Consider the following 53,992-nt stretch of genomic DNA (forward strand, 5'->3'; position numbering starts at 1 on the left):
CAAGATTGTAAGCGGCGTTCATTACCCGGTGCTTGCGCAAGCCAACACCCCCACCAACGGCCCCAGTTGCGCCTCATACTGCCGCCAGGCGTCAATGGCTCGGGTATAGATCGGCTGGTTGACCTCCCCCGCGCATGCGCCACCAAAGGCGTCAGCTCGGAGACTACCGCGGATCTGGGGCTCGGGGTCGCGGACCAGGGCCTCGTAGGGGATGGGGTGGATGGTCAGCGGCAGCACTTGCTGCCAGTGGGCCATCAGGGTTTGGTAGTCGCGGTAGTGCTCGCCTAATGTGATCAGGTCATCGGCGTAGGCATGACCGGTGGCGAAGTTGTGGCTGTAGATGGACCAAACAGGTGGCGAGCGGGTCGCGCTGGCAGTGCAGCACGGTGGCCTGGGGGAAGAGCAGCGCGATTAGCCACAGGTGCTCAAAGTTGTGCGGCATTTTGTCGGTGACGTGCGGGGCGTCGGGATCGATGCGGGTGAGCCTTTCCAGATAGCGCTCGGCCAGGTGTTGCACCTCGGTGGCGGTCAGGGCTTCAGGGCGGCGGGTCCAGCGCTGGGCCAGGCGGGCGATGTCGGGCAATTCCCCGCCGGCGGCGACGGCGGGGTGGCTGGCGAGGATCTGCTCGGTCAGGGTGTTGCCGGAGCGGGGCATGCCGAGGATGAAGATCGGCCGGGTGCTGGGGTGGCCCCAGTCGCGGCGGGCGGTGAAGAAGTCTTTCGTGCAGGTCTGGCACAGGCGGGTGAGGCGGGCGCGGGCTTGTTGGGTGTCGTAGCGGTGGCGCAGGTGCTCGGCGCGGGCGGCATGGCCGGCCTGGTAGTGATGGAAGGCGGCGTCGGTTTCGTGGCGTTGGTCGTGCAGGGTGGCCAGCGCGAAGTGCAGGTCTTTGCGGCGCACTACATCAAGCCTGGGTTGTTGGAGGGCAGCTTGCAGCGGGGCGAGTGCCGGGTAGTCGGGAGGCAGGCGGCGTTCTTGGATCAGGTTGATCAGGGCTTCGACGTTGTGCGGTTGCAGGGTCAGCGCCCGCTGGTAGTCGGCGCAGGCGGCGTCGATGCGGCCTTGGGCTTTGTGCACACCACCACGGGTGATGGAGAGGGCGGCCTCCTGGGGGAAGCGGGCTAGGGCTTCGTCGCTGGCGGTGAGTGCTGAGTCCAGGCGGTCGAGGCGTTTGAGCAGGACGATGCGCTGGATGTGGCTGGCGATGTCCTCGGGGAGCAGGGCAAGGACCTGGTCGATGGCGGCTAGGGCGTCCTGTAACCGACTGAGCTGGCTCAGGCTATGCGCGCGGCCGCGGTGGGCTTCCGGATAGTTGGGTTGAAGCTGCGCGGCGTGGTCGTAGGCGGCGAGCGCCTCGCGCGGGCGGCCGAGGTCGCCTTGTTGCAGGTGGATCAGCCCGAGCTGGTGCCAGGACTCGGCATGCTGCGGGGCGGCGGTGAGGATAGCTTGGTAGAGCTGGGCAGCGACGGGCAGGTTGCCGGCGCGGTGGTGGGTGGTGGCTTGGGCGAGGGACTCGCGGAGGGTGAGCGTGCGGGAGGCTGACGCGTCAGATGAGGTCAAGCAATCCACGGGATGGTTCAGTCCAATGCCGTCAACGCGACAACTGAAACAGCTTCAGTCAGTCGCTGCAAGCGGGATATGGCGCGCCAAGTCCATGCTGTCGTGCAGGATGCGGATTACTTCAATACATTGATTGTCCTCGTGAGCACGATAGACGATGAAGTGTCGGCCTTTGGGCCGATTGCGCGCGACGTGCAACGTCAGAATATTCGCCCCAAGCTCGGAACGGGCGATACTTCCCTGTGCGCCCGGCCCATCGACCAACACCTTTAAGGCTAAACGCAGCGTCGTGGCATACACCCGCGCTTGCCTTTTGCCAAAATGCTCGGTGGTCCAGCGCAAAATATCGAAGAAGTCGCGCTCGGCTAGCGGAGAAAGGCGCACCTGCCAAGAAAGCCTCATGCGGACGCGATGGCTTCGTCCGCTAATGCGCGCAAATGCGCATCCAGCGCTTCGGCATTATCAAATTCGGTGTAACGCCCCGCCTCGATGTCGGCAATGCCCACCGCCACGGCCTCACGCAAGGCGGCGAGCTTCGCCGCTTGCTCCGCCTCACGCGTTTGCACCAGACGCAGCCCCTCGCGCAGCACTTCACTGGCATTTTGGTACTGGCCGCTGGCGACCATCTGTTCGACAAACTTCGCTTGCACATCCGTCAGCACAACATTGCGCGTGGGCATCGCACGGCTCCCTGAAGCAACAATGATGGCAAATTCTGCCAACTTTCCTTGAATAGCGCAAGTTACCTCGCGTATCCTCCGCCGCTTTTTGCCGACTGGAGGAATCACGATGCCGTGGTGGATACTCCTGCTGGCCTTTGCCAGCGGAGTGATTGTGGGGTTGTTCAGCGTTCGGCGCTACCGGCGCGACCGCGTCGCTTGGGCCAAGCGGCGCTTGCAGCTGAAGGTGCTCTCGCTGGAACTCAAAAGCCTTCGCCAGAAGGTGATCTCAGCCGATGGGCGCGGGACGCCTCCAGCCAAGCGACGGCTGGTGAGGAAGTTGCCTAGGCTCGCGGCCTGGCAGAAATGGCTGATCGCCTGGCTGCGTCGGCCCTTTCCTTGGCTGACGCGTTTTTTGCGGTTCAGCCCGATGACCTTCATCCGCTGGCTGAAAGCCAGGGGACGGCGGCGAGCTTCAGTTCCACATCACCAAAAACACCGTGGCCGGGATTCTGAAAGCCCACGGCTTTGAGCCGCGTCCCAAAGGCAAGCAACCGCCGCGCGAGTCAGAGCCGGGTTGGTTGACCATTCTCTACAACCAATATGTGATGGCCATCGATTTCAAAGTCACCTTGGACTTGGCCGGGAACACGCTTTATATCTTGAATCTGACTGACCACGGACGTCGGGTCTTGCACTGGTCACGCGCGACTTACCATCCCACGGCGGCCTGGGTCGCGCAACAACTGCGCAATGCCTTCATGGATTTGAATGTGCTGCCGGAGGCGATCCTGATGGATCGCGACACCTCCTTTCTACCCATCGTCAAGCAAACCCTGCCGGCCATGGGCATCACGCCGATTCGCATCGGCTACAAGTGTCCCTGGCAGAACGGGATTGTCGAGCGTTTTCACCGTACCCTTGATGAGGATCTGCTGCGCTATGTTCAGCCGCTCAATGATCGCCATTTGAACCGGCTGTTGGTCGAGTTCCGAGCGTACTACAACACCGCCCGCCCGCACATGGCCAATGGTGTCGAGCCGCCAATCTTGCCGGACCTCACCGATAATCCGGCAGCGAACGATCCTGAGTTTTTCAAAACCCCGCGAAAACTGCTCCGCAAGCAGTGGCTTGGCGGGCTGCATAGCAGTTATCGCTGGGCGGCTTAGCACTCTGATCTGAAGCTTGCGGGTCTCGGGTCGCGGATTTCGGCGCCGACAGCCGAGTATGGCTTGCGCCTGGAATTCGGAAATGTGGCCTGGTGCCGAGCCGGAAGCGCGCTTCGAGAACCGATTTCGGGTGACGAACCGCTGTTCGGCCCGCCGCGATGACCTAAAATACGCTTGACAGTAACGCTAAAATACACAGTTCAATGGTCATCGGATTTTTTGACCATTACAGCTGCCGGAGATGACTGTGCGCGAGATTCTCGGGGCCGATTGAGTCAGTGAAAAATCGTCTCGGGGGTCTCGGCGGTAAGGATGCGATCGAGCCAGGTTTCCAGTTGCTCAAGCTCAGCCGTTTCAATGAGCGCGCGATGTGCCTGCGCGGCCTCGGGGCCAAATTTTTGATCAAGCAAGCGAAGGATTGTCCGGGCTTCGCCCTGCTGCAAACCCTGCTGCAAACCCTGCTGCACTCCCTGTTGCAAACCCTGTTCAATAAAACGATCAGCAAACGCGCTCATGGTCTCGATCTCCTCGGCATAGTGTTGCTGGTAGCGCTGGCGTTCATTCTCATCAAGAGCGGCATAGATGTCGACGAAGTCGAGGTATTTGATCTGCCGCTCGCGGTCGGGTTCCAGCGTGCGCAGGCCGCGCACGGCTTGGGCGTAGACTTCAACCTTCTCCTCGGGCGCATACTGCATGTTGGGCAGGTTCAACCGCGCGACCAGGTTGGGGCTGTCGAAGTAATCGCGCGCCTGGAGCCCGAACAGCGCACAGGCCAGATAGCTGAACTGTAAATAGGCGCGCGTGTCGCTGCCGAGGCTGAGCGTTTCGCGGAAGCCACCGGGGTGCAGGAAGATGACCACCGGCACCACGCGCTCGGTCTGGTAGAGCTCGGAGAGGTCCAGGCAGTAATGGGCCAGGCGATGGATGGAGAAGCGCCCGGGCTCGGTTTCTTCCTCGAAAACAAACAGCAGTGCCTGGCGGCGGCCATCGGGCCATTCGAGCAACAGCGGCACGTCCAACTCCCGAAAGCGCTCGCCGAGGCGCTCTTTGAGCTGCTCCTCGCGCAGCGGCAGGATGCGCACCTGATTATCAAGCCGTGCCGCTTCGCTGGCGGCGGCAAACTCGATGGCCTGGCGTGGATAGTCGAGGATGAGGTTTTTGAAGTTCTGGTCGTGGCTCATCAGGGGCTCCCTGACTGCGCGCCGGTGTCGGGTGTTTGGGTGTCGGCTGTCATGCCGGAAGTTTAGCCGATTCGATGCCATGGGTGGGCGCGGCTTTGGCCGCGAGCAGTGCGCACCGCCAACCCAAACACGAAAAACCCCGCCCCCCATGAACGGGAGCGGGGTTTGGGAATGGGGTTTGGGCGTCCTTGCCCATGGTATTAAGGTGTCAAAGGGGGGGCTAAAAAAACAATTCGAGCCTGGCCCCAAATGTTCGCCAAATGTTCGAAAACGGATATCGACCTGGCCGCCAAACGTTACAAGCTGATTGGAGACGCTCCATGAAAGACGCCGATACCCGCATGATCGAAAGCAGTGGCAACGTCTTCGCTGATCTCGGCTTCGACCCGGCCGAGGCGGAGGTGATGAAAATGCGCACCGAGGTCATGATTCGCACGGCCCAGCAACTCAAGGCCAAGGGCTGGACGCAAGCAGAGGCCGCGCGTCAGTTGGGAATCACCCAACCCCGGGTGTCCCGTTTGGTCAAAGGCAAGGTGGAAGATTTCAGCCTGGACATGCTGCTGACCTTGGCCACGCGCGCCGGCCTTCATCCGCAACTACAATTGAACCTGTGAGTGCCTGGTAGCGCATCCCCTACCCTACACCACCCCCAACGCCTTCAACATCGGCAGCTGCTTGGCCGCGAACGCCTCGGCCTGGCGCGTCAACTCGGCGAGGTTGTCCTCGGCCGATTCCATCGGCTGGCCGTGTTTGAGCTGGCGCTGGCCCCGGCTTTGGGTGAGCTGCGCCGCGTCAGGTGGAGTCGCCGCCATGGCATGGCGCCGCTTACCGCGCACCCAGGCGTCGGCCTGAACTTGTCCCTGTGCGCTCGGTGCTAAGCCGAGCCAATCAATGAGCCGTTTGCGTGAGGCAGGGTCCTGGCGAAAGCGCTCGAAATTCAGCATCAGTGCGTCATCAGGCTGGGCGAGGAGGTGTTCGAAGATGGCCTGATAGAGTCTGCTCGCGCCTGCGGCGCCGTAGGGCGCCCCCCAACCACGGCGCTGTCGCGATGTTTCGATGGCGCTGAACGGGCGCATCATGATCAGCCAGCGGGGGTTACAGACGGCGGCCATCTCAGGCATCACGAAGGCCAGCAGGGGATGTTTCAGAACCAGCTGTGTGCTGGCGTTGGATCTGGCTTGCGCGCATTGGTCCTGCCACCATGACTGAAACCAGTCGGCAAACCCCTCGCCGCGCTGCGCACGGCGGCACAACTGCTGCTCATCCACCGCCTCAAGCAAAGCCGCGCGCAAGGCGGTGGGCTCGTAGCTGCTCGGCGTCATGGGGTCATTGAGTTGCAGATGCGGTGGGCAGCTGTACGTAGCCAAACAGCTCACGCGCATAGTCGGCGAAAAAGCACTGGGCGGGTGAGCGTTCCGCCACCGCTGCGCCAGCACCTGCGCAACCGGCCGCAGTGCCTGCGCCGTGGTCAGCGCTCCGGGCAGCAGCAACAACGGCGGTGCTTGTGTCGCCCCGAGTTGGAGCAGCGCAACAGGCCCGGTCATTTACCCAGCCCCGCAACGGCGCAGAAACCCGTCGGGGAAATTCCCTGGCCCATAGGGAAAGGGCGCTTCGACGCGCTGGAACTCTGGGTTCGCGGCCAAAAACCGCTCCAGTCCACGCGCGGGTTGGAGTGGTGCACATCGGGGTCTTTCTCCGTCGGCTGGCCAACCGGGGTGCCATGCAGGTCGGCAAAGACGGTATCGGCAACAATCAGCCAGTCGCCCGCGCCCACCAGGGGCGCGTAGCCTTCCAGCTCGCGCTGGACGTGATCGGCGTTATGGTCGTCATCGAGAAACACCAGCACTGGGCCGGGGTCGGTGGCAATGTGCTCGGCAAAGCTGGCGATGATGGCTGGGTCGGCGGCATCGCCTTCCAGCGCGGCGCGCACGCGCGAGCCTAGCGGGTGGGTGGCGAAAACTTCGGGCGCCTCGGCGCGCAGATTCAGATCGACTGTCAGCACGCCGCCGTGCCAGGATTGGCGGAACCAGACTTCGTTGACCGAGGCGCGGGCATAGCCGCGGCAGAGATCATCGAGCAGATAGACCGGCTCCGATGGTGTCCAAGCACTCAGGTCGGCCATTGCGGCACCTCAAGATCTGTGACTGGGTCCTGATCGCGTTCATAGGTTTCGATCACATCGCCCACCACGGCAACCATAGAGTAGAGTGGATGGCGCGCATCGTCGCGCACCACGTCGAGCAATTGGTGCAACAACTGCGTCATGCGCGCGTACTCCGCTTCGTTGCTGATGTGGGTCAGCGGGGCCACCGCCTGCAGAGATTGCCAGGCCGGCACCAGTTGCTGCATCGACAAGGGTGCGTTCATGGTCGTCTCCAGTGATTGCGATCATACTCAGCATGGGTCATCACCTGCCGGACATACAGGCGTTGGCCATCGTAGTGCACCACGGCGGCGATGCGGTAGCGGTTACCGCCCACGTCAAAGATGGTGAAGCCATCGACGTAATCCGCCGAACCAAAGGTCTCGCGCAACTGCGCGAAGGAGTGGGCTTGCACGGCGCTGGCCTTGCGAAACCAGTCTTCCAGCGCGGGCCGCGCCTCGGGATGCCGCTGCCAAAAATCCCGCAACGGTTTCTTGGAGATCACCCGCACGGGTCCAGGCTCCAAGCGAAACGGGCGTACTCGCTCACCGCGTCCCCTCCAGATTCAAGCTCATCAGCGTTCATGATACAGCTTGGCACAGGCGGCGAAGTCCGGCACCGCCAGGCGCAGGATGCCGCCGGGTTTCAGCACCCGGCGCCATTCGGCGAGCACCGCGCGGAAATCCCTGCGCTCGAAGGACTCCGGCAAATGGGAGGCCGGCCAGGCTTAAGCGCCAGTGTCGAACAGATCCCGCGTTTCCGTCTCCCGTTGGCGTGGCTTCGGTCCTGGCTTTCGGCGCTTGAGCGCACGACCGAGGCGCCGCTCGAGCGCTTCGACAAAGTCATCCCCACCGAGCGGCCGCCCGGTGCGGGCATGGGCGTGCAATGCCTCGACGGTTTCCCCGTCCTCAGGCTCACCAAGGAAATGTTGCCAGTCTGAAATCAACTCCAACAGCGGCCCGACTTGGACAAGCTCATCGTCCACTCCCGTCAAATGGGCGCGCGCACTCGACCACTCCCAATCTTCTGGCCGTTCGCACAGACGCGCGCGCACGGGATTGAGCTCCACATACCGAGTCGCGGCGATCAAATGCCGCTCATTCATGACAAACGAGTGAAACCGTTCCTGCCAAAGGTGCCCGCGCCAGCCGTGGCGAAAATTGATCATCCGGGTGTAGCGCCGATGCGCTTCCCCCAAAGCATCGCGCAAACCCGTCTCCGTGGCGGGCACCAGAATCAGATGCACATGATTGGGCATGAAGCAGTAAGCCAGTACCTGCGTTTCGCAGACCTGACAGGAAAGCGAGAGTAAACGCCGATATTCAGCGTAATCATCTTCGCCAAAGAAGGTTTGTTGGCGCCTGTTGCCGCGCTGCGTCACATGATGCGGTAGCCCCGGAACCACCACTCGCGGAAGTCTTGCCATTGTGTCGCCGATGTCTGACCTTAATCTCAGAGACTTGGCAAAACTATAGCCTCATTTGGCGGTCTTCGTCTAGGAATTAAGTATACTGTCCCCGGAATTCGAATTCCCGAATTCCCAATTCCCAATTCCCGAATTCCCCGGAATTCCAATTCGCAACAACAATTCGCCAGATAGACAAAAGGCCCTGCACCTTGCGATGCAGAGCCTTGGATCAGAGTCCCCAGCCAGCTTGTCATCACCGGCTGGGGTCTGCTACCCGAAGGTAGTCTTACAAGCCCGACTAATCGGGAACAACACGAGTGTAATACCCAGGTGCCCTTGAATCAAGCTGGATTGATCACCCCAAGGGCAATCATCACACCCCGGCGGATGGCCTCGAAGTCTTCGTCAAGCACCTGTTGTGCAATGTAAATGCGTTTACCGGTAGGCTCCTTCCCAACCATCACCCGATCCAGCCTCTCCAACGACACGGTGGCGAGCATATCGCACTTTGCCCAAGTCTCCTTCCTGGAAAGTTTCCCTGGTAACGAACGCGGGTCCATGCGATGGTGAAACGGCTCCACTGGATTCGGTGCCGTGGTACTCAAGGGGACAATGGTGCAAAGCTGGTTCGTCCGCCGGGGGCGTGGTGAGATCACCACCACCGGTCGCCGCTTAATCATCTCTGGAGCCTTGAAGCCCGTGTTGAAGTCACAGATCAACACCATGCCGGGGTGCGGATGAAACGTTAATGGCATCTTGGCTAATGAACAACATTCTCCGCCATCAACTCAGCCTGTCGTCGTCGCTCTTCATGGTGGTGTCGATGGCTTGGTTGTCGGCTGTCATGGTGAGAGTGTAGCCGATTCAGCGGCTGGACTGCTCGCGTTCCGCTCCAACACCCCCACCAACGGCCCCAGCTGCCCCTCATACCGCCGCCAGGCGTCAATGGCTCGGGTGTGGATCGGCGGGTTGCCCAGCGCCGCGCTCGCTCTCGGCGGCTACCAGCGCAAGTGCTTCATCAGCCACAACCCGGAGGCCTGGGCGCTGGCGGATGTGGTGTTGGATACGGCGGGGTTGAGGGCCGCTGGTTGATGAGTCGCGGGCGAACTGGCAGAGGGTCTCAGGGTGCAGGACGAGAGGCTTGCCACGGTCCCGCCATGGGACTATCATCCGGTGATGAGAGTCATCGCGATCAGTCATCTGAAGGCCTTCTGGACACAGTATCCGGACACTGAGCAATCGCTCTTGGCATGGATCGACGAGGCCAAGAAGGCCCAGTGGCAATCACCGAGCGATATCAAGGAGCAGTATCGCAGCGCGAGCATTCTCAAAAATCGCCGCGTCGTCTTCAACATCAAAGGGAACGACTATCGGCTCGTCGTCGCCGTCGCCTATCGCTACGGCGCCCTCTATGTAAAATTCATCGGCACGCACCGTCAATACGACGCAATCGACGCTGAAACCGTTGAAATGGGGTAAAGGCCATGCAGATCCGTCCGCTTCGCAACGATCAAGACTACCGTGCGGCGCTTGCCGCACTCTCGCCGCTGTTCGACCATGAGCCTGAACCAGGAACGCCAGAAGGGGACCACTTTGAAGTGATGCTGACCTTGGTGGAAGCCTACGAAGCCAAGCACTTCCCGACCGATCTGCCTAACCCGGTCGATGCTATCAAATTCCGCATGGAGCAATCCGGGCTCACCGCGAGCGATCTCGCCCCGGCGATTGGACGCACCAATCGCGTCTACGAGGTGCTGAACGGCACCCGCTCCCTAACCCTACCGATGATCTGGAAGCTGCATAGCCAGTTTGGCATCCCGGCCGAAAGCCTGATCAAGCCCATGCAGCGGACAGGCGCTTGAGTAATGTCCGCAAACCCCACTCTCGGGAGTTTCGCCAGGCCAGTCAGGCAGCCGCTGATATCTCACTTCAGCTTCTGACCGATCTGGCGCGCTTCAATGAAGGGCGATCAATCGTCCACCTGCAAGATCGACCGCCCGACGCCCTAACTTGGCTCCTCTGCCAATGCCACCCGCTCAAACAACTCGATGAATGTTCCCTCAAGCTCACGGGTGAATCCAGCGACATCCATCAGCGGCACACAACGCATGCGCTCACGCAGGCCAGTGCGCAGGGCGCGTAACCGGTCGGGGTCATTGGCCAGCGCAACCGCCAGTCGCACGTAGTCTTGCGCATCTGCCGCGGCCAGCTCCGCCAGACCAATCGCCGAGAGCAAGGCGAAGCCCTGGCGACTGACCACCCGCCCCTGTGGTCAGGTGATCACGGGCACGCCCATCCACAGCGCCTCGCATGTGGTCAGGCCGCCGGTGAAGGGGAAGGGATCGAGCGCGATATCCAGCTCGGTGTATTCTTTGAGCAGGTCGGCATGAAAGCTCGGGCCAAGCAGATCGAGGCGCTCGGCGGCGATGCCTCGGGGTCGTATTCCAGGCTGGTGAGCGCATTGCGGCGGATCACGGGATGGTTGGGGAACTGCTCGAGCAGGGCCTGCATGATGTGGCGGGCGCGGGCGTGCTCACCGGCCTCGCGTGCGCGGTTGGCACGGTTGACCCAGGGGCGGGCATCCCCGGGTGCCAGGGTGCTGGCGTGCGCGAAGCAGGTCTCGGCGGCGCTGAGCAGGCCGGCGGACAGCAGCAAGGCGCCGATGCTCAACAGGGCCTCGGGGTCGTTGGCGTGCGCCGTGGCTAGGGTCTGGCAGCGCGCCAGGCAACCGCTGAAGTCGGCGCGGGCGGCGCAGGGTTGGGCGGCGGCAAGGTCGGCGGTCCAGAGCATGGCGGTGATTGTAACCGCCTACCCTACACCACCCCCAGCGCCTTCAAGATCGGCAGCTGCTTGGCCGCGAAGTCCTCGGCCTGGCGCCTTAGCTCGGCGCAGTTGTCGTCCTCGGACTCCATCGGCTTGACCTCTTTGAGCAGGCGCTGGCCTTGGCTTTGCAGCAGTTGCCAGGTGGCCCCGGGTCAGTCGCTGGGCTTAATACAGTTTTGGTGTTGGCCTGGAAAAACAATTCGAGCCTGGCCCCAAAAATGCTCAGTCAGCTATCACGGGACTCCCGCTAAACATCAGGATTTAGACATTTGCCAAAGCGAGGTTGTGCGTATTTCCTCAACACGGAACATCGGCTTCGTTGGCTTTTCACCCGAAATAAATTCATTCGCCTGAGCATCAATGGCAATAGATAGATGAATCGCGTCCATTGCAGCTAATCCGTAAGTTGAAGCCAAGGCTTTCGCCCGCTCAACAATCGCAAACGACCAAGGCCAGTTTTCTGCCTTCTGAAAAACAGCTGCATAAAAACGGCACTCTGCTTCTTGGCGGTGAAAAGCCGCTTTTGGCATGACCTCAAGCCAGAGCGCATCGCTGACGATCAGGTGGCGATTTGGTGCCTCCAGCACCCGAAGCGCCTGTGCATAGCGATCCCCGGTGGCAGACCATGCCGCAATCAACAAATTGGCGTCAATTGCCGTGCGAATCTCAGACATCCGAACGACCGCCTCGACGCTGGCGCACCTCCTCGGTAATTTCGTCTGCGTTCATGAGCTTGCCTCCAGCGTCGAGGTGGGCTCTGCGCGCTTGGAGTGCGAGCTGCCCGATTTGGCTGATTGGCTGGTAGCTATCTTCTGACTCACTATCTTGGTCCAGTTGATCAACGGTGACTCTCACGCGATGCCCAAGCAAGGGTCGAAGCGCAGGAAATGTGTGAATCGCCTCGGCGCTGATAACAGTGTCTATTTGAACCGCGTGTTGCATGACCTATCCTGCCTGTGAGAGCTGCGCAGCATTTTTAACAAGTTTAGCTGAGACGCGCCGCAGATGTTGGCAAGAACCGCTCCAGCGCTTCTTTCCAGGGGCTGTCGTAGTCGGGTTTGTCGCTGGTGTCAGCGGCTTGGGTGTCGGCTGTCATGGGCTGAGTTTAGCCGATTCGGTGCCGTGGTTGGGAGGGTTGGGGCGCAGCCCGAAAGGAATTAAGTATACTGTCCCCGGAATTGGTAATTGGTGGGAATTGGCGTCCCCGGAATTGGCGTAGGTGAGCTTGGCGTCTTGCAACCAGTCGGCCAGGGTGGCGAAGTGCATGGGGTGCCAGTCGCGGTTGAAGTATTCGTGCGCGAGGTAGTGGCGGTTGTGGGCTTTCATTTTCTCCAGCCGCTCGCTGATCTGGGGATTGGCGCGGCTGTAGAGGGGGTTGGTGGCGAGCAGTTGTTCGGCGAAGGCGAGGGCGCCGTCGATGCGGTTGACGATGCCCTGGCCTTCCGCTCCCAGGGCGTCGGCATGCTCGGTCATCAGGTGGCGCATGGGGGCGAAGGCGGCCCAGCCAGGTAGGGTGTTGTAGCTGAGATAGAGCACGCCGCCGACGCTGAGCTCACGGCGGATGAAGTCGACGATGACCCGGCGATTGTCATCGCTGATCCAGCTCCAGATGCCATGCACGCCGATGTAGTCGAAGTCGGGCAGGTCGTCGCGGGCGGCGAGCTCAGCGAAGCTGTCGTCGAACAGCTGGGCGTCGCTGCCGGCGACGGTCGCCAAGGATTGAGCGAAGGCGGCTTGGCTGGGGTTGAAGTCGGTGCCGGTCCAATGCACGCCGGAGGCGGCGGCATGGATGTTGACGCTCAGACCCTGGCCGAAGCCGAGCTCGCAGGCGTGAGTGATCTGCGGTGGGGCGAGGCCGGCGTTGAGCAAGGGCAGCGCCAGGCGCGCGGGGTTGAGTTCGGGGTAGTAGCCGTGGGTGTAGCCGATGTCGGCGACGTAGCCGGCGGTCCAGTCGGTCATGGGCGCTTTCTCGGGGTGATGGTGGTTGGTTGCCTTTATTCCGGCAGATGAGCTAGCGCAAACGTTCGCAATGCATGCTCATGGTGCACCCGCTTGCCCAGATCGGCCTGTAAGTTGCTCGTTAGACTGTCCACGTCAATCCGGCTCCATGTCTGTCGTGGTGCCGAAAACGCCGGTTTCCTCCCATTAAGCCGCCTGACGACGAGAATAGGTCAGATCCCCAAAACCTGCGAGAAGTCCCTCAACCGAAATATCCTCATCCAAGTTGTCCCAGTGAATCCCGCGAGGACTAAGCTCAAAGGCTTGCCTTTCCTCAACCGAAGCATTCAATAGGCGCGGAAACCAAGCCAACGGCACACCCAACGTCCGGCCATCTTGCAATTCAACCCAAAAACAATCCTCGTCAAACCGAACCATAGTCGGTGAAATACTCATCCCAACATCTCCTGAACGTCTTCTGGTGCGACTGAACAATGGTGGTAACCCGGCGCAATGTTGCTGCATTAAAGCCATCATTACGCGCGAGTCTTACATCTGGCTCAAGCCAGAATTTCGCTTCAGCCTCGGCTTTACTCACATGAATATGTGCTGGCTCAAGTGGACTGCCCTCGTTTGAATAAAAGAAAAAACGCAAACCATCAACACGAAGAACCACCGGCATCGCTAAAGCTCCAACTCCATCTGCCCCGGCAACACCGCCGGCCCATCTGGCTCGACGCGCGGTCTTCCCCGTGGACGTGCCTCGCGACGCTGGCCAGTCATCTGCTCGATCTGCCGCAAGAATCGCTCACTGCCGATGGGTTGGGACTGTTGAATGGCCAGGCGCAACTCCGAGAGCGCGGCATCATCGAGTCCGGTGCGAAACAGCTCCCGATAGGCCGTTTGTCTGGCCTCGGGCGAGCCTCCCAACTCCAGGTACAGCGAATGGGGCGAGAGCAGCGGATCGCTGGCGCCCAGCCCGTTGGCCCGGTAGCTGCTCCAAGCATACTCCCCTGGATCGCGCACCATGTCGGCGCGCACCGGGTTTAGCTCGATATAGCGCTGGCAGCGCAGCAGATAAGTGTCGGTTTGGATCAGCGAGGACTTGTAGCGACTGTCCCACAGGGTGCCGGTGCGGCGGTAGGTTTTGTTGATGGTCTGAACATAGCGCCGACCGATGGCCATGACCAGCCGGGGAATATCCTCCGCCGCTTTGGTGGTGGTAAAGCCAGAGGCTGCGACCGAGGCCGTCAAGCTGGGCGGCAAAGCTCTCCACGTCGGCATGGGAAAAGATGCGGGCCCCGACTTTGCGGATGGTCTCGCTGCCGCGTCCTTCGGCCAGCGTCAAAATGCGGTGGGCATGGCGGTCCAGTGGGGCGGCGGCGGGCGGATCAAGTGTGTTGGCAATCTCGAGGAGCTGGCGGCGGATGGAGTGGATACTCGCGTCGTCGACCGCATCGCTCCATGGCACGTCGCCGAATGCCTCGGCATAGCTCGCCTCATCGATGGCTAGCAAAAAGTCCTGCAAGGCGCCCAGTGGCGCGGTTTCCAGAAGTTGATGCAGGGATACACCGTTTTTGAAAGATGCAGCCATTGTGCTCCGCCTCCCTGTTAGCTAGTCGACGGCGCGATTATTACAGACGGCGCGAAGATCGAGAAGCCTGGGCGAGCGGGTTCTCTCGCGCAGCGCTGGAACTCGGCAGCTACCACCGCAAGTTCTTCATCAGCCACAACCCGGAGGCCTGGGCGCTGGCGGATGTGGTGTTGGAGATGGCGGGGTTGGGGGGCGGGTTAATGCGGTGATGGCGACGATCCGCCAAATGGCCGCTGCTCTCAGTGCGACTCGGTCTGCTCCAACCACGGCTGGCAACCCGCCTTGGCGTGCCACCATTGCTTCCACCAAGGCGTGGTCTGATTGTACTGCCTGAAACGATCCGCCAGCTCCAGTAACAGTCCTTCCAGCGCCTCAGTCGGGGCGAAAGTTCGGCCATTGATCGTGAGCGGCTTGGCGTTGAGCTGCTCCAGCACATCCTCGGCATCATGGACATCTTTGCAGCGCCCGATGCGCTTGCGCGCTTCAGCGTAGCGCAAGGCGACATGCTTGGGCATCACCTCGGCGGTATGCCAACTCACATCATCGCCGCTCAGGCTGGCGCTGACGTTGTCTTCGTCACGGTCGCTGGGCAGGTGAACTTCGATGGCATTGAGCGCGACATCAGCGATGTAGATCGGCGTTTTCTCGGGCGCGATCACCAACTGGCAGTAGCCGCACTCGACATTGACCAGCAGCCATTCCTGGTCGCCTGCGATGGTGACCGGGCAAAGGTACCATATATGGTCCGCCCCGCGATGCAAGAGGAAAATTGCTGATTTGGTAGAAGGAAACGTTGCAGCCATATATCCGGCATCGATATCGGGATCCATGTGGTCCCCGTGCCCTGATGGAATGCGCGTACCTCGCCGTCCTCAATCAGGGTCACAGTCTCAGCGTAAGCTGGCTTTGGAACCTTTCGGGTTTTCAGCAAGGCGGTCGTACCTTTCATGCCATCACAGTGAAATTCACTCTTCGCAACTCGTGGTGTGGAACTCGGTTATCGCCCGTTCAAGGGCTGGTTAAACGTGATTGTTCGTGGCCGGTGTGGCGTTACGCCGTCACGGCCGCCGGCTTCGTGAGCGCGCCGCGCGACGGGTCGAAGGCCTTGCCAGTGGTCATCACCGCCCAGGCGATGCGCGCGAGCTTGTTAGCCATCGCAACAATGGCGACGTTGGCATGACGACGCTGCTTGAGATCGCGAGCCCAGTGACTGAGGGCGTCCTCCTTTTTCTCAACCCAACGCATCATCGCGCGGGCGCCATGGATCAAGAGTTGGCGCAGATACACATCTCCGCGCTTGCTAATGCCAAGCAACCGCGCTTTCCCGCCGGTGGAGTGCTGTCGTGGCACCAGTCCAAGCCAGGCCGCCAGCGCCCGGCCGTTGTTGAACAACTCCCACTGATCGCCCAGGGTAGCGAGCAAGGCGGTGGCTACCAAGGGGCCGATGCCGGGGATCGTCCTCAACAGCTGGGCCGACTCGCTGGTGTCGGCGACAGTCTTGATTTGCGCATCGAAGTGAACGACGCGCGCATCGAGGTGACGGAGTTCTTCAAGGAGTCCGTGCAGCTCGGCACGAAAGCGCTCGCTCAGTCCATTCTCGGCGTCTTCAAGGATTTCAGGAAGCCGACGCATGGCCGCCGCGCGTCCTTGCGGCATGACGATGCCGTATTCGGCCAACAGCCCACGCGCCTGATTGACCAGCGCGGTGCGCTGACCGATGACCTGCGAGCGCATGCGGTGGATGGCCTGAATGTCTTGTTGCTCAACGCTCTTGATCGGCACAAACCGCTGCCGGGGGCGTTGGGCCGCTTCGCAGATCGCCTCGGCATCGGCGGCGTCGTTTTTGTTGGTCTTCACAAAGGGCTTCACATGCTGCGGCGCGATTAGCACCACCTCATGGCCAAAACCTTGGAAGGTGCGTGCCCAGTGATGCGCGCTGCCGCAGGCTTCCATGGCGACATGACACGGCGGCTGCTGGGCAATAAAGGCACTCAAGGCATGGCGCGCGAGCTTGCGGCTGAAGACCACCTCGCCTTGGGCATCAACGCCGAAAACGTGGACGCTATTCTTGGCCAAATCGATCCCGATGGTGGCGACGGGTTGTTTGCTAAACTTCTTCATGGGTCTGCTCCCTTCTTGATAGACGATAGCTGGGTTTGTTTTCCATCGCCTATTTTGCCCGCTTCGGGCTCGTTGTAGGAGCGGGGCGGACCATCTCATTAGGAGAAACCGGGGCGCTGCTGGTAGGGCGTTGGCGGCTGATCGAGGGCGAGCTGGCCGAGGATGTCGGCGTGGAGAATGAACTGGTGTTTGAGCATCGTGGTGCGACTTGCGTCATGGTCTTTAAGCGTGGTGATGCGCCTTGCGACCTCGCCCGCCAGTCGCTACGAGCGATTTAACCAGTTTTCCGTGCGCAGGCCAGGGACGCGGTTGAACTCGTTCTGATTGTCCGTCACCACGATCACATCCAGCGCCAAGCCTTGCGCAGCGATCCAAAGGTCATTCGCGCCAATCGGGGTTCCGCAGCGCTCAAGATGGGCGCGGATTTCGCCATAGCGTCGGCTGACACGCGCATCAATGGGTACCAGCGCTAAGGTGTCCACCAACTTCGCGAGACGTCCCGCGTTCTGCTCGCGATAAGCGCTCTTTTCGACGCCGAACTCAAGCTCGCCCAAGACCACAGGGGAGAGCAGAAGATCGGCCAACAGCCTTTGCTCCAGTTGGCGCTTGACCGAGGCGACCTCCTTCATCGCCGCGATCATGATGTTGGTGTCGAGGAGGTAGCGCACCGGCGATGTCCTCTACAACGCCGCGACCGGCTCCGGTGTCTCCTCATCCGGCGCCACCAGATCGATCTCCTCGAGATTGTCCCAGAACGGGCGAAAGGCCTCTGCCGCGCTGGTCGGCGCGTCGGGCACCAGTCGGGCGATGACACGCCCCCGGCGCGTGATAGCGACCGTCTCACCCGCTTCCACAGCGGCCAGCAAGCCGGAAAACGCCGCCTTGGCTTCCGTCACCTGAACCTGTCGCATGAAAAGCTCCTCAGACAATGACCATGTGGTCAGAATAACCCCTGCCCCGTTCGGAGACAAGGTGCATTCAGGCATGGCTGGCGTGGGTGGCGAGCGCTTGGGCTGACCTTAAGCAGAGCGAATAACCTCACGCTCAATGCGCCTATAGAGCTGGATCAGCTTTTCTTCAAGGCTGCGCGTGAAGCCCACCACATCCATCAGCGGCGCACAACGCATGCGCTTACGCAGGCCAGTGCGCAGGGCGCGTAACCGGTCCGGGTCATTGGCCAGCGCAACCGCCAGTCGCACGTAGTCTTGCGCACCTGCCGCGGCCAGCTCCGCCAGACCAATCGCCGAGAGCAAGGCGAAGCCCTGGCGACTGACCACCCGCCCCTGTGGCCAGGTGATCACGGGCACGCCCATCCACAGCGCTTCGCAGCTGGTCAGGCCGCCGGTGAAGGGGAAGGGATCGAGCGCGATGTCCAGCTCCGCGTATTCTGTCAGCAGGTCGGCATGAAAGCTCGGGCCGCGCAGCTCAATGCGCTCGGCGGCGATGCCTCGGGTCATAAAGGCTTGGGTCACCCGCTGGCGCAAGGCGGCGTCGTTGAAGGTGCGCCATTTGAGGAGCAGGCGGGAATCCGGCACCGCGGTCAGGATCTGAGCCCAGAGGTCGTAGACGCCGTCATTGAGCTTGGCGGTGTTGTTGAAGCTGCCGAAGGTGATCCAACCGTTGCGTTCAGCCGGCGGCGGCGACAGCTCCTTGGGTGCCCAGGGCACCGGCTGATAGCACCAGCGCCCGGCAGGCAGGCGCAGGATGGGTTCGACGAACTGGGCCTCGGTGCCTTCCGGGGCGTGCCAGGGGTCGAGCAGCACGGCCTCCAGGGTGGTGAGTCCCGTGGTGGCGAAGTAACCCAGCCAGCTCACTTGCACCGGCGCGGGGCGGTGGGCGAAGACGCTCAGGCGCGAGCCAGCGGTGTGGCCGGAGAGGTCGATCAGGACATCGATCTGGTCGGTCTGGATGCACTGCGCCAGGGCGGCATCATCCAGCCGGGTGATGTCACGCACGGCGCCGCCGGTGGCCCGGCAGCTGGCGGTGATCGCGCGGGTGACCCAGTCGGTTTGGGCGCTGGCGTTGTAGGCAAAGGCGGTGATGCGCTGGAGGTCATGGGCGCCCAGCACGGGGTTGAGGAACAGTCCAACGGTGTGCTGGCACAGATCCGCGCTGACATAGCCCAGGCGCAGCGGGCGGTTCTTCAGTGGCTTGAGTGGCGGGCGCGCACGCGCGCCGCCAGCTCGGTCGATGGCCCAGTCGCCCCAGGCGCGGGCGGCGTTGAAGCGCTCGGTATCGCTGATGGCCGGGTCGTATTCTTGGCCCACCAGCAGGTTGCGGCGAATGATGGGATGGTCCGGCAGCTGGCTTTGCAGGCGGGCGTAGTGAGTACGCGAGGCGGCGTGGTTGTCGCGCTCGCGCTCCACATTGGCGAGCGTGACCCAGGGGCGCAGATCCTTCGGGGCCAGGGCGAGGGCTTGCCGGCAGCTGTCCTCGGCCTCGCTGAGGAAGCCAAATTGGTTCAGGAGATTCGCGACATCCAGCAGCTGGTCCGGGGTGACTGCGGGATCGCAGCGGAGCTGTTGGCACAGGCGGAGTAGCTCAGAGAAATTGGCCTTGGCGGCTTGGCTGCGGGCGGTTTGGAGCAGGCGGTTCATCAGGGATTGGTCGACTTATCCCAGCCCCTCGACCCAGGCCAACTGCCGTGGCAGGCACACGCGCTTGAGGTCATAGGTCGCCTGGGCAAAGGCGCGGGCTTGGTTACCCAGGCGCTGTCTTGCGCTGGGGTCTTCAAGCAACTGGTCAATGGCCTCAACCAACCCGGCGGTGTCGAAGAAGTCGACCAGCCGACCGGTTTCATTGTGCGCGATGGCTTCTGTGACCGGGGCGGTGTCGCTGGCGACGATGGCGCAGCCCAGGCTCATGGCTTCGAGCAGGCTCCAAGAGAGCACGAAGGGATAGGTCAGGTAGACATGGACGCGCGAGAGGCGCAACACGGCGATGAAGGGCGCATAGTCGAGCTTGCCGAGGAAATGCACCCGCGCCCAGTCGGCATCGGGGATGTGTGGGCGGACTTCGTCGATGAAGATGTGCTTCCAGGTCTTATGGCCATGGACAGCCGGATCAGGGCGGGCGCCATAGCTCACATCCTCGCCACCGACGATCAACACCCGCGCCTGTGGGCGGCGCTTGAGCAGCTCGGGCAGCGCGCGCATGAAGCGGTGGTAACCGCGATAGGGCTCGAGGTTGCGGTTGACGAAGGTGACCACCTCGTCCGCCCGGCTCAAGCGGAGTTGGGCGCCGGAGTCGGTGGTGAGGGTCAGTTCCACACCCGAGTCAGGAGCCAGGGCGTCGGTATCAATGCCGTCGTGAATCACCTGGATGTGGTGGCGAAAGCGCTCGGGGAAGGTGCTGGCCTGATAGTGCGTTGGGCTCAGGCCCGCGTCGGCGATTTCAAAGTGCGCGAGGTTGTTGAGGTTCTTCAGTCGCAAGCGGCAGACATCGCCGGGGTCCCGGGGCGGAAACTCGGGGTCGAAACCGACATCGGCGCCTTGGGGGTGGTAGAAGAACTCGCAATATAGCCCAAGCTTGGCGCCTGGCCAGACGTCTTTGAGAAACAGGCTCTCGCCCCAGCCGTGGTGGGCGATGATCACCTCCGGCGCGTAGCCTTCGGCCTTGAGCGCCAGAGCGGCGCGAAAGCAAGCATCGGCGCGGATGGTTTTGGTCTCGAAGTCGCTGACCCAGGGGTGCACCCCGGCGGTGGTCCCGCGCTTGACCTGGTAGGGACGCAGCTGCACGCCCTGCCAGGTTTGTGGGGGGATCGCGCGCAACGGCATCGCGGTCACCTGATGGCCGCGTTGCACCAGCGCAGGGGCCAGGTGTTTGAACTGGCCAGGGAAGTTTTGGTGCATGAGCAGGATGTTCACAGCGGGGAGCGGTCGGTTTTGGTTAAACCTGCGCGAGTGTAGCGGATTAACCGGCAGCAGTGCTGGTGCTGAGCCCCAACACCTCCACCAACGGCTACAGCACGGCGACTACCGCACGAACCTCTTCATCAACCACAACCCGGAGGCCTGGGCGCTGGCGGATGTGGTGTTGGTTACAGCGGGGTTGCGTGTGGCGGGTTGATGTGGCCCGACGCGGTAGTTCGACCGTTTGCCACTGGAGACTTCAGTCAGCTGTCTCGGGCATTTCGGAACTCAGGTCAGCGCCTGCTTGCCGGTCTTCGTCATCCAGTCGATCCAGAATTTTAAGTGCTTGCTTGATGTCGCCCGTCGCAGCCATCGCCCGGAAATGGTTTTCAGTATCCCAGGCTGCCAAAGCGCGAGCACTCAGATCCTCGACCAATTTGTTGGTGGTGAGTCCGCGACTACGTGCCAGAGAGTCCAAGCGCGCCGCCGTGTCGTCCGGCAAGTGGATCGTTAATGTTGTCATCACCATTTCTCCAGACATTGAGCAGGCGTCAGCGAACTCAGCTGATCAAACACCAGTTCTCCTCGGGAAAAATCCCGCACGTTATGCGTCACGATTGCGGCAGCCCCTCCCGCCAGGGCAAGCTCCACCAAGTGGTTGTCTGCTTCATCAGGGAGATTGGGACGCCAACCATAATAAATCGTCACCCATCGACCGCGTTGCGCCAATGCCGCCAGCACCTGTTGCCTTTCTTGTGCAGTGGTCTTCATGCTCCATACATCGCGCCCCAACAGATCGCAATACTCCTGCCACAAGGCATTTCCGAACAGCGGTTGATAACTGCCGGATAGCGCGCGACGCAAAACTTCGCGCGATGCGCCACCTGCCGAGCGCAGTCCCGCGACAAAGACGTTTGTATCAATTACCAGCCGAACCATAGCAACAGCAAAGCCCGGTGCTTCTATTCAGGAGCCTGTCGTCGTCGCTCTTCATGGTAGTGTCAGTGGCCTGGGTGTCGGCTGTCATCGCGGGAGTGTAGCCGATTCGCGCGGGCGGGAGTAAGCCACCCTACCCCGGAACATGCCCCACCGCCAACGCCCGCAGCGCAGCCTCCGCCAGCGGCTTTCGATGCGGTTGCATCCACACCACCATGGCATGGCGCCCCTAACCGCGCACCCAGGCGTCGGCCTGAACTTGTCCCTGTGCGCTCGGTGCTAAGCCGAGCCAATCAATGAGCCGTTTGCGTGAGGCAGGGTCCTGGCGAAAGCGCTCGAAATTCAGCATCAGTGCGTCATCAGGCTGGGCGAGGAGGTGTTCGAAGATGGCCTGGTAGATTCTGCTCGCGCCTGCGGCGCCGTAGGGCGCCCCCCAACCACGGCGCTGTCGCGATGTTTCGATGGCGCTGAACGGGCGCATCATGATCAGCCAGCGGGGGTTACAGACGGCGGCCATCTCAGGCATCACGAAGGCCAGCAGGGGATGTTTCAGAACCAGCTGTGTGCTGGCGTTGGATCTGGCTTGCGCGCATTGGTCCTGCCACCATGACTGAAACCAGTCGGCAAACCCCTCGCCCCGCTGCGCACGGCGGCACAACTGCTGCTCATCCACCGCCTCAAGCAAAGCCGCGCGCAAGGCGGTGGGCTCGTAGCTGCTCGGCGTCATGGGGTCATTGAGTTGCAGATGCGGTGGGCAGCTGTAGGCACCCAGGCGCTCTAGATAGCCGGTTAACGCGGTGGTGCCACTGGAGAAGGCGCCCAGCACGACAAGGGTCGTGCAGTCCCTTTGACTTGGGCGTTGGCGGTTGGACTCTGTCGTCGTGGTCACGGCATCTATCCTGACACCGGGGGGGGGGTGGCGGGATCGGATTGCTGATCACACCAACGCCGCCACATCTGCCGATACGCCGCTTCCAGGTCGCGGGTAAAGCCGGCGGCGTCCCAAAACGGTGAGGCCTCGACTCTTCCCCGCAGCGTCGCATGCAGCCTCGCGCGCCGCGCGCCGTCGTTGGCCAGTTCGGTGGCGATGCGCACAAAGCCGTCGTCGTCCTCGGCGATTAGCTCCGGCAAGCCCACGGTGGACAGGATGCTGGTCGCATGACGCCCCGGCCAGGTGCCGCCGCGCAGGGTCACCACGGGCACGCCCATCCACAAGGCCTCGATGGTGGTGGTACAGCCGCCGTAGGGCTGGGTATCCAGGGCCACATCAACGCTATTGTAGGCCTCCAGCAAGGTCTTGCGGGGCGCGCCGCCTTCCAACAGCAGGCGCTCTGGGGCGATGCCGGCGGCGGCGAAGCGCGCATGCAGGTTGCGCTGCTGCAGGGGATCATCCAGGGAGCGATACTTGAGCCGCAGGCGGGCCTCGGGGTTGGCGGCCAACACTCTTGACCAGAGCGCGATGGTCCGCGCCGAGAACTTGGTCGGGTTGCTGAAGCTGCCAAAGACGACGACGTCGGGCTCGGGGGGGGCGCGCGCCGCCGAGAGGATCGCACCATCGGCACGGGCTTCACGGTAATGCAACGTCAGCAGTCGGTTACTATGGGTTCCTGGATGCTGCGGGACGATACGCAAGGCCTGCTCATAGGCCTGCAGGGCGTCATCGAAACGCCCGAGGTCCTTAAGAGCATTGCCCCGGTTGAAGTGCGCCTGGGCATCATCGGGCTTAAGCGCCAAGGCTTGGTCATAAGCCTGTAGGGCCTCCTCCAAGCGCAAGAGGGCTTGCAACATGACACCGTGGTTGCAGTGATAGGCCGGAACTTGATCATTGTTGCGAATCGCGCGGCGAATGAGTGCCTCGGCGCCGGCGGGGTCGCCGCGCTGGTACAGAACCAACCCCAGACGATGCAGGGCCTCGGCGTGTGCGGGGTTCTGGGCGATGAGTTGCCGGTAGCCTGCTTCGGCGGTCTGCAGATCACCACTTTGATGCGCTTGCAAAGCCTGCTGATAGCGCTCGCCTGGCGCGTTTATGGAGCTGTCACCTCGCTGGTGCACCGCGAGGTGTTCTCGCAGCCTTTGGACACCGCCTTCATCCAGAGCGCTGCTCTGCGCTTGGGCGACCAGGGATTGCGCCTCGTCGGGGCGTCCGCAGCGCACCAAGGCGTCAGCACTGCTGAGCCAGTATTGGGTGACTGCGGGATTGTCCGCGCGTGCCGTCTCAAACAGCGCAAGCGCAGCAGCGATCTGATTCACGGAAACGGCCAGCACGCCAAGGTTGTGGTTCGCGTCGGGATGCTTGGGCTGTACCTGCAAAATGGCCCGATACAATCGCTCGGCATCCTGGAGCTGGCCGGTGCGATGATCCGCTACCGCCTGGTTCAGCGCCTCCGGGATCGGGATCTGCTGATTGGAACTGGGTGTTGTTTCACGCGGGTGCTTCATCGTGGTTCTTGCTCGTGTTCAGGACACGCGCAGCGCCTCAGCTAGCCTTCTGGCGCGACCAATGTTTGCGGAGCAACCGCCTGCGCGAAAGCGCGGACGCTCAGAATGGGTGTCGCGATCAGCGCCTGCGCCTCGCTAAAATCACCGTCCCCGGTGATCAAATAATCAGCTTCGCCAGAGGCCGCGCACATCAAAAAAGGTGCATCCTTGCGATCACGCGGGAAGTCGATGGTTTCCCTCACTTCGATCATCTGCGTATCGGCCGCGAGCAGTTCCAACCACCAGTTGATGGTTGCACGAGGTAAGGCGAATTTCGGACGCTGGATGACGGCGCTGTATTCGGCCATGATCTCGGGTGTCACTAACCACTCGGTATCTGAGCGGCTCAAGCACCACAGCAGCACCCGTTCCGGCAGACGATCTCGAATCACTGCCGATACCAAGAGATTGGTGTCGATCACCACTCGCATTAGCATTCGCCGCGCTGTGCATCGATTTCCGCTGTAATGTCCGCATCGGTGAGCACTGCCGACTGGGGCAGGCGCTGCACATGGCGCATCAACGCGCGCCAGCTTTCGGTGCGCTCTTCAGGCTGGCGCGTTTGATCGACCACCAGCACTTCGAGCAAGGCGCCTTCGGGGAACGGCATTCCTTCCAGAACAACACGGCTTGAAGCATCCATGCGGACGTAGGTCTTGTAGGCATTCATCGCGACTCTTGGATATTGGCTTGGCGCAGCTCTAACGCGAGAGTGTAGCCGATTTACTGGCTGGCGTAGCCGGGTTCAGCCCCAGCAACCCCACCAACGGCTACAGCCAGGCAGCTACCACCGCAAGTTCTTCATCAGCCACAACCCGGAGGCCTGGGCACTGGCGGATGTCGTGATCGATACGGCGGTGCTAAAGGACGCAGCTTCAAACGCGCAGATGCGACTGCACGCGGGTCAATGATCCCGGCGCTGCTTTTTCAGCCAGGCTTCGATCAGGTCAGGATCAAACCGCCCCAGCACTTCGTCTGGATCAAGCCCCTTGAGCCGCTGCTCGGGATCAAAGCGTCTGAGGATGGCTTCGGGATCGCGCTTGAGCGCGTTTTCTAGCACCATCTCATCGGTCTCGCGCACGAAGTCTTCCAGGGTGTAGGCCATGTCCGGTGCCTCGCGTTGGTAAATCAGGTGTAGGCGTTCGAGCAGTTTCCAGTAACCGCGTTCATTGCGCTCGCGGGGGCGGGCGCGGTAGTGCTCCAGTCCCTGGCGCATCCGATCCTGCTAGCTGGAGAACAGTTCCCAGGGAGCGTTGCGCGGGTGTTTCGCAATTTGGTTCAGGACAATGATGCGCACGCGATGACCGCCCCAGGGGAGATCATAGACCCCTTCCCAGGCGGTGGGTTCCAGGCGGTCGGCTGGGGCCAGTGCGCGGGGAAAGCGGGTGGCCACCGCGTAGAGGCCAAAGGCGTCGAGTGGGCGGCGTGCGCTTTCGGCATCCAGTTTGACCTTGCGGTAGATGACGTAGTAGCCGATCAGCTCGTCGAGCGACCAGAAATCCAGTGCCTCGTGGCGGGATTTGTAGCTCAGCAGGTTGATGGCGCGCAGATTCTCCAGCCCATCGGGCAGTGGGTCTGGCAGGTACGCCTTGCGGCCCTCTTCGGCTGCTTCGATGATCGCCACATCGAGTTCCTGGCTGGTCAGGGCCAGTTCTTGTTCGAGTTCCACCCGCCAGGGGGCGCCTGCAAACACATCAACCAGCGCAATGCCGAACGCCCGGTGCCATTGGCGCAGCGGGTCTTTGTCGGGGTTGTCTGGGGCTTGGTTCACCATGGGGAAAGTGTAGCGGATTGGGCGGCGGCGGGCACAGCTGCTGGCGATGGCGAGCGCCACAGGCCTCTGTCCGTGGCGCAAAGCGCGCAAGCGCAGGGTATCCGCAGCCAGCTCGGTGGCAAGGAGGTTGGCCCTGGTCGCCTAAGCGCAAGCGGCCAGCCCCTCCACCCACGCCAGCTGCCGCGGCAGGCAAATGCGTTTGAGATCATAGCTCGCCTGGGCAAAGGCGCGGGCTTGGTGGCCCAGGCGCTGTCTTGAGCTGGGGTCTTCAAGCAGCTGGTCGATGGCCTCGACCAAGCCGGCGGTGTCAAAAAAGTCAACCAGCCGGCCGGTTTCATTGTGCTGGATGGCTTCTGTGACCGGGGCGGTGTCGCTGGCGACGATGGCGCAGCCCAGGCTCATGGCTTCGAGCAGGCTCCAGGAGAGTACAAAGGGGTAGGTCAGGTATACATGGACGCGCGAGAGGCGCAGCACGGCGATGAAGGGCGCGTAGTCGAGCTTGCCGAGGAAATGCACCCGCGCCCAGTCGGCATCGGGGATGTACGGGCGAACTTCGTCGATGAAGATGTGCTTCCAGGTCTTTTGGCCATGGACAGCCGGATCAGGGCGGGCGCCGTAGCTCACATCCTCGCCACCGACGATCAACACCCGCGCCTGTGGGCGGCGCTTGAGCAGTTCGGGCAGCGCACGCATGAAGCGGTGGTAACCGCGATAGGGCTCGAGGTTGCGGTTGACGAAGGTCACCACCTCGTCCGCCCGGCTCAAGCGGAGTTGGGCGCCGGTGGCGGTGGTCAGGGTCAGTTCCACACCCGGGTCAGGAGCCAGGGCGTCGGTATCGATGCCGTCGTGAGTCACCTGGATGTGGTGGCGAAAGCGCTCGGGGAAGGTGCTGGCCTGATAGTGCGTGGGGCTCAAGCCTGCGTCGGCGATTTCAAAGTGCGCGAGGTTGTTGAGGTTCTTCAGTCGCAAGCGACAGACATCGCCGGGGTCCCGGGGCGGAAACTCTGGGTCGAAGCCGACATCGGCGCCTTGGGGGTGGTAGAAGAACTCGCAATACAGCCCAAGCTTGGCGCCTGGCCAGACGTCTTTCAGAAACAGGCTCTCGCCCCAGCCGTGGTGGGCGATGATGACGTCTGGGGTATAGCCCTCGGCTCTCAGCGCCAGGGCGGCACGAAAGCAGGCTTCGGCGCGGATGGTCTTGGTCTCAAAGTCGGCCACCCAGGGATGGACATTCGGCGTGGTCCCACGGCTGACCTGGTAGGGCCAGAGTTGTACGCCCTGCCATTGGCCGGGTTGGGCCGTGCGCAGCGGCATGGCGCTGACCTGATGGCCGCGTGCCGCTAATGCGGGTGCCAGGTGCTTGAACTGGCCGGGGAAGTTCTGGTGGATGAAGAGGATCTTCACGCCGGAAGATGGGCGCCGGCCAGGGCACGCAGGGCGGGCTCGTCGAGTGGCGCTTTGCTCGCGACCGCCCACAGATCAAACGCCGCAGGGCGTCGGCGGCTGGCAATGCTGGTAAAGCCAGCCGATTGCAGGGTTGCGATCAAGACCCGTTCGGTAAAACCGCATTTGTGCGCCATGTAGAGGTTGCCGCGCGCCAGTGATGGGCGATGGCCGTAGAGGATGTCCAGTGGGGCGATGGGGCCAGCGGGGCTGGTGTAGGCGGGTTCTGTCAGTTTGTCCTCGGCCACCAGGGCGCAGACGCTTTGCAGGTCGGGGCAGGTGATGACGGCGAAGCCCTCGGGTTTGAGCACGCGCAGGAATTCGGCCAGCGCCACCGGGACTTCGTGCGGGTAGAGATGTTCGATGTTGTGACTGGAGAAGAGCGCGTCCATGCTCTCGGACTCTACCGCCGCCATGTCGGTCATGGTGCCAATGATATCGGGCTCAACCGCCGAGTCGATGTCGAGGCGGAGTTCTTGCCAGTCGGGGGTGTTGAACCCGGCGGTGGTCTGGTCTTTGTGCTTGGGGCCGCAGCCGATGTGCAGGAATTGGGGCATGCGGAGATCCTATTGAAAACTGCATAACACGAGTTTGAAGACCCCACCGCTGGGGTCCGGGCCAGGGCTGGAGGGGGTAAAAATCCTTGCCGCTACCATACATCGCTCCCAGTTACGCACATCGCCCGGTCGGCCCATTCGGCGATCATGTCCAAAGACTCCTGCGGATGACGCCGCAGCAGAATATGGTCGCCGCCGGGTAGCCGCTGGACGCTAACGCTCTTGCCAATGCGCTCAAGAACCCAGCTGTCCAGCGCGTCCAGGCAGCAGGGCACGCGCGCGCTCTGGCGCATCGGCCATAGCGGCTCCTCGCCGGTCAGAATGAGCACCGGCGCGTGGCATTGGGCGACAGCGTCGAAATACAGGGGTTCGGTGTCGGTCTCTCCCGCAGCAACGGCATAACCAAACAGCTCGCGCGCATAATCAGCAAAAAAACGCACCGTCAGCGTAAGCTCCGCCGCCGGTGCCGGGCTAATGGCCTGCTGCATCGCCGCGCGCACATGCCAGAGCTTGGCCGGCGCCAGAGGCGGGTCGGCCAGCACTAACCCGGCCAGCAGCGCAGGATGCGTGCGCGCCAGTTCCAGGCCAATCAACCCGCCGGCGGATTCGCCTATCACCAGCGGCTTTTCAGCATCGCGTTCGGCCAGATGGTGCACTGCGTTGGCCGCCAAGGTGACGGCTTGCGGGAGGGTAAAACAATCGCCGCCGCCGATGGGCACGGAGACATCCAAGACACCAACCCGATACCGCTGCGCTAGGACGTGCGCAACCGGCAGCAGCCCCTGCGCAGCGGTTAGAGCGCCGGGGATCAGCAACAACGGTGGCGCGCCGTTTTGGCCTACCTGCAGCAAGCGCGCTTGCTGTGTCTTGGCATCGGCTGGTGGTTCACCAGCAGCAGGCTGGTCAGCGGCATGAACGTCCATCGGAATTACGCGTGCAGCGCCTATCGCTCTGGACGCCATTCGCGCTGTAAAAACCCATCGAGAAAATTCCCCGGTCCATAGTCGAACGGCGGAGCCACGCGCTGGAAGTCCGGGTACCCAGCCAGAAACCGCTCAATGGCCGTGCGCGGGTTGGACTGAGCTACATTGGGATACTTCTCGGTCGCTTGGCCCACTGGGGTGCCGGCCAGGTCTGCAAAGATGGTATCGGCGACGATCAGCCAGCCGCCAGGTTGGATCAACGCGGCATAGCCCTCCAACTCGCGCTGCACATGCTCGGCATTGTGGTCATCATCGAGAAACACCAGCACCGGGCCGGGATCAGCGGAAATGTGATCAGCAAATTGATCGATGATGGCTGGATCGGCGGCATCGCCTTCCAAGGCCAAGCGTACCCGGGCGCCCAGCGGATGACTGGCGAGGACTTCCCTCGCCTCGGCACGCAGATTCAAATCCACCGTCAGCACCCCACCGTCCTTCTCCCCCAGCATGGCCAGCAGGGAGGCGAAAAAGATCGCCGAGCCGCCAAACTTGGTGCCGGTCTCGATGATCCAGCGCGGGCGCGCCTGATGCACCACGGCCTGCAGGCGCAGAATGTCCTGCGGCATTTGCCACAGCTCCACGCCGAGCCAGGACTGGCGAAACCAGCCTTCATTGGCAGAGGCGCGAGCATACTGGCGGCACAGGTCGCTGACCAAATAGCTGCGCTCGGAGGGCGTCCAGGGAGAAAGCTCAGTCACCGCGTCGCCTCCAGATTCAAGCTCATCAGGGTTCCCTGCTCCTTGTCCAAATGCGGCAGGTAAGACTGCGAATGGTCATCCACATCCGCATGCTCGCTCGCGCGCCAATCCCACCGGCGGATGTTCTTAAAGCCTAGCCCCAGCAGTTCATGCTTCAGGAAGGGCTCGTCGAAGATCATCTTGTGATAATCCATCCCATCGCGCTGGCCGCCGCAGATCAGGCCGATCAAGCCATTCAGGCCATCGGCCAGGCCGCGTTCATGATACAGCTTGGCACAGGCAGCGAAGTCGGGCACGGCTAACCGAAGCACGCCGCCGGGTTTCAGCACCCGGCGCCATTCGGCGAGTACCGCGCGGAATTCCCAGCGCCCGAAATGCTCGAGCACATGGGAGGCGTAGACCAGATCGGCGGTTTCATCGGGGATCATCTCCAGGCGGGCCACATCGGCGACCAGATCGACATGGGGATGGGCCTGGGCGTCGATATGCACAAAACCCGGAATGCAGCGCGTGCCGCAGCCCAAGTGAAGCTTCACCGGGCCGTCCGCTGGCCAGGGCACGTCTCCCGCCGCCGCGCGCTGGCGGCGCACCCGGCAGGGCGATCCCCAGGCAACCGCCCGGGCGGGAATATCGCGCGTCACCACCGAGCCAGCACCAATCACCGCGCCCGCGCCGATGCTGACCCCAGGGGAGATCACCGCGCCCATGCCGATCCACACATCATCGTCGATCACGATGGGCAAGGACTCGGCGGGCTGCTGGCGCATGGGGCGGTCGGTTTCCATCAGGCCATGACGCACGCCGCAGATCAGCACGCCACCGGCGATCAGGCAGTGGTTGCCGATTTCGATGCCAGCGCGCGGTTCGTAGATCTGCACGCCGGGGCCGAAGGAGACCTCCTCCCCGGTTGTCAGCCAACCCTGGTCGATGCGTATGCTGGCATTGGGATAGAGAATATTGCGCTCACCCAGGGTCAGCCGCCCTTGCGGGCCGACATAGATCACCGCGCCGGGCTCAAGGATGGTGCTCTCCGGGAAGGTGCAAGCGCCCTGGCAGTCCACCACCGCTTGGGCATGGATACCCCGCGCGATCATGACGCTGCAACCTTGCTACTCTGCTCCGCCCACCAGCGCTCGTACATCGCCTCATAGGCATCCTCCAGCGCGGTAGCCAAGCCCCTGGCATCGCACAGCGGGCTCTGGCGCATCTGCTCGCGTTGGGTCAGGCGAATCTGGCGGCGCCCTTCGACATCGCGTGCCAGCGCGACGACCTTCGCGATGGACCCCTCATCGTCCGTGGCAATCCACTCCTCCCTTCCCAGCGCAGTCAGCATCGAAGCGCTCATGCGTGAACCCATACGATCCCCCAGCTTGGTCACTACCGGCACGCCCATCCAGAGCGCATCGCAGGTGGTGGTGCCGCCGCACACCGGGCCGATGGGGTCCAGCGCAATGTCCAGGCGGTCGTAGTAAGCCATGTGTGCAGACCAGGATGGTGTCGCTTGGCGGTCCTGCAACTCAATGCGTTCCCCGGCGATCCCTTGGCCGCTGAAGGCTCGCAGCACTCGTTCGCGATTGCTGGCATCCGCCAGTTCATTGGTCTTGAGCAGCAACTTGGCCTCCGGCAAGGCGTGCAGCACCCGTGCCCAGGAGGCGATGGTGGTGGGCGTGATCTTGATCAGGTTATTGAAGCTCCCGAGCCACAGCACCCCATCGTCGCGCGGGCACCAGGCCGGTTTCGGTGCTTGTTCGGTGCCATGATAGGCGACCCAGACGCGCGGTAGCGGCCAGAGCTGTTCCAAGTAATGCTCGGCCACCCATGCCGGAGTGAGCAGGTCATCGCCGATCCAGTAGTCCATCTCGGGCAGATAGGTAGAGCCAGGAAAACCCAGATAATGTGCCTGCACCGGCGCCGCGCGTTGGGCGAAGACGCCAAGGCGATTGTGGGAATTGTGACCGGAGAGGTCGATCAGGACATCGATCTCATCGGCGCGGATGCGCGCAGCGGCCGCTTCGTCAGTGAGACCCACAAACGTCTGCCAGTGATCGACGGCGTCCCTGATGCGGTTCGTGACTGCATCAACTCGGTGGGTGCCTGAGTAGGCCGAGAGTTCGATCCGGGTGCGATCATGCTGGGTGAACAAGTCTTGGACAAAAAAGCCAACTGCGTGGTGGTAAAAATACCCTGAGACATAGCCAACGCGCAGGCGGCGCCCGGTGTTGGGGCGTGAAAACGACATTTGTGGCTCAACAGGGCGCGACCGCTGCATCTGGGCAATGCGTCGCTCTTGGGCAAGCAGCTCAAACGCCCGATCGCCTTCGTGGTAGTGCAGCAGAAACAGCCGGTTAGACGTGGCCTCGGCATACTCAGGCTTGAGCCGCAACGCCTGTTCATAGGCGCCAAGCGCCTCCTCCAAGCGCCCGAGGTCCTTGAGGGCATTGCCCCGGTTGAAGTGCGCCTCGGCATAATCGGGCTTAAGCGCCAAGGCTTGGTCATAAGCCTGTAGGGCCTCCTCCAAACGCCCGAGGTCATAGAGGGCTGTGCCCCGGTTGGAGTGCGCCTCGGCAAAATCGGGCTTAAGCGCTAAGGCTTGGTCATAAGCCTGTAGGGCCTCCTCCAAGCGCCCAAGGTCATAGAGGGCATTGCCCCGGTTGGAGTGCGCCTCGGCATAATCGGGCTTAAGCGCTAAGGCTTGGTCATAAGCCTGTAGGGCCTCCTCCAAACGCCCGAGGTTCCTGAGGGCATTGCCCCGGTTGGAGTGCGCCTCGGCATAATCGAGCTTGAGCGCTAAGGCTCGGTCATAGGCTTGCAGGGCCTCCTTCAAGCGCAAGAGGGCTTTCAACATGACACCGTGATGGCAGTGATAGGCCGGGACTTGATCGTTGATGCGTATCGCACGGCGAATGAATGCCTCGGCGCCTGCGGGGTCGCCGCGCTGGTACAGAACCAACCCCAGACGATGCAGTGCCTCGGCGTGTGCGGGGTTCTGGGCGATGAGTTGCCGGTAGCCTGCTTCGGCGGTCTGCAGATCACCACTTTGATGCGCTTGCAAAGCCTGCTGATAGCGCTCGCCTGGCGCGTTTATGGAGCTGTCACCTCGCTGGTGCACCGCGAGGTATTCTCGCAGCCTTTGGACACCGCCTTCATCCAGACCGCTGCTCTGCGCTTGGGCGACCAGGGATTGCGCCTCGTCGGGGCGTGCGCAGCGCACCAAGGCGTCAGCACTGCTGAGCCAGTATTGGGTGACCGCGGGATTGCCCGCGCGTGCCGTCTCAAACAGCGCAAGCGCAGCGGCGATCTGATTCACGGAAACGGCCAGCACGCCAAGGTTGTGGTTGGCGTCGGGATGCTTGGGCTGTGCCTGCAAAATAGCCCGATACAATCGCTCGGCATCCTGCAGCTGGCCAGCGCGATGATGCGCTACCGCCTGGTTCAGCGCCTCGGGGATCGTTAGCTGGCGGTTGGCCTTGGATGTTGAGTCGTTTTGGGGTTCCATGGTGCCTGCACCTAAACCACCCCCAACGCCCTCAAGATCGGCAACTGCTTGGTGGCAAAGTCCTGCGCCTGCTGGTTCAGCTCGGCCAGGTTCTCCTCGGGGGACGCGATCGGCGTGCCCTCTTTGATCAGCCGCTGACCTTGGCTCTGCAGCAGCTGCCAGGTCTGGTTGGCCCAGTCGGCGGGCTGCTTGTGGCCTTGGCTGTAGGCGAGCAGGAACAGTTGCTGGAAGCGGTTGACCTGCACGCCGCCGCCGGTGACCGGGCTGGCGAGGTAATTGATGTCGCTGCTGCCGCGGGCCTGCTGTAGGAGGTGAGCGTTGAGGCGCTCGCTGTTCTTCTTGGACTTGGCCTGCGCCTTGTCACCCATTGCCGATGCCGAGACCGGGGCGAGGTGGCCGGCGCCGGTGAGGATGAGGGTGGCCTGCAGCAGTTGGGGGAAGTTGATGCCCTGGTCTTTGAGACGGGTTTCCAGTTGGCCGATGGTTTTGGGTTGGTGGTCGGCGAGCTGGTCGAGGATGGGCGTGTAGATGGCCTCACTCAGGTTGGCCTCGCCGAGGCTGCCGGTGACCTTGAGCGGGACATCGGGGCGATGGGCGATGAGCACCAGGCGCTGGGCGCGCAGGGCCTGAGCCTGAGCAGACTATTTGCGGGAATCGGCCGCGATTCTGAGCAAATTCAGTGAGGGAAAACAAAAAACCCCCTCAAACAACTTGACGCAAGTTGTCCGAGAGGGCTGTCTCCGAATTTCGCCAAAAACCAGGAGACAGTCCCAGTGTGTCACGCCTTTCTTGCCGACACGAACTTTTACCAACTGCTCACCCGGATCGACGAGTCGATTGCCGAGGAAGTCCGCGCGGGCGGCTGTGACTGCGGTGGTGCGTTGCACAGCGCCCGTTATCCGCGTAAGCCCCGAGGTGTGCGTGGCGTCTTGGATGAGAGCTACCAGAGCCGTCTGAGTTTCTGCTGCGCCGCGGACGGGTGCCGGCGGCGCAGCACCCCGCCTTCCGTTCGGTTTCTGGGCCGCAAGGTCTATCTCGGGGTCATCGTCGTGCTGATTTCGGCCCTGCATGACGGACTGAGCGCATCGCGTCGCCGGCGCTTGATCAAGACGCTCGGTGTCACCGTCCAAACCCTGCGGCGGTGGCAGCACTGGTGGCGTGAGCAGTTTGTGCAAACCCGCTGCTTTCGATCCTTGGCTGGTCTGTTGATGCCGCCGATCGCCACCGAGCACCTGCCAGGATCCCTGCTGGAAAAATTGAGCGCAAAAGCGTTGTCCGAGCGCGTCGTGCAACTGCTGATATTGATCGCCCCGAGCACGACAGCGACAGGCTTGCTGTAGGGCAACGCCAACCCGCAGAAGACCTCATCGCGCCGCTGGGCGGCGCCTTCTAGACTCCCGGTGATGTGTGAAACAACTGGGAGGTGAAGACGAATGTCCGATGACAACGGCCTCGGTGATCCCGATGGTTGGGCGCGGTTGCGCTTTGCCATTATTGGTCCTTTATTGGCTGATCCTGCGCCGGCGAACGCGCTGGGCGCGCGGCTGAAGGCGCTGGCGGCCAAGTCATGGCGTCATCCGGTGACTGGGCGGGCGGTCAGTTTTAGCTTTGGGACCTTGGAGCGCTGGTATTACCTCGCACGCGATGCCCAAGACCCGGTGACCGCACTGCGCCCGCGCCGGCGCAGCGATGCCGGGGAGCAGCGCGCGCTGAGCCCGCGCCTGATGGAGGCCGTACAGGCGCAATACCGCGACTACCCCGGTTGGACGGTGCAGCTGCATTACGACAACCTCGCCGCCTTGTGCGCGGGCGATGAAACCCTGGGGCCGCTGCCCTCCTATGCCACCGTGCGCCGCTTCATGAAGCGCGCGGGCCTGCACCGCCGGCGTGTCCCGGCGCGCAAGACACCCGGGGCCGAGCAGGCCGCGCGGCGCCTGGAGGCCTGCGAGGTGCGCAGCTATGAAGCCCAGTATGTCCATGCCTTGTGGCATCTGGACTTTCATCATGGCTCGCGCAACGTCCTCACCCGGGGTGGCGTCTGGGTCAAGCCCCTGCTGCTGGCGGTCATCGACGATCACTCGCGCCTGATCTGCCATCTGCAGTGGTACCTCGATGAGACCACCGAGACCTTGGTGCATGGTCTGGGACAGGCGTTGCACAAGCGCGGGCTGCCGCGCGCCCTGATGAGCGATAACGGCGCGGCAATGCAGGCCGAGGAATTCACCGCCGGATTGCATGCGCTGGGCATCCTCCACGAGCCGACCCTGCCGTACAGCCCGTATCAGAACGCCAAGCAGGAGCGCTTCTGGGCCACGCTGGAAGGCCGCCTGATGGCGATGCTTAAGGGGCTGGAGGAGCTGAGCCTGCAGCGGCTCAACACCCTCACTCAGGCGTGGGTGGAGCAGGAGTACCACCGCAAGGTCCACAGTGAGACCGCCGCCACGCCGCTTGCGCGTCTTCTCGATGCGCCCAACGTGGGGCGCCCCTGTCCGGACAGCGAGCAGGTCCGCGCCGCTTTTCGTTGTCGCGTCCAACGCCGTCAGCGCCGCAGCGATGGGACGCTCAGCCTGGCGGGCAAGCGCTTCGAGGTGCCGGCGCGCTTGCGTCACCTTGAGCAACTGCATATCGCTTATGCCCGCTGGGATCTGAGTGCTGTGGACGTGGTTGATCCCCACTCGGGCGCCATCCTCTGCCGCCTCTATCCCCTCGATAAAGCCGCCAATGCCTCCGGGCAGCGTCGGCGCCTTGAGCCCGCCGGCGCACCGCCACCGCCATCACAACGCGCCACGACGCTGCCACCGTTGCTGCGCGACTTGCTCGCCGAGTATGCCGCCACCGGTCTGCCGCCGGCCTATCTGCCAAAACACGATGACCTGGAATCCAGTCGATGAACAAGACCCTGCTGGCCCTCTATGGACTGAAGTTCAATCCGTTCTCCCCGGAGCTGCCGACGGCGGCACTGCATCGCAGCGCGCCGGTGGAGCAGTTTTGCTGGCGCATCGAGCAGAGCCTGATCCGCGAAGGCGGTTTTGCGCTCATTCAAGGTGATCCGGGTACCGGCAAGAGTGCGGTACTGCGCCTGCTCGATGAGCGTCTGCGCCAGCTGCCCGATATCAGCGTTGGGGCGCTCACGCATCCCAGCTCGAAGGTGGCGGACTTCTACCGCGAGATGGGCGATCTGTTCGCCGTTGACCTCAAGCCCCATAACCGCTGGGGTGGCTTCAAGATCCTGCGCGAGCGCTGGCTGGCGCATCTGGAGACGACGCTGTTGCGCCCGGTGTTGCTCATCGACGAGGCGCAGGAGATGCATCCGACGGTGCTCAATGAGCTGCGTCTGCTGACCTCCATGCAGTTCGATTCGCGCACGTTGTTGAGCGTGATCCTGGCCGGCGATGGCCGCCTGGCGACCAAGCTGCGCCGTGAGGAGTTGCTGCCGCTGGGCAGTCGTATCCGTACGCGCCTGAGTATGGAGTATGCCAGTCGCGAGGCGCTGGTCGCCTGCCTGGAGCATTTACAACACAGTGCCGGCAATGCGAGTCTGATGAGCGCAGGGCTGATGAAGACGCTCGCTGAGCATGCGTTGGGCAATTATCGCGTGCTCACGACCATGGCGGCAGAATTGCTGGCGCAGGCTGCTCGGCTCGAACGCGCGCAGCTCGATGAACAACTCTACCTTGAGGTGTTTGGTTCAGCGGCGGGCAACGCCCGCCAACGCCCGAGTGCCAGGGCGGGCGCCTGATGAGCCGCTTGAGCGCTGAGCGCCCGCACCAGGCCATGACAGCGGCAAGACACACCGCCGTGATGCTTGAGGCATGGCACGACGCTGGCATCGTGCGTGCCGATTTGGCGGTGCGCACCGCCAAGGCGACGATGCTGTGGTTCCATGATCGCTCTTTGGATCAGCTTCCGTTGGGGCTGGCCAGAGCGCGCAATGTCCAACAGGCCGATATTTATATCCGTCCAGCCCGCGGCTATCCCTGGCCAATGGTGTTTCTCGATGATGTCGCACGGCCGATGGCGCAGCGCATCGCTCGGCACTATGCGGCCCTGGTGGTGCAGACTTCGACGCTCGGGGGCTGCCACCTGTGGCTACGGCTGACCCGCGCGCTCGATGAGGCGCAGCGCTGTGATGTGCAGCGTTGGCTGATCCCGCGCGTTGGCGCCGATCCGGGCTCGGTCTCCGGTGAGCACCTCGGTCGGCTCGCCGGGATGAAGAATGCCAAGCGTGGCGGGGAGTGGGTCAATGTCCTTCGGCGACCAAGCCCGCAGGAGCGCGTCTGGGATCCAACTCCGGCCTTGCCAACGATGGCTCCGGCTCCGCCGCCGGTCGTCAACTGCGCTCCACGGGCGCGCTTATCCACCGGTGATCCGTCCGAATCTGCCCGCGAATGGGGCTGGGTCTGCGGCGCTCTTGAGGCCGGCCTTGCACCGACCACGGTCTACCAACGCTTGCTCGAGCGCGCGTCCCCGCGTCGCGGAGCCGATGCCGAGCGCTATGCCCGCTACACCCTCGCTCGCGCCATTCGCCAGAGCGCTAGAGGCAACTGAACCCGCTGCGTCTCTCCCCCCTCAGGGGGGGAGCGTGGTTCACGATTCCGGCTTCCCGCTGTCGGCCAGTAACGGCCCCCGTGATCCCACACGCATTCCATGTCCTTCAAATGGCTTGGAAATGGGTCCCGCAATTATCGTGATTACGCTCACAGGGCCTCGGCTTGTTCGAGCGGATTGAGCCGGCGCGGGCCTTTGATCCAGTAATCACGGCGAAATTGTTGGTTGACCATGAAGTCCCGCACGCTGTGGCGGAAGTCGGGGTCGGGGAGCTGGTTGAGCAGGGTCTGTTGCTCGGGGGTGAGGTTGATGGCGTCGATGGCATCGAGCAGGTGGGCGGAGCCGGCGTAGCGGAGTTTGGCCGGTGCGAGCCAGTCGGCCAGGGTGGCGAAGTGCATGGGGTGCCAATCGCGGTTGAAGTATTCGTGCGCAAGGTAGTGGCGGTTGTGGGCTTTCATTTTCTCCAGCCGCTCGTTGATCTGGGGGTTGGCGCGGCTGTAGAGGGGGTTGGTGGCGAGCAGTTGCTCGGCAAAAGCAATGGCGCCATCGATGCGGTTGACGATGCCTTGGCCTTCGGCACCCAGGGCGTCGGCATGTTCGGTCATCAGGTGGCGCATGGGGGCGAAGGCAGCCCAGCCGGGCAGGGTGTTGTAGCTTAAGTAAAGCACGCCGCCGACGCTGAGCTTGCGGCGGATGAAGTCGACCATCACCCGGCGATTGTCATCGCTGATCCAGCTCCAGATGCCATGCACGCCGATGTAGTCGAAGTCGGGCAGGTCGTCGCGGGCGGCGAGCTCAGCGAAGCTGTCGTCGAACAGCTGGGCGTCGCTGCCGGCGACGGTCGCCAAGGATTGAGCGAAGGCGGCTTGGCTGGGGTTGAAGTCGGTGCCGGTCCAATGCACGCCGGAGGCGGCGGCATGGATGTTGACGCTCAGACCCTGGCCGAAGCCGAGCTCGCAGGCGTGAGTGATCTGCGGTGGGGCGAGGCCGGCGTTGAGCAAGGGCAGCGCCAGGCGCGCGGGGTTGAGTTCGGGGTAGTAGCCGTGGGTGTAGCCGATGTCGGCGACGTAGCCGGCGGTCCAGTCGGTCATGGGCGCTTTCTCGGGGTGATGGTGGTTGGTGTCCTTTATGCCGGCAGATGGGCTTGCGCGAGGGCGCGCAATACCGGCTCGTCTCGAACGCGTTTGCTCGCCACCGCCCAGAGGTCAAAAAAGGGCGCGCCGCGCCGACGGCTGGCGATGCTGGCGAACCCGGCGGCTTGCAGGGTGCCGATCAGCACCCGTTCGGTGAAGCCGCATTTGTGGGCCATGTAGAGGTTGCCCTGTGCGAGCGAGGGGCGGTGGCCGTAGAGGATATCGAGCGGGGCGATGGGGCCGGCGGGGGATTGGTAGGCCGGCTCGGTCAACTTGTCCTCTGCCACCAAGGCGCAGACGCTCTGGATGTCGGGGCAGGTGATGACGGCGAAGCCCTCAGGCTTCAGGATGCGGTGGAATTCGGCCAGGGCCACCGGCACTTCATGCGGATAGAGATGCTCGATGTTATGGCTGGAGAAGAGCGCGTCCATGCTCTCGGACTCCACTGCCGCCATGTCGGTCATGCTGCCCTGGATGTCAGGCTGCACCGCCGGGTCGATGTCGAAGCGGATCTCCGTCCAGTCGTCGGTGTTGAACCCGGCGGTGGTCTGGTCCTTGCGCTTGGGGCCGCAGCCGATGTGGAGGAAGGTCTGCGCGGGCATGGGCGCGGCGGTCTCGATCAGGGTCTCGTCCTGCGGTGTGAGTGCATAGCCCCAGTGGCGCGCCCACGGTAGCAGCCAGGGTAGCACCGGCGCCAGTTGCGCGCGGTACTTCTGCCAGCGCCCGGCGGCGTGGGTGTAGAGTGGCTGTACCACCTGGTGGTAGCTCGGGGTGTTGATGTGCCTGCGCGCGGCGGCGGTCTCGGCATAGCGGGTGACGGCATCATCCCAGGGCAATCCGAGAAAATCCAGCAGCGCACGCACCTGGTTGGTGAAATCCACCACTAGGTCTTCGTAGCGCAGCGCATGCACGCGCAAGGGGAATACCTCACTGGCACGCACCCATAGGCGCATGGCCCGGTCATACAGACGCGCGCAGTCGGTCAGCGTGAGGAAATTCGCCATGGCCTCATTGGGCGCGAAAGAGTGCATGAAGCAGCTCAGCACGCAATCGCACGGGTGGCGCAGGGCGAGAATAAAACGCGCGTCGGGAAACAGCCGATGGATCAGCACTGCCGCGGTGAGGTTCAGCGGTAGCTTATCCACCACCACCGGGCGTGACGGTTCCCGGCTCAGGGCGTCGTCCAGCGCCGTTGTATAGGCCAGCTGCAGCGCCTCCAGCGTCTGGGCATCGACGGTGGCCAAGTCAGCAGGGAAGTTCTTCAGGGTCCGCAGCGCGGCGAGCTTGGCGTGCGCGACGCAGGGGACTTCCTCCACTACCGTCACTGCCGGATGGCTGCGCAGGATGGTGTCGAGCAAGGTGGTCCCTGAGCGGGGAAAGCCGACCAGAAACACGGCGCTCTGCGCCGGGGCCGGGTGCGTCTGCCAGTCTGCGGCCCAAGCCGGGGTAAGACAGGCATCCAGGCGCGTCAGGTGGGCGTTGTAGGGCGCCTTGTCGATGCCGTGGCGCGCGAAGCGTGACTGCGCGGCTGTGTTGGCCGCCTCAAACGCGGCAAAGGCCGCCGCCGGTTCGTCCAGGCGGTCATGCAGCGCCCCACGCAGCGCGGCGATTTCTTCCCACATCCCTAGGCGCTCATCCTCCAGTGGAATCTGCGCTAAGTCGGACTGTTCCAATGCGGCCAACGCATCCTTCAGCTGGCCATCGCGGCGCAACAAGCGCGCCCGAATCAAATCCACGCCCGGATGGCAGATGGGCGCCGCCGCCAGCGCCTCACGCAGGCGCGGCACATCGCCAAGACGCTCCAGCAGGGCCCAGTAATTGGCCTGCATCAGGACATTCTCTGGCGCTAGCGCCACCGCACGCGCGTTGTGCAGTCGGGCCTCCTCATAGCGACCGAGCAAGCGCAACACATTGCCGAGGTTGTTGTGCGCGCCAGCCTGTTCCGGGTCGCTGTCGAGAATGGCCTGATAGGCGCGCTCGGCGTCTTCAAGCCGTCCGGCGCGTTGGTGATTGATGGCCTGTTGCAGTGGGGACGGCGGACTGTCAGAGGTACCTTGGTTCGATGGTTTGGTCATCATCCGCACGCTCTCTTGCGCGCCTTTAGGCGCCTCAATCCTCCAACCAACCACCGAACAAATCCGCGATGCGCTGACGCTGGGCGGCGATGTGAGTTTCAAACACGGCTGAATCTGTCACGGTCTCGCTGTGCTTGCCGCCCAGATGACGTTCGGCCTCGTCAAGGACAGCCGAGAGAGGGACGTTTTCTGTATCGCAGCATGCTAGCAGTTGCAAGGCGCGCTTGCGATCCGCCGCGTGCAGCGCGAATTGGCCATCTCTGTCGCCAAAGCAGCCGGGAAGATGCTGTTGCCAGTGCATGCGAAAACCGACCTCACGAACATGGAAAAACCCCGCCCCGACAGGTCGGGAGCGGGGTTGGAAGGCAAGCTGATCTTGCCCTGAATCATTGTTTTATTACCGCTTGGCCTAAGTCGTATTTAGCTGGCCACAAAATTTCATTTTTTTCAACTTAGATGACGAACGTTCAAGGTCGAGTATCGATAATGATCAGGATCGTATCAGCCTGTATGACGATAGACACTCGACTTCGGCGGCGTCTCCACAATAGCATGAACAGCTCTAAAAGAAACCCGGCAAGCATCGAGCTAAGGATATTGGTGATCAATAAAAATGCGCTCATCAGCATCGTAATATGTCCTCTTGGTTATGGAAAAGAAACGGCTGCACCGACTGGTGCAACCCATCAGCGAAAAAAAGATTGAAAACATCATGATATCGCCTAAAAAAAACCCCCAGCAGAGGCTGGGGGTGTAATGAACGACCAGATTACAAGGGCGGCGCGAGTTTGCTGAAACTCGGGCCTGTCCTTTTGTCCGGCTTAGGCGAAATTGTCGAAAACACCAGCAACGAATGTTGTTGCATCAGCCACATTGAATGTACCGAGCAGCCCAACCTCTCCAGCATCGACCGTACCGTCATTATTAAGATCTTGGAATAGGAAGAGGCCTGTACTCGCTCCATTATCCGTGAGGTAGTAGAATGCATCACCTGCGTTTATGTTGGCATCAGATTGTGCCAAGTCCGTGACCTGCGTACCTACCGTAAGATCCCCTGAGTCGGCGCCGTTATTCACAAGAAAACCTGTGTTAGCGTTCGGGTTGACGGCACCGGCTACAACATTGGCAGCCTCATAGGTTACACCTGTTCCCCTCAAGGCTGCATTATTAGCGAGACCACCATCACCAAAGTTGAAGTTGATGGTGTCGTTTGCCACAGCAAAGTCGGTAATGATGTCTGAGCCATTTTGAGTCTGAGTTGTCCCGAAATTTACTTTGTCATTGCCGCCGGCAGTGAGAATGATCGTATCGTCGCCCGAACTACCGGTGGCACTATTGTCACCCGCCCCACCGTTGATGGTGTCATTAAACGCGGTACCCACCAAGGTGTCATTGGCTGCCGTGCCATTGATGGTGGAGCCAGCCGTGGCGCTCATGTTGCCTGTCGCGAAGGTGCCGCTGTACCCGGTGACTTTGACCAAGGTATCGTCGGCATTGAGCGCCGTGTTGTTGTTGCCGTCAATGAACAGATAGGTATCACTCTTGTAGGTGAACAGACCCGCGCGATTAGCGCCGATGTCACCGGCAACCGCAGTGTCGAGCGCTTCGTACAGGGTCGCGTAGGTGTCGTAGTTGTTCGAGACATTTTGGATGCCTGCCGCAACCGCTGTGACGGCCAAGGTGTCGTTGGTGAAGTCAAGATCAGTGATGGTGTCCATCACATAGGTCGCGGCATTGACGTTGGTCAGCTTCGACACGGCAAAGGTGTTTTTGCCATCATCGCCGGTGTAGGTGTCGTTTCCAGTACCACCAACCAGGTAATCGTCGCCCGCGCCACCGGTCAGGGTGTCCTTGCCCGCGTCGCCGAGAATGACGTCGTCCTTAGCGCCACCGGTCAGGATGTCGTTTTCGTTGGTGCCATAGATGTAGGCACCCTCGCTACCGGCCTTGACTACGGCGCCGGAATCGACCACGGGGGTATCCAGATTCACGACAGTGCGCGCACCGACACCAGAGAAATCGATATTGTTCAATGCTTTGGCAGTCGTTGTTGCGGTGTAGCTCAGAGCGCGGTCGCCGGTGGCGGTGATGTCCGAAACGCGGCTGTCGGTTGAAAGAACCAGGCCGTAACCGGTGCCATCTGTAGAAGATGTCGCACCATCTTTGTTGTCACGATCCGCCGTGGTGATCGCTAAATTCTCGATACCATCGACGCCGAGCAGCACCTGGTTACCCGGTTGAGCCACCGTTAGGTCTGAGTTCAGCGCAACATTCAGGGTGTCGTCGGTATTCGGATCAGTCGCGCCGGTCATGCCAATGTTGACTGCAACAGTGGAGTCTCCGCCGGCAGCATAGGTCACGGTACCGCCGGAGGTGAAGCCATTGACGGTCGCCGCAGCCGTGGTCGTTACAGCCCCGATCTGCAACTCGTTGGCGCCGGAGAACTTGGAGATGTCGATGGTTGTGTTATTCAAGTCATCGTTAATGCGCACACCCTGGAAGTTCGTAATCTGCGCCAGGTTGGTGGAGCTTGCGCCATCCAGTGCGTCCCCGGCCGCTGCGGTCATGGCCAAGATGTTATTTCCGCCACCGCCGTTGAGGGTGTCTGCGGTGGTGAGATCGCCAAGAGCAGCGTTGCCAATGCCGATCACATCATCGCCATCGCCGCCATTGACGCTAATCGCTTTGTTCAGGTTCACCGTTAGGGTATCGTTACCGGTGCCGCCAGTGATGGTGGCGTCCTTGGTGCTAGCGGATACATCAACTGTCACGCCGCCCGAGTTCGCGCTTGCATTAACAGAGGTCACATTGGTGAAAGCGACGTTGGTGCTTGCAGCAAAATCAACTTTTCCCGCGCCAGAGAAGGTCAGGGTCTTCGGATCGGTGTCGCCAGCGACACTCGCTAGCCCAATGTAGCTCTCGCCGCCGGTTGCATTGACAGCGAAGGTGGTGAATTTATCGCTTCCACCGGTGGTGACTTTAATGTCTGCGCGTTTTGTGCTGGTACCAGAACTGGCGGTTTCGATGTTGAGCGTGGCGTCGGTGGAACCGATTTTACCGTCTGCAAAGGTGAACTCTAGCGCGTCGTTTCCACCGACAGCCACCTTCACATTATCTAGGCCCGCGGTGACGTTGTTCTGGAGGTTACTAACCTCAACCATCGCTGTTTGCGAGTCGGAACCCGAGTTCATCGCGGTGATCTTTTCCACGCCAGTCCAGTTGACAGCGTTTAAATCGCCCGTCGGGCCGGCAACCAGGTTTTGAATCTGGATGTTTTCAATGCTTGCCAAAGTTCCAATGGGGGTGTCATTGGTTGCTGCCGTCAACTTGAACGTATCCGTGCCGGCCTTGCCATCAAGCGAGTCACCTGTGTTAAAGGTGGCACCAGCCGCCGCGTTCGCCTCGATGACGCCATTGAACGTATCATCCCCGGAGGTACCGTCGATGCTCTCAATAGCAGTAGTCAACGTGCTGGTATGAGATTCTATTTAAGCTTATTTTTCAATGCGTTATAGAATTTTCGAGAGACTTTCAGTACATTTTTCCCACCAATTTCCTACTGAGCTATTGAAATTGGCCCTTACAGAATCTGATATTGCCCTGTAAGTCGATGAAAAAATATGGTTTATTCTTACAATAGGGGCCAGCCAATTCCTACCAAAAATCCCACCATCGCCAGAAAACGGCCGTACATTTGGTAGGAACCCGCACCGTTCATAGGCGCTTCATGGCTGATTTTTCTTGCATTCGTCACATCGCTCGCGTTTCAACAGCATCCTGCTGAGTGTCATCAATACCTCGGTGGCGCACTCTCTTGCGAGTCGCTCTTGGCAGCGCGCGCCGCCACCGATTTCGCTTAAGAGGTTAATGCAGGTTTCATACAACCAGGTTCGATCCTCCGGGCGCTGATCCCCAATATCAGCGCGTTGCAGCGCTTCCAAGACCATGCCTTTGACGCGCTGCAGGGTAACGGCCTCGCTTAGATTGGAATCAGCGTTTCGCGGCCGACTCGTCGCCAGATGAGGCCCCCCTGCCGAAGCGTCTGCCGTGCTGCCCACCAACGCCGGTGTGTGATCAAGTGCGCCTGTCGATGGATCGGATTGTCCTGACTCCCCTGCCTGTTGCACCCCAGCTACCGCCACCACGTCTGGTGCGGATCGGCGCTTTTTTCGGCGGCGATCAAATTGGTTCTGTTGATCGGGGTGCGCGCGCCAGGCGGCGATTTGTCTGGCAGCCAGCCCGGCCTCGACCTGACCCTCGTCCCAGCTCCGCAGTGGATCATAACGGCCCGCGTGTATCCGTCGGTCCAATGCGCAGACCTCCGGGTCATTGGTATCGAAGGTGATCGGCTCATGGCCCACTAACAGCCACTGCAGGCGAACATTTGCACCCAGCGCGAGCCTCACCAACATCTCTCGCGTGGGTTCCGCGGGCCCGTGCACCCAGCCACGGATGGTCGATTCCGGCCGCCCAATCACTCGCCCGAGTTCGACCATGGTGCCCAACCGTTTCGCAAGCAGCGCGATCCGCTGGCGGAAGGCCTCCGGCTCGGCAAGCCCCTGCGCCTGCGCTGTTGTGCTCCAGCGATAAGGAAAATGCCAGCCCACTCCCCCGACCAGCCAGTCTTCGGCGACTTCCGCACTGCGCGCGAGTGATAACAACCGCAAGCGACTTGGCTCACTTTCGCCCTTAAGCCAACGGCGAAGCACCGGGGGCTGCATTCCCGCCTCCTCTGCCAACGCCACCACGCCCCCCACCCGCTCGCAGGCCCAGCGCAGCCGCCAGCGGAAGTCCTCGCCGTCGCGTCCTTCGCTGTCAGCCAAGGGCGCGTAATCGTTGAGCGTGCCACGCGTGTCCATCCACTATCAGCCAAGCGCAAGGGAGCTATCGGACTGACCCGAACGAAAACAAAGTACGGATATCGCGAAATGACGCGCATGATGTCTGCGAAAGTGGCATCGGCATTCTCTACGGCAGAGGAATCCATCAAATGATTTGCGCAAAAAAATAATCAATGGATTTGAGCGATTCATTTTTGCAGGAGAGAAAAATCCAGCGTTTTTGGGCCGGAAATCCACCTATTTTTTGCGTCGCGTGAAATGGAAAACCAGGACAGTCACAATCGCAGTTTTCGTATTTGTTTCTTGACAGGCGCGGATTCCGTACTATTATTCCCCTCGAAGCTCGGTATCAGTCGATCTCCGGCTTCTCTACCCATCTCTATCACCCATCACATGGAGGGACCAGCATCTATGCCGAAACAGTCATTGCGTCACGCATGGCCCACTCTCGAGAGTTCATTGGGCCGCAGCAAGACGAATTACCACGATGTGGAAGTCACTGGCCTGATGCTCGAGGTCAGGGGGCCCAGGCGCCAAAACCGCACATGGTATCTACGCTATCGCTACAACGGCCGCCAACACCAGCGGCGCTTGGGCAAGGGCGATCACATGGATTATGACCAAGCGTGCGAGGCGGCGGAGCAGATATTGGAGACGATCGCCGCTGGCCGCGATCCTTCCATGGCGGATGCCACCCCACCCACAACCTTTCGGGACTTTGCGATTAACGCGTATCTCCAACACGTGATGCTTTCGAAAGTATCGTGGAAAACGGACGAATCGCTGATCCGGAATCATCTCATACCGCATTTCGGCGATAAACCCCTGGCTGCGATCACCCGACAAGATATCGCTGATCTCGCAAGAAAACGCCTGGAAGAGAAGGCCGCACCGGGTTCTGTTGATCGCCTGCTGGTGTTGCTTCGCTATCAATTCAACCTGGCGATCAGGTGGGGCACGCCGGGCGTGGATGAAAACCCGGCTAAATTAGTGCCATTATTGCGAAAAGACAATCGGCGCGACCGTTATCTCAGCCAGGAGGAAATGGATCGACTGTTCCGGGAACTCGAGAAGAGTGAAGCGCCGGTCCTGCGCTACATCGTGGCGTTCTTGCTGCTCACCGGAGCCCGAAAAAATGAGGTGTTGCAGGCACGCTGGGAGGATTTCGATTTCGAAACGGGCCTTTGGCGGATACCGCTCACAAAGCGCCAAGAGCGTCGCTTTGTGCCGCTGTCAGACGGTGCCATGGCGTTGCTTTCGGAAGTTCCACGTTACCCGCACGTACCCTGGGTGTTTCCCAACCCGGCAACCGAGCGCCCGTTTCGACAAATCTATTATGGCTGGGACACAGTTAGAAGGCGCGCAGGTCTTCCGGATGTTCGCATACACGATCTCCGTCATAGCTTTGCGTCGATGCTGATCAATGCTGGGCGCTCACTCTACGAAGTCCAGCAGCTGCTGGGGCACACGCAGATCAAAACCACGCAGCGTTATGCGCATTTAGCGCCAGACACCCTGCGCGCGGCGACCAGTACGGCCGCTCAGGTCATGTCGGATGTCCTTGCTTCCATGAAAAAACCAGCCCACGAAAACCGTGCGCTGGTGCAATCCTAAGCAAAATCAGTCAGTTCCACGTCCTGCGCAATGGCATACGCCAACATGTCATTGCGCTCTAACCACCACGAAGAAGAAAGCCCGCAGGGCGCGGGCTGTTTTTCGATCAAATCGTTTTTGTGTCGGTTGCGTGTTACCAGCACGCCACCCTTATCTGCAACCCTGCACGCCAGATCAGACGAAGAGCAGACTTGCTAATCGAGAGTCTACATCTAAAGAATAGCAGTTCGTTTGCTCCGAATCTAGTCCGGCGTGCCTCTCCAACGGAGGTACGCATGAGGACTTCAACTGCCCCTGCTATTACGCACATTCGACGGTCCACCAACCCTTCTTCGCTCCGGCGTCCTGCAAGCCAAGAGGAACGTGATTTGCTCGCCCTTCGGTATTCGCTCGCACGCGCGTTTGAACGCGCGATTGGAGCCGAGAATGAAGAGCACATCTTCGTGACATTCGACGACAGAAAAAGCGAATCAGAATCAAAACGACCAGAACTGGTGTCATCGCAACGCGGCACGCTCTTGACTCAGTGGGATATGCTCGACACCCTTAACCGGCAGGGAGCTGGCGTGTTTGTAATGCTTAACCGTGGCACTGGCAAGATCGCCAAGGATCGCATTGTCACAGGGATTCGCGCTGTGTTTGCGGACTTTGACCCCCCTGAAACGGCTGCGTGCCCTGCGACATTTCCCCTGAAACCAAGCCTGATCGTCACCACGAGTCCTGCGCGTCACCATGTCTATTGGCGGGCGCACGATGTCCCGGTCAGCGAATTTCCGCTTCTGCAGTTGGCGATTTTCAATCGCTTTAACAGCGATCGGAGCGTGCATAACCCGGCGAGGCTGGCGAGACTCCCCGGCTTTTACCATCAAAAAGACCCGATGAACCCGTTCCTGGTGCACATCCAGCAGAGCAGTGATGTCGCCTACGATGTTGAGACGCTCAACCACGCCTTTCCCTCTGCCACACCGCCCTTGGCATCCGGAGCATCTGGTCATACCACATCAAGACAGGCGCATCGCTCTGACGAATGGCTCCAATCCATGCTGGCTGGCGAGGATCTGCATGACAGCGCTTTACGCCTCGTCGGTCGATTTGTCGCGCAAGGTCTTGACAACGCGACGATTCACACCCTTTTCGCGATATGGGAACCGCGACTGAGGGAAGTCCGCGATCCGCAACGCGTGGCTGAGTTGTACCAGGGTGGCGAACTCGCCCGGATGATTCGCGGCGCGCGCCAGAAAGACTTTGCCCGCGTCAGTTCCGAGGATGAGCAGGATTACGTCGCCCCACTGCCGAGTGTCGATCCTGCAATCTACCACGGGATTATCGGCGAGTACGCCCACGCAGCGACCGCCGGCCGGGAAATCAATCCGATTGCCTCGGCGCTCGCTGCGCTCAGCTGGCTGTCTGCCCAAATTGGCCGCGATCTGTATGTTCCCATCGGTGACATGGATCACCCACTGCTGCTGTTCACCCTCCACATCGGACGGTCCTCCTTGGCGGCGAAGAATGAAGCAACCGCGCTGTTAAAAAAGGTCCATCCAAAACTTCTTGCACTGGGCCTGGGCAGCGATTATGAAACGCGGGGAGTCAGCACACCAGAAGGGCTGATTTACCGTCTGCGCGATGGTGATGGCGAAGATGACCCCGGCGTTGAGGATAAGCGCCTGTGGCTGGTGATCTCGGAGTTCGCTCAATTGCTCGGCGTCAGTCAACGCACCGGCAATCCGCTGACGGAGATGCTGCGTGATCTGTTTGACGGCCATTCGCAGGGGCCGCTAACAAAGAATGCACGCTATCAATGCACTGATCCGCATGTGTCAATTCACGCGGCAATCACCCCGGATGAGCTGCACAAGGTATTGCGCGCCGTGGATCTGTACAACGGGTTCCTCAATCGCTTCTTGCTGAGCTTTTCCGAACGGGTCTGCCTGCAGCCGTTGCCGCCCCCGACCGACCCCAAGGTTGTCGATGAAATTGCCGACCGCTTTGGTTCAGTGCTGCACTGGGCCAAAGGCGGCTATCCGACGGCAAAGCACACGCGCGCAATGACATTAACGCCCCGCGCCGAGGCGCGCTGGCGCGAGGCCTACGTCGAACTGGCCCGACCGAGCGAGGATGAGCCGCTGGCGTCGCTGTTGGCGCGCCGCGCGCCCATCGCACGGCGCGTGGCAGCGAATTACGCCGCGGCAGATCGCGCTCTGAAGGTGGATCTACCCCACCTGGAAGCTGCATTGGCTTGGGCTGAGCATCATCGCCAAACGGCTGAATTCGTCTTTGGCGGGGATGTCAAAAACCGCGAAAGCGAAGCCCTGCAGCGCAATCGGAAAATGCAGCTGCTGGCGTTTCTCAGAGAGCAATCACCGGCGGGCGTGCTTCGCTCAGACATTACGACAAAGTGCTTTAGTAACCACATACGCAAGAACGATCTCGATAAGTTGTTAGGCCGCTTGCTGGCGGATCGGCAGATCGAACGGCTAACTGTCCCCCATCACGGCGCCGCGAAGAAAACGCTGACCAGCTATCGGTTCATCGGTGATTGAGCGATCACGGTGATCTCCCGTGTTGGTCCACGAGGGCCAGCACGGACTTTCACCCTGATGGTCGCCAGTGGGGTGCGAAAGACGCGAAAGACGCGAAAGACAGCGTCACGACTGAAGCGGCACTGGCGAAAGACCGGCGAAAGACGCGCGAAACACGCCTGGGTCGGTGCCGAGACCGATCGATAATCCGCCGGCGCAACCATGCGCGCTGCCCCGGGGCCGCGGCGTCTTTCGCCCGTCTTTCGCGACGTCTTTCGCATCCAAGAACTGAGCAACCACGCCGTCTTTCGCGTCTTTCGCGTCTTTCGCACTCCGGGCAGTGCCGCGCATCATGGATGGCCAATCGTCATAATCCTCTGTTCCGATCAGCCGCATCGCGCGCATGCGCCCGCCCTCGCCCGCAATCCTTGCCGGCACTAATGCAAGACATCCTCAAGCTGCCGGGCATCGAACAGTCGCTCAGACCAACGCAGCAGAGTTTCAGCGTCGGCTGCGGCGATGCGCTGCTCGGCCTCTGGCGGCAAGGCTCCGAAACGGGTGGACAGCAAATGCTGCAGTAAACGGGCTTCACCCTCCTGCATGCCCTCCACCTTCCCCTGGGCAATAAATCGATCAGCAAACGCAGTCATGGTCTCGATCTCCTCGGCATAGCTATGTTGATAGCATTCGCGTTCATTGTCATCGAGCGCAGCGTAGATGTCGATAAAGTCCAGGTATTTGATCTGTCGCTCGGGGTCTGGTTCCAGCGTGCGCAGGCCGCGCACGGCCTGGGCGTAGACCTCAACCTTCTCCTCGGGCGCATACTGCATGTTGGGCAGGTTCAGGCGGGCGACCAGGTTGGGGCTGTCGAAGTAATCGCGCGCCTTCAGCCCGAACAACGGCCAGGCCAGATAGCTGAACTGGAGATACACGCGCGTGTCGCTGCCCAGGCTAAGTGACTCACGGAACTGTCCGGGGTGCAGGAAGATGACCACCGGCACCACGCGCTCGGTGTGGTAGAGCTCGGCGAGGTCCAGACAGTAGTGCCCGAGGCGATGGATGGAGAAGCGCCCGGGCTCGGTTTCTTCCTCGAAAACAAACAGCAGCGCCTGGCGGCGCCCGTCGGGCCATTCCAGCAGCAGCGGCACATCGAGCTCGCGAAAGCGATCACCCAGGCGCTCCTTCAGCTGTTCCTCGCGCAGCGGCAGAATGCGCACCTCCTCGCCCAGCCGCGCCGCTTCGCTCGCGGCGGCAAACTCAATGGCCTGGCGTGGATAATCAAGGATGAGGTTTTTGAAGTTCTGGTCGTGGCTCATTAGATGGTCCCTGTCAGCCGCGCGCGCCGCATGTGTGCAACCAACGGAGTTCTGCGTCATGCAGATCCTCGGGTCGCCACCGATACAGGAGGCTTCCAACCCCCAGCATAGCAAACAGCTCAAGCGATGATTGCGGATCAGCCTTCAAAGCGCGCATTGAGCGCGCGCAGCGCATCGAGCGTGTCGGGGTCCATGGCCTCTTGCGCGTTGACCGGTTCCTTTGCCGTCGATGGATGGGAGGTGGACTCGGCGGGCATCGATTCCTGTCGCGGTGCGCCTGCGCGCTCCGCTTCCACGCTGGAAGCCGGAGCTGCCACATCACCGCCCTGGCCCGCCAGCGCCGGCACCTGTAACCGCCGCAGCGCCACCGGTACCGTCACCGTCTGCCCGGCATAACGCGCAACATACTCGCGCAGCGCCTGTTTGATATGGGAGGAGAGTTCTCCGCTGGGAACCGCCCGGGTCCACTCATAGAGATCGGCCTCGCGCTCGGGGTGCAGGGTAATGGCAATTCGGTAGGCGCGCCGCGCCGGTTGGGGCTTCTTGGTCCCCATCAGGCCGCCTGCGCCAGCAGCAGGCGGTTGCGCCCATGGCGGTAGTAGCCTTCGCTGACACTGTAACGCGGGCCGCTGAAGGCGGGTTCATGATGCGCGTCCTCCACGCCCCGCGCATGTGGCCATTGCGCTTTGAGCGCCGGCAGCACCAGATCGGCACCACCGCCAATCACCAGCACCCCGTCGAGCCCCTGCACATAACTCGCCAGCAGTTGCCCGGCCAGGTCGATGACCTTCTCGGCCACCACCGCGCTGGCGGTGGCGATGTGCGCGTGCAGATCAATGCTCTGGCCGAAGTGACGCAGGCGAGCGGTGCGCAGCGCGGTCTCGGCGTCGATCAAATCCAGGTTGATCCCCTGCCCGTCGAGCTGGCGTTGCAGGTACTCCACCGCCAGGCGCACCCCGGCGCAGCCGCCGCTGGCGGCTTCGACCCAGCGGCCTTTGTGCAACAGAACAATATCGGTGGAGTAGTAGCCGACATCGATCACCGCCCAGGACTCCTGCGTCATCGCCCGGCCAGGTTGGGGCAGGCCATGGCGGTCGAGCAGATGAGCGTAGTAGCCGCCCAGCGGTTGGGGCAGGATGAACAGGTCGGCCGCGGCGCCGAGTTGTTCGCCCGCGACCTGGCGCAAGGCGGGTTGCGCGCTTTGGTATTGCGCCACCGGCAACCCCAGCACCCAGACATGCGGGCCAACGCCAGCAGCGGCTTCAACCAAACGCCGAGCCTGCGCCATGAGCGCAGCATGGGCGTCGCTGGCGATCCACTCGCCGGTCAGACCATTGGCCAGCACCGCCTTACCCTGCACGGCGGCGGTCTCCCCGACAAAATAGTCGCGCCCTTTGATCGTCACCGTCTCCCGCGCCGCCAAGGCTGCTTCGCCCGGATCGCGCAGCGGCAGCGCGGTACAGGCCAGGGCGGAAAACTGCGCCCGGCGCACACCCTCGGGCGTGTCGAAGCTGAGCTTGACGGCGGAATGGCCGATATCCAGGCCGATGACACTTTGGTACATGAGCAACTCCCTCTTCGCGGGTGGCGTTCTGGCTGATGATGGGTTTAGTGTAGCACACCAATAAATGCTAACAGATGCATCTCGTTGCATGCTGCATAAACCGTTTTATCACGCGTGCCATAGGGTGCCACATCACGCAGGAGGGCAGACGCGTGATCACCGGCTTCGCACAAAGAACGCTTTTGAAACAACGCAATACAGGCCGACACCTGCACACCTGCAATGCCGGTCGGTCTGCACGGTCTAGTGTATTGTCGAGCGCCTTGTAGTTCGTGATATCCGACGGCTCTTGTAGCGCCTACCGTGGCGCCACACCACACGCCGCAGTATTCATTGTGCCGCCCGATACGCTCCCAGATGCGGCAGTTTGTCGGGTTCCACCGACGGCCAGGGGGCGTCATGGCTATGGCGCACCCACACCACGCGGGCGCGGCGCAGCATCTTGGCCACCTGGGTGCGCACCCCGGAGTGCATCGGTCGGCGCAGCAGGGACTGGCGGATGAAGGCATCCAGGCGCTTGGCATCGCGCTGTTTGCCGGCGCTTTGCGCCAGCGCGGTGAGGTAATTGGCTTCCTGCTGCTCGATCTGCGGCAGCAGGCACCAGGTCCAGCGTGAGCCGCCGCCATGGACGCGCGGGCGGGTCAGGTGCATGAGCACATAGTCGCCCCACACCAGGCGCTCACGGCGGGCGTCCTGCAGGGATTCCAGATCCTTGATCATCCCGCGGCCTTGCTCACTGACCAGCATCACCCAGCGAATCTGCTCGCCGGTCTCCTTGGTGGGCAGCTCGGCGCCGATCAGGTGGGTATTGCACTGGCAGCGGCGTTTGCGCCATTGGCGAGCGGCGGGACTGATGTCGACTTCGTAGCGGGCGGACATTTTGGTCACAAACGCCGGCCATTTCTCGGCGGCGATGATGCCGCTGATCCACAGCGGATAGGCGTTGATCAGCCGCGAGATGGTGCGTTGGGCATCGATCTGGGTGGGACGGAGCATGCGCATGAATGGATCATAACCCATTGGTGCAAGAACATGATGCGACTGGCGTCACAGCATGCGAATAATGTTCCTTTGCGAACGCCAGTGAGCGCTGATCGGTCGCGGCGACGCGGCAGCTTGGTGCAGTTTTTTTATGTCCGGCAATACTCCTTGAGGTTGAGCCGAACGGCTCGACGACCGCCGGCGGGGGGACTCCCTGTCGCGGCACGACGTTTTGGCCGGCACGGCGGGGCGGCCTCCCACTGGGTTTCCTCACGGGAATCCAGCGGGAGGCCGCCAACCTCCGCCACTTCAAGCCATGGGCTGTAAGCCCCCGGGGGACGCCACCCCCAGGCTCCGGGCTGCCATCCGGAGCCGCGCGCTTTAGCGCCTCGTGCGGTTAATCCCGCTCGCGGGGTGCGAGGAGGGCGGCACCGGGTAACCCTCGCTCAGTTGAGCGAACTAAACCGGTGCTTCTACTCCATTCAGATTGTCCTTTTGTGACGTCGGGCGACCAGGACACGGGCATGGGGAGGCAATGCCCCATGACCCTGCTCATCCTGAGAGTCGGTAATCAGTCCGACCCGGGGG

The 53,992-nt window shown here is 61.8% G+C and carries 66 protein-coding genes; 16 read left to right on the forward strand and 50 right to left on the reverse strand.

All coding sequences use genetic code 11. The annotated features are described in order from the left end of the window. Nucleotides 1–21: 21 nt before the first annotated feature. Genes Thiosp_RS24915 through Thiosp_RS23940 form a run of 4 tightly spaced genes read right to left on the reverse strand, consistent with a single transcriptional unit; the run spans nt 22 to nt 2,280 of the window. Entirely contained in the window at nt 22–342 is a 321-nt protein-coding gene (locus tag Thiosp_RS24915; protein ID WP_201066842.1) for a sulfotransferase, read from the reverse strand. Further along, on the reverse strand, nt 299–1,558 hold the full coding sequence (locus tag Thiosp_RS23930) for a tetratricopeptide repeat-containing sulfotransferase family protein (RefSeq protein WP_201066838.1): 1,260 nt from the start codon (nt 1,556–1,558) through the stop codon (nt 299–301). The genes Thiosp_RS24915 and Thiosp_RS23930 overlap by 44 nt, the downstream gene beginning before the upstream one ends. A 54-nt stretch (nt 1,559–1,612) precedes the next feature. Then, entirely contained in the window at nt 1,613–1,960 is a 348-nt protein-coding gene (locus tag Thiosp_RS23935) for a type II toxin-antitoxin system RelE/ParE family toxin (protein ID WP_207188059.1), read from the reverse strand. Then, nucleotides 1,957–2,280: a type II toxin-antitoxin system ParD family antitoxin gene (locus Thiosp_RS23940; protein ID WP_242518573.1), complete on the reverse strand. Its 324-nt coding sequence runs from the start codon at nt 2,278–2,280 to the stop codon at nt 1,957–1,959. The genes Thiosp_RS23935 and Thiosp_RS23940 overlap by 4 nt, the downstream gene beginning before the upstream one ends. A 67-nt stretch (nt 2,281–2,347) precedes the next feature. Here Thiosp_RS23940 and Thiosp_RS23945 point away from each other — a divergent pair, with 67 nt between their 5' ends. Next, nucleotides 2,348–2,749, forward strand: coding sequence for a hypothetical protein (locus Thiosp_RS23945; protein ID WP_242518571.1), 402 nt, complete (start codon nt 2,348–2,350; stop codon nt 2,747–2,749). Further along, the gene (locus Thiosp_RS23950; RefSeq protein WP_323696748.1) at nt 2,718–3,386 is read left to right on the forward strand and encodes an integrase core domain-containing protein; all 669 of its coding nucleotides are present in this window, start codon (nt 2,718–2,720) and stop codon (nt 3,384–3,386) included. Before Thiosp_RS23945 ends, Thiosp_RS23950 begins: the two co-directional genes overlap by 32 nt. A 275-nt stretch (nt 3,387–3,661) precedes the next feature. On the opposite strand, the gene Thiosp_RS23955 is transcribed toward Thiosp_RS23950, so the two are convergent. Next, nucleotides 3,662–4,567, reverse strand: coding sequence for an RpnC/YadD family protein (locus Thiosp_RS23955; RefSeq protein WP_201067325.1), 906 nt, complete (start codon nt 4,565–4,567; stop codon nt 3,662–3,664). Nucleotides 4,568–4,887: 320 nt separating this feature from the next. Here Thiosp_RS23955 and Thiosp_RS23960 point away from each other — a divergent pair, with 320 nt between their 5' ends. Beyond that, the gene (locus Thiosp_RS23960; RefSeq protein WP_201067323.1) at nt 4,888–5,181 is read left to right on the forward strand and encodes a helix-turn-helix domain-containing protein; all 294 of its coding nucleotides are present in this window, start codon (nt 4,888–4,890) and stop codon (nt 5,179–5,181) included. A 24-nt stretch (nt 5,182–5,205) separates the two neighbouring features. Here the strand turns inward: Thiosp_RS23960 and Thiosp_RS23965 are convergent, their stop codons facing one another. The 7 genes from Thiosp_RS23965 to Thiosp_RS23995 form a co-directional block, all read right to left on the reverse strand. After that, complete coding sequence (locus Thiosp_RS23965; RefSeq protein ID WP_323696749.1) at nt 5,206–6,111, reverse strand: hypothetical protein; 906 nt, start codon at nt 6,109–6,111, stop codon at nt 5,206–5,208. Continuing rightward, nucleotides 6,108–6,689, reverse strand: coding sequence for a CmcI family methyltransferase (locus tag Thiosp_RS23970; protein WP_201063200.1), 582 nt, complete (start codon nt 6,687–6,689; stop codon nt 6,108–6,110). Before Thiosp_RS23970 ends, Thiosp_RS23965 begins: the two co-directional genes overlap by 4 nt. Next, nucleotides 6,677–6,934 carry a transcriptional regulator, XRE family protein gene (locus Thiosp_RS23975; RefSeq protein WP_201063199.1) on the reverse strand — a complete coding sequence of 86 codons (258 nt, stop codon included), beginning with the start codon at nt 6,932–6,934 and terminating at the stop codon, nt 6,677–6,679. Before Thiosp_RS23975 ends, Thiosp_RS23970 begins: the two co-directional genes overlap by 13 nt. Further along, entirely contained in the window at nt 6,931–7,215 is a 285-nt protein-coding gene (locus Thiosp_RS23980; protein WP_323696750.1) for a type II toxin-antitoxin system HigB family toxin, read from the reverse strand. The genes Thiosp_RS23975 and Thiosp_RS23980 overlap by 4 nt, the downstream gene beginning before the upstream one ends. A gap of 69 nt (nt 7,216–7,284) precedes the next feature. Then, nucleotides 7,285–7,419 (reverse strand): class I SAM-dependent methyltransferase, encoded by a 135-nt coding sequence (locus Thiosp_RS23985; RefSeq protein WP_274607870.1) that lies wholly within the window; start codon nt 7,417–7,419, stop codon nt 7,285–7,287. An 18-nt stretch (nt 7,420–7,437) separates the two neighbouring features. Further along, nucleotides 7,438–8,136: a transposase gene (locus tag Thiosp_RS23990; RefSeq protein ID WP_201063197.1), complete on the reverse strand. Its 699-nt coding sequence runs from the start codon at nt 8,134–8,136 to the stop codon at nt 7,438–7,440. Nucleotides 8,137–8,459: 323 nt separating this feature from the next. Continuing rightward, nucleotides 8,460–8,873, reverse strand: a complete 414-nt coding sequence (locus tag Thiosp_RS23995) for a type II toxin-antitoxin system PemK/MazF family toxin (RefSeq protein ID WP_201063196.1) — start codon at nt 8,871–8,873, stop codon at nt 8,460–8,462. A 1-nt stretch (nt 8,874) separates the two neighbouring features. Between Thiosp_RS23995 and Thiosp_RS24000 the strand changes: the two genes are divergently transcribed. Genes Thiosp_RS24000 through Thiosp_RS24010 form a run of 3 tightly spaced genes read left to right on the forward strand, consistent with a single transcriptional unit; the run spans nt 8,875 to nt 9,980 of the window. Continuing rightward, nucleotides 8,875–9,210, forward strand: coding sequence for a hypothetical protein (locus Thiosp_RS24000; protein ID WP_323696751.1), 336 nt, complete (start codon nt 8,875–8,877; stop codon nt 9,208–9,210). 33 nt (nt 9,211–9,243) lie between these two features. Then, on the forward strand, nt 9,244–9,597 hold the full coding sequence (locus Thiosp_RS24005) for a type II toxin-antitoxin system HigB family toxin (protein WP_430738938.1): 354 nt from the start codon (nt 9,244–9,246) through the stop codon (nt 9,595–9,597). Nucleotides 9,598–9,602: 5 nt separating this feature from the next. Beyond that, complete coding sequence (locus Thiosp_RS24010) at nt 9,603–9,980, forward strand: helix-turn-helix domain-containing protein (protein ID WP_009150181.1); 378 nt, start codon at nt 9,603–9,605, stop codon at nt 9,978–9,980. Nucleotides 9,981–10,123: 143 nt separating this feature from the next. Here the strand turns inward: Thiosp_RS24010 and Thiosp_RS24015 are convergent, their stop codons facing one another. The 7 genes from Thiosp_RS24015 to Thiosp_RS24045 all read right to left on the reverse strand — a co-directional run bounded on the left by Thiosp_RS24015 (nt 10,124) and on the right by Thiosp_RS24045 (nt 14,064). Continuing rightward, the gene (locus Thiosp_RS24015; RefSeq protein WP_201063194.1) at nt 10,124–10,378 is read right to left on the reverse strand and encodes an O-linked N-acetylglucosamine transferase family protein; all 255 of its coding nucleotides are present in this window, start codon (nt 10,376–10,378) and stop codon (nt 10,124–10,126) included. 56 nt (nt 10,379–10,434) lie between these two features. Beyond that, nucleotides 10,435–10,908 (reverse strand): hypothetical protein, encoded by a 474-nt coding sequence (locus Thiosp_RS24020; protein WP_201063193.1) that lies wholly within the window; start codon nt 10,906–10,908, stop codon nt 10,435–10,437. A gap of 287 nt (nt 10,909–11,195) precedes the next feature. Further along, the gene (locus Thiosp_RS24025) at nt 11,196–11,615 is read right to left on the reverse strand and encodes a type II toxin-antitoxin system VapC family toxin (RefSeq protein ID WP_201063192.1); all 420 of its coding nucleotides are present in this window, start codon (nt 11,613–11,615) and stop codon (nt 11,196–11,198) included. A 418-nt stretch (nt 11,616–12,033) separates the two neighbouring features. After that, nucleotides 12,034–12,900, reverse strand: coding sequence for a class I SAM-dependent methyltransferase (locus Thiosp_RS24030; RefSeq protein WP_323696752.1), 867 nt, complete (start codon nt 12,898–12,900; stop codon nt 12,034–12,036). Nucleotides 12,901–13,086: 186 nt separating this feature from the next. Further along, nucleotides 13,087–13,335, reverse strand: coding sequence for a DUF2442 domain-containing protein (locus Thiosp_RS24035; protein WP_009150186.1), 249 nt, complete (start codon nt 13,333–13,335; stop codon nt 13,087–13,089). Continuing rightward, a complete protein-coding gene (locus tag Thiosp_RS24040; RefSeq protein ID WP_201067662.1) occupies nt 13,304–13,561 on the reverse strand; it encodes a DUF4160 domain-containing protein in 258 nt (85 codons plus the stop codon). The genes Thiosp_RS24035 and Thiosp_RS24040 overlap by 32 nt, the downstream gene beginning before the upstream one ends. Nucleotides 13,562–13,563: 2 nt before the next feature. Further along, on the reverse strand, nt 13,564–14,064 hold the full coding sequence (locus tag Thiosp_RS24045) for a transposase (RefSeq protein WP_201067661.1): 501 nt from the start codon (nt 14,062–14,064) through the stop codon (nt 13,564–13,566). On the opposite strand from Thiosp_RS24045, the gene Thiosp_RS24050 reads away from it, so the two are divergent. Continuing rightward, a complete protein-coding gene (locus tag Thiosp_RS24050; protein ID WP_201067659.1) occupies nt 14,057–14,392 on the forward strand; it encodes a hypothetical protein in 336 nt (111 codons plus the stop codon). The two genes, Thiosp_RS24045 and Thiosp_RS24050, sit on opposite strands and share 8 nt — an antisense overlap. A gap of 80 nt (nt 14,393–14,472) precedes the next feature. Continuing rightward, nucleotides 14,473–14,682, forward strand: coding sequence for a hypothetical protein (locus Thiosp_RS24055; RefSeq protein ID WP_201067658.1), 210 nt, complete (start codon nt 14,473–14,475; stop codon nt 14,680–14,682). Between the two features lie 30 nt (nt 14,683–14,712). Here the strand turns inward: Thiosp_RS24055 and Thiosp_RS24060 are convergent, their stop codons facing one another. Continuing rightward, nucleotides 14,713–15,303, reverse strand: a complete 591-nt coding sequence (locus Thiosp_RS24060; RefSeq protein ID WP_201067657.1) for a hypothetical protein — start codon at nt 15,301–15,303, stop codon at nt 14,713–14,715. Nucleotides 15,304–15,523: 220 nt separating this feature from the next. Continuing rightward, nucleotides 15,524–16,594 carry an IS110 family RNA-guided transposase gene (locus Thiosp_RS24065; protein ID WP_201068212.1) on the reverse strand — a complete coding sequence of 357 codons (1,071 nt, stop codon included), beginning with the start codon at nt 16,592–16,594 and terminating at the stop codon, nt 15,524–15,526. A gap of 35 nt (nt 16,595–16,629) precedes the next feature. On the opposite strand from Thiosp_RS24065, the gene Thiosp_RS24070 reads away from it, so the two are divergent. Next, nucleotides 16,630–16,872 carry a hypothetical protein gene (locus tag Thiosp_RS24070; RefSeq protein ID WP_201065175.1) on the forward strand — a complete coding sequence of 81 codons (243 nt, stop codon included), beginning with the start codon at nt 16,630–16,632 and terminating at the stop codon, nt 16,870–16,872. Here Thiosp_RS24070 and Thiosp_RS24075 read toward each other — a convergent pair. From Thiosp_RS24075 to Thiosp_RS24090, 4 genes are all read right to left on the reverse strand, one after another. After that, nucleotides 16,858–17,262: a PIN domain-containing protein gene (locus Thiosp_RS24075; RefSeq protein WP_201065172.1), complete on the reverse strand. Its 405-nt coding sequence runs from the start codon at nt 17,260–17,262 to the stop codon at nt 16,858–16,860. The two genes, Thiosp_RS24070 and Thiosp_RS24075, sit on opposite strands and share 15 nt — an antisense overlap. A gap of 12 nt (nt 17,263–17,274) precedes the next feature. Beyond that, on the reverse strand, nt 17,275–17,505 hold the full coding sequence (locus Thiosp_RS24080; protein ID WP_201065162.1) for a type II toxin-antitoxin system Phd/YefM family antitoxin: 231 nt from the start codon (nt 17,503–17,505) through the stop codon (nt 17,275–17,277). Between the two features lie 108 nt (nt 17,506–17,613). Further along, on the reverse strand, nt 17,614–19,191 hold the full coding sequence (locus Thiosp_RS24085) for an O-linked N-acetylglucosamine transferase, SPINDLY family protein (protein ID WP_201065159.1): 1,578 nt from the start codon (nt 19,189–19,191) through the stop codon (nt 17,614–17,616). 15 nt (nt 19,192–19,206) lie between these two features. Next, complete coding sequence (locus Thiosp_RS24090) at nt 19,207–20,445, reverse strand: glycosyltransferase (protein ID WP_207188018.1); 1,239 nt, start codon at nt 20,443–20,445, stop codon at nt 19,207–19,209. On the opposite strand from Thiosp_RS24090, the gene Thiosp_RS24095 reads away from it, so the two are divergent. Further along, nucleotides 20,444–20,662 (forward strand): hypothetical protein, encoded by a 219-nt coding sequence (locus tag Thiosp_RS24095; protein WP_201065178.1) that lies wholly within the window; start codon nt 20,444–20,446, stop codon nt 20,660–20,662. The two genes, Thiosp_RS24090 and Thiosp_RS24095, sit on opposite strands and share 2 nt — an antisense overlap. Before the next feature lie 42 nt (nt 20,663–20,704). On the opposite strand, the gene Thiosp_RS24100 is transcribed toward Thiosp_RS24095, so the two are convergent. From Thiosp_RS24100 to Thiosp_RS24170, 15 genes are all read right to left on the reverse strand, one after another. Continuing rightward, on the reverse strand, nt 20,705–20,968 hold the full coding sequence (locus Thiosp_RS24100; RefSeq protein ID WP_201065153.1) for a ribbon-helix-helix domain-containing protein: 264 nt from the start codon (nt 20,966–20,968) through the stop codon (nt 20,705–20,707). Further along, nucleotides 20,968–21,384, reverse strand: a complete 417-nt coding sequence (locus Thiosp_RS24105; RefSeq protein WP_201065150.1) for a PIN domain-containing protein — start codon at nt 21,382–21,384, stop codon at nt 20,968–20,970. Before Thiosp_RS24105 ends, Thiosp_RS24100 begins: the two co-directional genes overlap by 1 nt. Nucleotides 21,385–21,610: 226 nt before the next feature. Beyond that, entirely contained in the window at nt 21,611–22,270 is a 660-nt protein-coding gene (locus tag Thiosp_RS24110; protein ID WP_323696753.1) for a hypothetical protein, read from the reverse strand. 5 nt (nt 22,271–22,275) lie between these two features. Beyond that, on the reverse strand, nt 22,276–23,820 hold the full coding sequence (locus Thiosp_RS24115) for a tetratricopeptide repeat protein (protein WP_323696754.1): 1,545 nt from the start codon (nt 23,818–23,820) through the stop codon (nt 22,276–22,278). A 41-nt stretch (nt 23,821–23,861) separates the two neighbouring features. Beyond that, nucleotides 23,862–24,290 carry a putative toxin-antitoxin system toxin component, PIN family gene (locus Thiosp_RS24120; RefSeq protein WP_201067279.1) on the reverse strand — a complete coding sequence of 143 codons (429 nt, stop codon included), beginning with the start codon at nt 24,288–24,290 and terminating at the stop codon, nt 23,862–23,864. After that, nucleotides 24,290–24,529, reverse strand: coding sequence for a hypothetical protein (locus Thiosp_RS24125; RefSeq protein ID WP_201067281.1), 240 nt, complete (start codon nt 24,527–24,529; stop codon nt 24,290–24,292). The genes Thiosp_RS24120 and Thiosp_RS24125 overlap by 1 nt, the downstream gene beginning before the upstream one ends. Before the next feature lie 234 nt (nt 24,530–24,763). After that, the gene (locus Thiosp_RS24130) at nt 24,764–25,075 is read right to left on the reverse strand and encodes a hypothetical protein (RefSeq protein WP_242518635.1); all 312 of its coding nucleotides are present in this window, start codon (nt 25,073–25,075) and stop codon (nt 24,764–24,766) included. A gap of 9 nt (nt 25,076–25,084) precedes the next feature. Continuing rightward, complete coding sequence (locus tag Thiosp_RS24135; RefSeq protein ID WP_201067283.1) at nt 25,085–25,693, reverse strand: hypothetical protein; 609 nt, start codon at nt 25,691–25,693, stop codon at nt 25,085–25,087. A gap of 81 nt (nt 25,694–25,774) precedes the next feature. After that, nucleotides 25,775–27,037: a glycosyltransferase gene (locus Thiosp_RS24140; protein ID WP_201067286.1), complete on the reverse strand. Its 1,263-nt coding sequence runs from the start codon at nt 27,035–27,037 to the stop codon at nt 25,775–25,777. Then, a complete protein-coding gene (locus Thiosp_RS24145) occupies nt 27,034–27,633 on the reverse strand; it encodes a class I SAM-dependent methyltransferase (protein ID WP_201067287.1) in 600 nt (199 codons plus the stop codon). Before Thiosp_RS24145 ends, Thiosp_RS24140 begins: the two co-directional genes overlap by 4 nt. Before the next feature lie 92 nt (nt 27,634–27,725). Next, on the reverse strand, nt 27,726–28,556 hold the full coding sequence (locus tag Thiosp_RS24150; RefSeq protein WP_201067289.1) for an alpha/beta fold hydrolase: 831 nt from the start codon (nt 28,554–28,556) through the stop codon (nt 27,726–27,728). A gap of 20 nt (nt 28,557–28,576) precedes the next feature. Then, complete coding sequence (locus Thiosp_RS24155; protein ID WP_201067291.1) at nt 28,577–29,314, reverse strand: CmcI family methyltransferase; 738 nt, start codon at nt 29,312–29,314, stop codon at nt 28,577–28,579. Continuing rightward, a complete protein-coding gene (locus tag Thiosp_RS24160) occupies nt 29,311–30,408 on the reverse strand; it encodes a methyltransferase domain-containing protein (RefSeq protein ID WP_242518637.1) in 1,098 nt (365 codons plus the stop codon). Before Thiosp_RS24160 ends, Thiosp_RS24155 begins: the two co-directional genes overlap by 4 nt. Next, entirely contained in the window at nt 30,405–32,810 is a 2,406-nt protein-coding gene (locus Thiosp_RS24165) for a tetratricopeptide repeat protein (RefSeq protein WP_201067293.1), read from the reverse strand. The genes Thiosp_RS24160 and Thiosp_RS24165 overlap by 4 nt, the downstream gene beginning before the upstream one ends. 11 nt (nt 32,811–32,821) lie before the next feature. Beyond that, nucleotides 32,822–33,415: a hypothetical protein gene (locus tag Thiosp_RS24170; protein WP_242518639.1), complete on the reverse strand. Its 594-nt coding sequence runs from the start codon at nt 33,413–33,415 to the stop codon at nt 32,822–32,824. Between the two features lie 168 nt (nt 33,416–33,583). Here Thiosp_RS24170 and Thiosp_RS24175 point away from each other — a divergent pair, with 168 nt between their 5' ends. The 4 genes from Thiosp_RS24175 (at nt 33,584) to Thiosp_RS24190 (ending at nt 37,358) form a co-directional block, all read left to right on the forward strand. Further along, nucleotides 33,584–34,150, forward strand: a complete 567-nt coding sequence (locus Thiosp_RS24175; protein WP_323696520.1) for a hypothetical protein — start codon at nt 33,584–33,586, stop codon at nt 34,148–34,150. A 93-nt stretch (nt 34,151–34,243) separates the two neighbouring features. Further along, a complete protein-coding gene (locus Thiosp_RS24180; RefSeq protein WP_323696457.1) occupies nt 34,244–35,701 on the forward strand; it encodes a DDE-type integrase/transposase/recombinase in 1,458 nt (485 codons plus the stop codon). Then, the gene (locus Thiosp_RS24185; RefSeq protein WP_323696456.1) at nt 35,698–36,549 is read left to right on the forward strand and encodes an ExeA family protein; all 852 of its coding nucleotides are present in this window, start codon (nt 35,698–35,700) and stop codon (nt 36,547–36,549) included. Before Thiosp_RS24180 ends, Thiosp_RS24185 begins: the two co-directional genes overlap by 4 nt. Next, the gene (locus Thiosp_RS24190) at nt 36,549–37,358 is read left to right on the forward strand and encodes a DNA-primase RepB domain-containing protein (RefSeq protein ID WP_323696455.1); all 810 of its coding nucleotides are present in this window, start codon (nt 36,549–36,551) and stop codon (nt 37,356–37,358) included. Before Thiosp_RS24185 ends, Thiosp_RS24190 begins: the two co-directional genes overlap by 1 nt. 149 nt (nt 37,359–37,507) lie before the next feature. On the opposite strand, the gene Thiosp_RS24195 is transcribed toward Thiosp_RS24190, so the two are convergent. From Thiosp_RS24195 to Thiosp_RS24215, 5 genes are all read right to left on the reverse strand, one after another. Further along, a complete protein-coding gene (locus Thiosp_RS24195) occupies nt 37,508–38,449 on the reverse strand; it encodes a class I SAM-dependent methyltransferase (RefSeq protein ID WP_323696755.1) in 942 nt (313 codons plus the stop codon). Nucleotides 38,450–38,484: 35 nt separating this feature from the next. After that, nucleotides 38,485–40,569 (reverse strand): sulfotransferase, encoded by a 2,085-nt coding sequence (locus Thiosp_RS24200; RefSeq protein ID WP_201067404.1) that lies wholly within the window; start codon nt 40,567–40,569, stop codon nt 38,485–38,487. A gap of 31 nt (nt 40,570–40,600) precedes the next feature. Next, nucleotides 40,601–40,867, reverse strand: coding sequence for a hypothetical protein (locus Thiosp_RS24205; protein ID WP_201067401.1), 267 nt, complete (start codon nt 40,865–40,867; stop codon nt 40,601–40,603). 520 nt (nt 40,868–41,387) lie between these two features. Then, nucleotides 41,388–44,033 carry a beta strand repeat-containing protein gene (locus tag Thiosp_RS24210; protein ID WP_201067398.1) on the reverse strand — a complete coding sequence of 882 codons (2,646 nt, stop codon included), beginning with the start codon at nt 44,031–44,033 and terminating at the stop codon, nt 41,388–41,390. A gap of 258 nt (nt 44,034–44,291) precedes the next feature. Further along, a complete protein-coding gene (locus tag Thiosp_RS24215) occupies nt 44,292–45,425 on the reverse strand; it encodes a helix-turn-helix transcriptional regulator (protein WP_201067396.1) in 1,134 nt (377 codons plus the stop codon). A gap of 441 nt (nt 45,426–45,866) precedes the next feature. Between Thiosp_RS24215 and Thiosp_RS24220 the strand changes: the two genes are divergently transcribed. Beyond that, on the forward strand, nt 45,867–47,021 hold the full coding sequence (locus tag Thiosp_RS24220) for a site-specific integrase (protein ID WP_201067393.1): 1,155 nt from the start codon (nt 45,867–45,869) through the stop codon (nt 47,019–47,021). A gap of 368 nt (nt 47,022–47,389) precedes the next feature. After that, nucleotides 47,390–49,564, forward strand: a complete 2,175-nt coding sequence (locus Thiosp_RS24225) for a DUF3987 domain-containing protein (protein WP_201067391.1) — start codon at nt 47,390–47,392, stop codon at nt 49,562–49,564. Between the two features lie 105 nt (nt 49,565–49,669). Here the strand turns inward: Thiosp_RS24225 and Thiosp_RS24230 are convergent, their stop codons facing one another. The 5 genes from Thiosp_RS24230 to Thiosp_RS24250 all read right to left on the reverse strand — a co-directional run bounded on the left by Thiosp_RS24230 (nt 49,670) and on the right by Thiosp_RS24250 (nt 53,419). Continuing rightward, nucleotides 49,670–49,948, reverse strand: a complete 279-nt coding sequence (locus Thiosp_RS24230) for a hypothetical protein (protein WP_201067388.1) — start codon at nt 49,946–49,948, stop codon at nt 49,670–49,672. Nucleotides 49,949–49,980: 32 nt separating this feature from the next. Continuing rightward, complete coding sequence (locus Thiosp_RS24235) at nt 49,981–50,859, reverse strand: DUF4351 domain-containing protein (protein WP_201067385.1); 879 nt, start codon at nt 50,857–50,859, stop codon at nt 49,981–49,983. A gap of 137 nt (nt 50,860–50,996) precedes the next feature. Then, nucleotides 50,997–51,413, reverse strand: coding sequence for a hypothetical protein (locus Thiosp_RS24240; protein ID WP_242518652.1), 417 nt, complete (start codon nt 51,411–51,413; stop codon nt 50,997–50,999). Next, nucleotides 51,413–52,423: a ParM/StbA family protein gene (locus tag Thiosp_RS24245; RefSeq protein WP_201067381.1), complete on the reverse strand. Its 1,011-nt coding sequence runs from the start codon at nt 52,421–52,423 to the stop codon at nt 51,413–51,415. The genes Thiosp_RS24240 and Thiosp_RS24245 overlap by 1 nt, the downstream gene beginning before the upstream one ends. Nucleotides 52,424–52,753: 330 nt before the next feature. After that, nucleotides 52,754–53,419, reverse strand: coding sequence for a hypothetical protein (locus tag Thiosp_RS24250; protein ID WP_323696756.1), 666 nt, complete (start codon nt 53,417–53,419; stop codon nt 52,754–52,756). Between the last annotated feature and the right edge of the window lie 573 nt (nt 53,420–53,992).

Origin of the sequence: Thiorhodovibrio litoralis (genome assembly GCF_033954455.1) — a bacterium.
Taxonomy (GTDB): Bacteria; Pseudomonadota; Gammaproteobacteria; order Chromatiales; family Chromatiaceae; genus Thiorhodovibrio; species Thiorhodovibrio litoralis.

Coding starts and splice junctions, on each gene's coding strand:
- Thiosp_RS23935 (WP_207188059.1), bottom strand. CDS start 1,960: ATGAGGCTTTCTTGGCAGGTGCGCCTTTCTCCGCTAGCCGAGCGCGAC.
- Thiosp_RS23945 (WP_242518571.1), top strand. CDS start 2,348: ATGCCGTGGTGGATACTCCTGCTGGCCTTTGCCAGCGGAGTGATTGTG.
- Thiosp_RS23955 (WP_201067325.1), bottom strand. CDS start 4,567: ATGAGCCACGACCAGAACTTCAAAAACCTCATCCTCGACTATCCACGC.
- Thiosp_RS23960 (WP_201067323.1), top strand. CDS start 4,888: ATGAAAGACGCCGATACCCGCATGATCGAAAGCAGTGGCAACGTCTTC.
- Thiosp_RS23965 (WP_323696749.1), bottom strand. CDS start 6,111: ATGACCGGGCCTGTTGCGCTGCTCCAACTCGGGGCGACACAAGCACCG.
- Thiosp_RS23970 (WP_201063200.1), bottom strand. CDS start 6,689: ATGGCCGACCTGAGTGCTTGGACACCATCGGAGCCGGTCTATCTGCTC.
- Thiosp_RS23975 (WP_201063199.1), bottom strand. CDS start 6,934: ATGAACGCACCCTTGTCGATGCAGCAACTGGTGCCGGCCTGGCAATCT.
- Thiosp_RS23990 (WP_201063197.1), bottom strand. CDS start 8,136: ATGGCAAGACTTCCGCGAGTGGTGGTTCCGGGGCTACCGCATCATGTG.
- Thiosp_RS23995 (WP_201063196.1), bottom strand. CDS start 8,873: ATGCCATTAACGTTTCATCCGCACCCCGGCATGGTGTTGATCTGTGAC.
- Thiosp_RS24010 (WP_009150181.1), top strand. CDS start 9,603: ATGCAGATCCGTCCGCTTCGCAACGATCAAGACTACCGTGCGGCGCTT.
- Thiosp_RS24020 (WP_201063193.1), bottom strand. CDS start 10,908: ATGCTCTGGACCGCCGACCTTGCCGCCGCCCAACCCTGCGCCGCCCGC.
- Thiosp_RS24025 (WP_201063192.1), bottom strand. CDS start 11,615: ATGTCTGAGATTCGCACGGCAATTGACGCCAATTTGTTGATTGCGGCA.
- Thiosp_RS24030 (WP_323696752.1), bottom strand. CDS start 12,900: ATGACCGACTGGACCGCCGGCTACGTCGCCGACATCGGCTACACCCAC.
- Thiosp_RS24035 (WP_009150186.1), bottom strand. CDS start 13,335: ATGAGTATTTCACCGACTATGGTTCGGTTTGACGAGGATTGTTTTTGG.
- Thiosp_RS24040 (WP_201067662.1), bottom strand. CDS start 13,561: ATGCCGGTGGTTCTTCGTGTTGATGGTTTGCGTTTTTTCTTTTATTCA.
- Thiosp_RS24050 (WP_201067659.1), top strand. CDS start 14,057: ATGGCCATGACCAGCCGGGGAATATCCTCCGCCGCTTTGGTGGTGGTA.
- Thiosp_RS24045 (WP_201067661.1), bottom strand. CDS start 14,064: ATGGCCATCGGTCGGCGCTATGTTCAGACCATCAACAAAACCTACCGC.
- Thiosp_RS24060 (WP_201067657.1), bottom strand. CDS start 15,303: ATGGATCCCGATATCGATGCCGGATATATGGCTGCAACGTTTCCTTCT.
- Thiosp_RS24065 (WP_201068212.1), bottom strand. CDS start 16,594: ATGAAGAAGTTTAGCAAACAACCCGTCGCCACCATCGGGATCGATTTG.
- Thiosp_RS24080 (WP_201065162.1), bottom strand. CDS start 17,505: ATGCGACAGGTTCAGGTGACGGAAGCCAAGGCGGCGTTTTCCGGCTTG.
- Thiosp_RS24085 (WP_201065159.1), bottom strand. CDS start 19,191: ATGAACCGCCTGCTCCAAACCGCCCGCAGCCAAGCCGCCAAGGCCAAT.
- Thiosp_RS24095 (WP_201065178.1), top strand. CDS start 20,444: ATGAGCAGGATGTTCACAGCGGGGAGCGGTCGGTTTTGGTTAAACCTG.
- Thiosp_RS24090 (WP_207188018.1), bottom strand. CDS start 20,445: ATGCACCAAAACTTCCCTGGCCAGTTCAAACACCTGGCCCCTGCGCTG.
- Thiosp_RS24100 (WP_201065153.1), bottom strand. CDS start 20,968: ATGACAACATTAACGATCCACTTGCCGGACGACACGGCGGCGCGCTTG.
- Thiosp_RS24105 (WP_201065150.1), bottom strand. CDS start 21,384: ATGGTTCGGCTGGTAATTGATACAAACGTCTTTGTCGCGGGACTGCGC.
- Thiosp_RS24115 (WP_323696754.1), bottom strand. CDS start 23,820: ATGAAGCACCCGCGTGAAACAACACCCAGTTCCAATCAGCAGATCCCG.
- Thiosp_RS24120 (WP_201067279.1), bottom strand. CDS start 24,290: ATGCGAGTGGTGATCGACACCAATCTCTTGGTATCGGCAGTGATTCGA.
- Thiosp_RS24125 (WP_201067281.1), bottom strand. CDS start 24,529: ATGAATGCCTACAAGACCTACGTCCGCATGGATGCTTCAAGCCGTGTT.
- Thiosp_RS24130 (WP_242518635.1), bottom strand. CDS start 25,075: ATGCGCCAGGGACTGGAGCACTACCGCGCCCGCCCCCGCGAGCGCAAT.
- Thiosp_RS24145 (WP_201067287.1), bottom strand. CDS start 27,633: ATGCCCCAATTCCTGCACATCGGCTGCGGCCCCAAGCACAAAGACCAG.
- Thiosp_RS24150 (WP_201067289.1), bottom strand. CDS start 28,556: ATGGACGTTCATGCCGCTGACCAGCCTGCTGCTGGTGAACCACCAGCC.
- Thiosp_RS24160 (WP_242518637.1), bottom strand. CDS start 30,408: ATGATCGCGCGGGGTATCCATGCCCAAGCGGTGGTGGACTGCCAGGGC.
- Thiosp_RS24165 (WP_201067293.1), bottom strand. CDS start 32,810: ATGGAACCCCAAAACGACTCAACATCCAAGGCCAACCGCCAGCTAACG.
- Thiosp_RS24180 (WP_323696457.1), top strand. CDS start 34,244: ATGTCCGATGACAACGGCCTCGGTGATCCCGATGGTTGGGCGCGGTTG.
- Thiosp_RS24185 (WP_323696456.1), top strand. CDS start 35,698: ATGAACAAGACCCTGCTGGCCCTCTATGGACTGAAGTTCAATCCGTTC.
- Thiosp_RS24190 (WP_323696455.1), top strand. CDS start 36,549: ATGAGCCGCTTGAGCGCTGAGCGCCCGCACCAGGCCATGACAGCGGCA.
- Thiosp_RS24195 (WP_323696755.1), bottom strand. CDS start 38,449: ATGACCGACTGGACCGCCGGCTACGTCGCCGACATCGGCTACACCCAC.
- Thiosp_RS24200 (WP_201067404.1), bottom strand. CDS start 40,569: ATGATGACCAAACCATCGAACCAAGGTACCTCTGACAGTCCGCCGTCC.
- Thiosp_RS24205 (WP_201067401.1), bottom strand. CDS start 40,867: ATGCACTGGCAACAGCATCTTCCCGGCTGCTTTGGCGACAGAGATGGC.
- Thiosp_RS24215 (WP_201067396.1), bottom strand. CDS start 45,425: ATGGACACGCGTGGCACGCTCAACGATTACGCGCCCTTGGCTGACAGC.
- Thiosp_RS24230 (WP_201067388.1), bottom strand. CDS start 49,948: ATGCGCGCGATGCGGCTGATCGGAACAGAGGATTATGACGATTGGCCA.
- Thiosp_RS24235 (WP_201067385.1), bottom strand. CDS start 50,859: ATGAGCCACGACCAGAACTTCAAAAACCTCATCCTTGATTATCCACGC.
- Thiosp_RS24240 (WP_242518652.1), bottom strand. CDS start 51,413: ATGGGGACCAAGAAGCCCCAACCGGCGCGGCGCGCCTACCGAATTGCC.
- Thiosp_RS24245 (WP_201067381.1), bottom strand. CDS start 52,423: ATGTACCAAAGTGTCATCGGCCTGGATATCGGCCATTCCGCCGTCAAG.
- Thiosp_RS24250 (WP_323696756.1), bottom strand. CDS start 53,419: ATGCTCCGTCCCACCCAGATCGATGCCCAACGCACCATCTCGCGGCTG.